Genomic DNA, 56921 nt, shown 5'->3' with positions numbered 1-56921 from the left:
CGGCTCTTTCACTGAGCGGCTACCTTCCCTTCGCATATATCATCATGCCGCCTCTTCTTTGGGCGGCGGTCCGTTTCGAGTTCAAGGGCGCCGCCGTATCGCTCGCTCTGCTTGCTTTGATCACGGCGGTATTCACGATAACAGGCGCCAGCCAATTTGCCGGCGATCCCGAATCCCAGAAACACAATCAGATCATGCTGCAGCTGTTTCTGGCCATCTCGGCATTTTCGGCGCTGATTGTCGCCGCCATATCCCGTCAGCATCAGCTGGCGGTGCTCACTTTGCGCCAAAGCGTGGGGACATTACGCGAACGGGAGCGGGAGCTCTCACACCTCGTGGATATGGTTCCGAGCCACGTCTGGCGCCTGACGCCTGAAGGCGAGCCGACCTTCTTCAACAAACGAATGATCGATTTCCTCGGTCTCGATGTGGCGGATTTCGACAAGCCCGGCATGAGCCGGCTGGAGGCGGTTCTAGAGGCCACCATCCACCCCGAGGATGCGGCGGGGTTCGGAGACGCCCTTCGTCATTGTCTCGTCAGCGGCGGCAGCTTTGCCATGCGCTATCGCCTGCGCCGTGCCGACGGCCTCTATCGCTGGATGTCGAGCCGTGCCGAACCAATGCGGGATCAGTCGGGGCGCATCGTCCAGTGGTACGGCCTTTGTCACGACATCGACGATCAGGTCCATGCCGAGGATGCTGTGCGGCGAAGCCAACAACAGCTCCAGCAGATCATAGACGCCGTGCCGGTCCGCATCTGGAGTGTGGAGCCCACCGGCGGCTCGTTCTATTTCAATAAGCGATATCAGGATCATTTCCGCTCCGTAATCGCCAATTTTGACGCTCTCGGTGAACTGCGTATCGACGATCTTCTGCAGCAGCTAGTTCATCCCGAAGACGCTCCCGATATCCAGCGCACGCTCAGGAACTGCTTCGAAACCGGCGACGGCTCTGCGATGCGATTTCGCTGGCGCGAAAAGGATGACGTCTACCGCTGGGCGGAATGCCGTGTGGAGCCCCGGCGCGACGATGACGGAACGGTCGCGGAATGGTATGGCGTTTCTCTCGACATCGACGAAGAGGTACGCGCGCTGGAGGCGTTGCGCAATCGGGAGCGCGAACTCTCACAGCTCGTCGACATGGTCCCGGTTCAGATCAGGCGTCTGACGCCGGAGGGCGAGCCGGTCTTTTTCAACAAGCGACTGATCGACTTCTTCGGTCTCGACGTAGGGGATATGGACAGGCCGGGCATGAGCCGGCTGGCGGCGGTCATTGGTACCCTCATCCATCCCGACGACGCCCCAATGGTGCTGGAGACGATCCACCATTCCCTCGCCAGCGGCGAACCTTTCTCGATAAAATATCGCATGCGTCGCGTCGACGGTGCCTATCGCTGGGTCGACGGTCGCGCGGAACCGCTGCGTGATCAAATTGGCGCAATCATGCAATGGTATGTGATCTCAGTCGACATTGACGATGAGATGCGCGCGCAGGAAGCGCTACGCGACCGGGAGCGGGAGCTTTCGCAACTCGTCGATATGGTTCCCAGCCTGCTCTGGCGGCTCAATCCGGAAGGCGCTCCAACCTTCTTCAACAAGCGCCTGATCGATTTTCTCGGTCTTGAGATGGCGGATATGGACAGGCCGGGCATGAGCCGGCTGGCGGCTCTCATCGAGGCCGCCGTCCATCCCGACGATGCGGCGACCCTTGAAGAAGCGCTTAACCATTCCTTCGCCACCGGCGAGCGCTTCTCCAGCCAATATCGCCTGCGGCGTGCCGATGGCGTCTATCGCTGGGTGAAAGGCAGTGCCGAGCCGCTGCGGGACGAGAGCGACCGGATCGTCCAATGGTATGGTCTATCGCATGACATCGACGATCAACTGCGCGTCGAAGAGGCACTGCGGGAGAGAGAACGATCGCTCTGGCAGCTCGTTGAAACGCTGCCGGCAATGATCGATTGCGCAGCACCTGATGGAGAACCGATCTATCGCAGCCAGCAACTGCGTGACTTCCTCGGTTATAATCTCGATGAGTTGGATGGAACAGGCAAAACCCGGCTGGACGGCACACTCGATGCCGGTGTTCATCCCGACGATGTGGCAGGTGTCAAAGAAAACTATGCCCATTCGTTGTCCTCTGGCGAGCCCTATGCGCGTAGGCACCGTCTGCGGCGCCACGATGGTGAATATCGCTGGGTCGAGACGCGCGCGGCACCGATGCGCAATGCCGAAGGCGTCATCGTCCAGTGGAATGTAATCTGCCTGGATATCGACGGTGAGGTTCACGCGGAGGAAGATCTGCGTCGAGTGCGAGAGGGTCTTGCACGGGCGAGCCAGGTGGCGAGCCTGGCCGAGCTTTCAGCCTCCATCGCCCACGAGGTGAACCAGCCGCTTGCGGCCGTCGTGGCGAACTCACATGCCTGCCAGCGCTGGCTCATGGCCGAGCCGCCGAATATGGAGCGGGCACAGAGGACGGTCGAGCGCATCATCCGGGATGCCAACTCGGCGGCGGATGTCGTCAGCCGCATTCGCGCTCTGTTCAAGCAATCCGTAGACAGGAGGATCTCATCGACGCTCTCCGGTATCGTCAACGAAGCCCGCAACCTCATGGCCGACGAGGCCTGGCGTCGTCACGTTCGGATGGAGGTGGAGGTCGACCCCACCCTTCCGCCGATCGCAATCGACCGCGTCCAGATCCAGCAGGTTCTGATCAATCTCATCCGCAACGGCATCGAGGCAATGGACGCCACGACAGGCGACAGGGTCGTCGAAATCCGCGTGCGCCAGATCGGGAATATCCTCCAGACCGAGATCAGCGATCGCGGACAGGGCATCGACTTTCCCGAAAAGATGTTCGAGCCGTTCTTTACGACGAAGGAAAACGGCATGGGCATGGGGCTGGCCATCTGCCGCTCGATCGTCGAGCTGCATGGCGGACGATTGTGGGCCGAGAAGAACAATCCGCACGGAGCGACGTTGCTCTTCACCTTGCCCATAGAAACGAAGGTGGCGTCATGACGGGTGATGACCATATCGTCTTCGTCGTCGATGACGATGAACGTGTTCGGGAAGCGCTCAGCGAGCTGCTGGACTCGCACGGCATGCGCGCCATCACCTTCGAATCGGCCGGCGACTACGTGAAAGCGGAGAAACCGGATTTGCCCGCCTGCCTCATCCTCGATATCGAGCTGCCTGACATCAACGGCCTCGACCTGCAGAGACAGATCGCCGACAGGGATCATCCGCCGATCGTCTTCATCACGGGTCACGGCGACATTCCCTCCTCGGTGCGTGCGATCAAGCACGGCGCGGTGGATTTCCTGACCAAACCCTTTAGCGATGCGGACCTGATGGCAGCAATCCACGCGGCGCTCGCTGAGGATCGGGAAAAGAGATCGCAACGCGCCGAAGTCGATATGCTGAGGCGACACTATCTCGACCTGACGCCACGAGAGCGCGAGGTGCTGCCGCTGGTCGTCAGCGGACTTCTCAACAAGCAGGCAGCAGCCGAATTGGGGATCAGCGAAGTGACGCTGCAAATCCACAGAAGAAATGTGATGCAGAAAATGGCGGCGGCATCACTCGCCGATCTCGTCCGGATCGCGGAGAGATTGGAAATACCGATAACCCACTCGCGCCGAGTGGGAGGGAATTGAACATGAACAAGACAAGACACGTCGTGGCAATTGTCGATGACGATCCAAGGCTGCTTGAATCGATGGGCGACCTTCTTGAATCCGCAGGTTATGTGGCCCGCAGCTTCTCGTCGGCGGGCTCACTGCTCGTCAACGGGCTGTCGGACCTCGACCTGCTCATCACCGATATCGGAATGCCTGGCATCGACGGCTTCGAACTTCGTGACCTCGTGAGGAAGTCACGTCCGGAGCTGCCGGTATTCATGATCACGGGCCGCCACGAGATAGCGGATCAGGGACGCGCCCAAGGCGCGAGTGGATTTTTCCGCAAGCCCTTCGATGCCCAGGCCCTGCTGGCGGCCATTGCCAACGCTTTGCATAAATCGACAGATGGAGGGTGACATGAGAGTTGACCAGCCGTTGCTGCGGAGATCGGCGCCGTTATCATTGCAGTGCAGTTATGATGAGGGCCAGCCGCTTGTCATTATCGTCGATGACGACGCATCGGTTCGCGAGGCACTGTCGGAGCTGATCCTGTCGGCGGGTTTCCAGTCGACCAGTTTTGCTTCGACCCGTGAATTGCTTGATGCCGATATCTTGGATAGCCCCGGCTGCCTGATCCTCGATGTGCGCATGCCGGGCGCAAGCGGCCTCCATCTGCAGAGCCATCTGGCCGAAAACGGCATTTCCAAGCCGATCATCTTCCTGACCGGACATGGCGATATCCCGATGACCGTCCAGGCGATGAAGGCCGGCGCCGTGGATTTTCTCACCAAGCCGGTGCGGGACCAGACGCTGCTCGACGCGGTGACTGCAGGCATTGCGATGGATGCCGAACGACGGGCGGAAGCCGCGATCGCCGAGCGCAACATCAAGCGCCTGGAGACGCTGACGCAGCGCGAGCGCGAAGTTTTGCATGAGGTGGCGCGCGGCCGCCTCAACAAGCAGATCGCCTTTGATCTCGGCATCAGTGAAGTGACGGTGAAACTGCATCGCAGCAATGTCATGCACAAGATGGAGGCCGCGTCCATCGGCGAACTGATCCGGGCCTGGGAAACACTGCCCCCACAAATGCGCCAGGTCGGCCCGCGCTAGCTTATAGGCGAAGGATGCCGATCTTGAACATGATCTGCCGCCGCTGTCCATTTGAGGCGCGCCGTATCCGATTCGCGCCGGAAAAGACGATGCGGCGCCGATAATGGGTTTCGGCCCCGCACCCATGCGTTATCTCTAAATTAAAGCTCGGGGATATGACCTGTTGCCCCGGCTTTGGTTCCCCAAAGGAGATCTCGCCTTGAACAATCAATCGTCAGCCGCGCCTTCCCCTGAAACCAACGCCTTCGACAACGAAGCAAACTTCCTGTCGGCCATGGGGAATGCCAAGCGGCTTCACATTCTGCATCTGTTGGCCGAAGGAGAAATGTCCGTGAGCGTCCTGGCCGACGAAGTGGGATTGAGCCAATCTTCGACGTCCCAGCATTTGGCAATTCTTCGAGAACAGGAACTCGTGCAGACGCGAAGGGCTGCCCAGACGATCTACTATTCACTTCAATCCGCAGCAGCCACCGCGATGCTCGATACGCTCGCCGACATCTTCGGATGGCATCCTCGCCCCCCAGTAGAACGTGCCCAAGCCGTAGGCACCTGACGAAATGACGAAGCGTTGCTCTTGCGGCTCACGATCGGCGTCCAATTCTGCTGAGGATGATCTTGTAGGCAACTCAGAATCGGTACCGCGGCAACGAAGAGCAGCGTAATGGCGAAGAGAGCGGTTTTGAAAGAGATGACTACGGCTTGAGCGTAAGCCAAGCTGAGGCCGTTCAGGGGCGTAATTCCAGGCCGGGATTCCGTGGCGCGGGAGTCCCGCGATGCCTCGCCCACATGCCCCTCGAATGCATCGATCCCTGATGTACGTTTGATGTACGCCTCCTAGACCACGGTGTGATTACGCCTCCATTGCGAATGGAGATAATGAATCACATCAGGAACGGAACAGTCAGGAGGAAGCGGCCATGACTATGGACGTAACGAACGGCCGGCGCCATGGAGGCGATCATGGACGTATATGAGGCAGTCAAAAGTCGACGGTCGGTGCGAGGGTTCAAAGACGAGCCTGTGGAGAGGGAGGTGCTTGAGCGTGTGCTGTCCGCCGCAGCTTGGTCGCCGTCAGGATCGAACATCCAGCCGTGGAATACCTACGTGATGACCGGCGCATTGCTGGCAGAGCTCAAGACGTCCGCCGTCGAGCGCGTCGCCCATGGTGACCCCTGGGACAAGCGGCAGTACGAGATGTACCCGCACGAGCTGAAGCCCCCTTATGGGGAGCGCCGGTCCGCCTTCGGCAAGGAGCGCTACAGCGCGCTCGGCATTGCGCGCGAGGACTGGGAGGCGCGCCAGCGGGCAGCAATCGCCAACTGGAACTGTTTCGGCGCGCCCGCCGCCCTGTTCTGCTACATCGACCGTGACCTCGGCCTACCCCAATGGGCCGACGTCGGCATGTATCTGCAGACCATCATGCTGCTGCTCCGCGCCGAAGGTCTGCACAGTTGCCCGCAGATGGCGTGGTCGCAGGTTCGCGAGACGGTCGCCGAGGTCCTCTCACCCCCGGACGGGCTCATCCTCTTCTGCGGCATGTCGATCGGCTACGAGGACCCCACGGTCAGTTACGCCCGGACAGGCCGCGCCCCGCTCGGCGAGACGGTTACGTTCCTCGGCGATTAGTGACTTGCGATCAAAGGACAGGAACCCCCTTCTGTGATCCTAATACGTCCCTTATCATGCGAGATATTGGAGAACGCCATGACCACGCATAAAGTAGGCTATCTCATCGGCAGCCTTGCCAAGGGCTCGATCAACCGCAAGCTCGCCAAGGCGTTGGTGCGGCTTGCCCCGCCGGAACTTGAAATGTTGGAGATATCCTTCAAGGACCTGCCGCTCTATAGCTACGAGTATGACGCCGACTACCCTCCGGCTGGCAAGGCATTCAAGGCGGCAATCGCGGCCGTCGACGCCGTGCTATTCGTCACGCCCGAATACAATCGATCCATACCCGGCGGGCTGAAAAATGCAATCGACTGGGCGAGCCGTCCTTACGGCACCAACTCGTTCACACGTAAGCCGTCCGCGGTGATCGGCACGTCGCCGGGGGCGATAGGCACAGCAGTCGCCCAGCAGAATTTGCGCAGTGTGCTCAGTTTCTGCAACTCTCCCCAGATGAATGCCCCGGAAGCCTACATCCAGTTCACGCCGGGGCTGATCACCGATGACGGCGAGGTCACGAAATACACCACCGCCGATTTCCTTCGCACGTTCATGCAGGACTTCCATGTCTTCATCGCAAGGGTTCGCTCAGTGCTGCCGAAAGATGCCTAGAACAGGATGATTTTAGGCCGGTCGGCCTAAAATTTGAATCCTGTTCTAAATTAAATAGTTAGAGCATGATGTCACCCGAAAACCGCTCACACTTTTCGGCATCATGCTCTAGAAGCGTCGCCCTGCGGGAGCTGGCCGCGTCCATCCGGGCGGCCAGCTTCTGTTTTTAAAGCGCGCAATGCCCTCAGGCGAATGCGTAGGAGCCGTCGGGCCGCTTCGGCACGCGTCGCTGCCAATGGATGTAACCTTCTTCCTCCATCGCCTTCTCGTCCATTTCGACGCCCCAGCCCGGCCGGTCGGGACGCAGCTCCAGATAGCCGTCCTTCGGCAGATAGGGATCGACGACGTAACGGGTTTCCCCCTCCCGCTTCTCGATATCGAGGCCGCCATAGACGTAGGCCTGTCCCTTCGGCAGCCGGTATTCGAGGATGCGGAAATTCTGTGCCGCCGCCGAAAAATGAACGTTGACCGCCGTCGCAAGCGGACCCATCGGGTTGTGCGGCGCCACACCGACGAAGAAGGCTTCGGCAAGTGTCGCGATGCGGCGCATTTCGCTGATGCCGCCGACCACGCAGATGTCAGGCTGGATGAGGTCGGCGCCCTTGACCTGCAGCAGGCGGAGGAACTCGTTTCTGTTGTAGAGCGACTCGCCGGTCGCAAGTGTGCAGTTGAGCCCCTGTTTCAGATCGCCCCAGGCCTCGATATTTTCAGGACGTAGCGGCTCCTCGAAAAACAGCGGATCATAAGGCGCCAGCGCATTGCCGAGCTGGCGAGCGGCGATCGGCTCGAAAATCTTCGCATGGGCATCGAAGGCGATTTCGTATTCGTCATTGACCGTTTCGCGAAGCGAGCGGAAATAATCCGCCGAGGCTTTCACGACATTACCCCAGCGATTGGAGTGCATGTCGATCCGCCAGGGGCTGAGCTTGAAGGCGGTGAAACCCCACCCCTCCTTCAGACGATCGAACTCGTCGCGGGCCGCCGGCGCATCCGGTGCGGTGTAGACCCCGGCATAGACCTTGATGCGGTCGCGCACCTCGCCGCCCAGCAGCTTGTAGACCGGCACGTTCGCCGCCTTGGCGGCAAGGTCCCAAAGGCAATGATCGAGCGCGGAGATCGCGGCAAGGCCGAGCGCGCCCGGCGGGAACCGGCTTTGCTGGATCAACAGATTGACGAGATAGTCGACGCGTGTCGGATCCTGGCCGGACAGAAATTCGTAGAGATAATCCAAGAGCGGCGGAAGCGCCTTGTCGGGGCCGTGATTGTAGCATTCGCCCCAGCCCGTCAGCCCGTCATCGGTGTCGAGCGCGACGATCACGCGGGGACGGTCCTTGTCGCGGGTCATAAAAACCCGCATGCGGTCGATCTTCATCTTTCTGTCCTTCTAGCGATTGAAATAGCTGCGGCGCGACTGGCGCGTCTGCACGTAGAGATGCTCGTTGTCGGTTCCGGGATTGTAGGCGCCAGCACTTTGCGGCACCGAGACATTGCCCTCGCTGGGGAAGCGCGCCACAAAGGCCTCGTCGATATCGCAGCCAAGTCCCGGGCCATCAGGAACGGCGATCAAGCCATCGACCTGCTCAGGATGCGGCACGATCGTCTGGCGGCGGCCGTCCCAGTCGTCGTCGAGGCGCTCGAGGATGAGCGCGTTCGGGATCGCCGCAAGCAGATGCAAAGCCGCATATTCCGCCACCGGCCCGAGCGAGCCCGAATGCGGCGCCATCTGAATATGATGCGCCTCGGCCATGGCAGCGATCTTCTTCATCTGGGTGATGCCGCCGGCCCGGCCGGTGTCCGGCTGGATCACGTCGACCAGTTCCCTCTCGATGAGTTCACGCTCGCCGAAGACGGTCGCAAAGCGCTCGCCGGCGGCAAGCGGCACATGCGCTGCGTCGCGGATGCGACGGTAGCCGTCGATATTCTCCGGCGCGATCGGATCTTCCACCCACATCAATTCATAGGGTTCGAGCGCCCGTACCAGCCGGCAGGCATCCGCCGGTGTCAGCCATGGCGGTCCATGCAGATCGATAGCAATATCCATGTCGTCTGCGACGGCCTCACGCAGCGCGGCGACCTTGCGGACCGGATCGGCGACACCGCCGCACTTGATCGCCTTTATGCCGCGTTCCTTGATGGCAAGCGCGCGCTCGGGCGTATTCGCATGCGAGTAGATCGGGATCCGGTCGCGCATCTTGCCGCCGAGCAGCATCCAGACCGGCACACCGAGCGCCTTGCCTTTGATGTCCCATAGCGCCATGTCGATGCCGGTCATCGCACCGCCTCCGACCGTCCCGAGCATGCCATGGCCCATCATCGCGATATGCATCTTCTGCCATAGCCGTTCGGTATGGGCCGGATCTTCGCCGATAAGGAGTGGGGCGAGATCATGGATCGCCGTCTCGACGACGCGCGGCCACCCTGAGCATTCGCCGATGCCGGTGATGCCCTCGTCGGTATCGACCTTCAGAAAGAGCCAGTTTCTGGTGCCGCCGAACTGTTTCGAGGCGCCACTGCTGGACCGTTGGTCGGAAGCCCAGTTCGCGGGATCAGGCTGACCGACATGCATGAGAAAAGTGCGGATTCCGGTGATTTTCATCTCTGAAGACTTCCATTCTTCAAAATGTCCGGCGCGACGTAGCGGAAACGCCTGGAATGGTCGCGGTCACGCGGATCGGGGCGCGGGATCGCTGATATGAGCGCCTGCGTATAGGCGTGCTCGGGCGTGCGGCAGACCTTCTCCGCATCGCCGATTTCGACGAGCTGGCCTTTGTACATGACGCCGACACGGTCGCACATGTAGCGGATAACGCCGATGTCATGACTGATGAAGATATAGGCGAGCCCGAGTTCGTCCTGCAGGCGCATCAACAGATCGAGCACTTGCGAGCGCACCGAGACGTCGAGCGCCGAGGTAGCCTCATCGGCAACGATGACGCGCGGATTGAGCGTGATGGCGCGGGCAATGCCGATGCGCTGGCGCTGGCCGCCGGAGAAGGCGTGCGGGTAGCGTTCGCGCGCCCTCGGATCGAGGCCAACCTGCTCCATCAGATGGCAAACGCGCTCCTCCAGCGCCCGCCCCTTTGCGACTCCATTGACGAGTAGCGGCTCGCCGATGATCTGGGAGACGGTCATGCGTGGGTTGAGGGAGCCAAAAGGATCCTGAAATACCATTCGCAATTCCCGCCTTGCGGCGGCGAGCGTCTGACCTTTTGCCGTTGCCAGATCGATGATGTCGCCGTCGGCGCGGCGATAGAGGATTTCGCCTGAAGTCGGATCGATCAGCCGCATGATCGAGCGACCCATCGTCGTCTTGCCGGATCCGCTCTCGCCGACGATGCCGAGCGTCTCTCCCGGCAGAAGCGAAATGGACACATCGTCCAGCGCTTTCACCTCGCCGAAATCCATCGATACATTGCGGAGTTCGAGGATCGGTGGCGCCGTCGTGTCGAGCGGCGGGCGGGCCAGCCGGATTTCGGCCTTTGCTTCCAGCTTCAGCACCGAGCCGATCAGCATCCGGGTATAGTCGTCTTTCGGCGCATGAAAGATCTGCTCGACCGGCGCATATTCCTTGGCGACGCCGTTATGCATGACGAGCACATCGTCGGCTATCTGCGCTACGACGCCCATGTCATGCGTAATGAACAGAACGGCCATGCCCTTGGCCTTCTGCAGCCGGGCGATCAGGTCGAGAATTTCGGCCTGGGTCGTCACGTCAAGGGCCGTGGTCGGCTCATCGGCGATCAGCAGCTGCGGTTTACAGGCGAGCGCCATGGCAATCATCGCGCGCTGGCGCATCCCGCCGGAATATTGAAAGGCATATCGGTCCAGCGCTTTATCCGGCGAGGGAATTTCGACCTGCTTGAGCAGCGATATGGCTTCAGCGCGCGCCTCTGCCTTGCTCATCCTGGTGTGAAGGCGAAGCGCCTCGACGATCTGGTTGCCGACCGTGTGGATCGGCGACAGCGACGACATCGGCTCCTGGAAGATCATGGCGATGTCGCGGCCGCGGATCGCTCGGATCTGACGCCCGCGCGGATTGAGGCTGGTCAGATCGATCGAGCCGCCGTTCTGATCGTTCAGTATGATCGATCCGCCGGATATGCGGCCGGGCGCATCGACGATCTGCAGGATCGAACGCGCCGTCACCGACTTGCCGGATCCGCTTTCCCCGACGACGCAGAGCGTCTTGCCCGGCTCAATCGAGAAAGACAGATCGCTGACCGCGCGAAAGACGCCGGTGCGCAGAGGGAACTCGACCGTCAGATTTTTCACCTGGAGCAGCGGCTTGCCGGCAGTGGGAACGAAATCGGTCATGCCGGCCTCATTTGTTGTAGGGGTCGGCCGCATCGCGCAGGCCGTCGCCGAGAAGGTTGAGCGCCATCACGGCGACCACGACGGCACAGCCCGGCATGAAGAGCCATGGCGCGGTGGCGATCGAGCGAATGTTCTGGGCCTCGCGCAGAAGCACGCCCCAGGAGATGGTCGGCGGCTGCAGACCGAGCCCCAGGAAGGAGAGAGAGGTTTCGGCAAGGATCATTGCCGGCACCGCAAGCGTGATCGACGCGATGATATGGCTGGCAAAGCTCGGCAACATGTGGCGAAAGATGATGCGCCTTTCGCGAACACCGTCGAGCCTGGCGGCGGCGACGAATTCCTCGGTGCGCAAAGAGAGGAAGCGGCCGCGAACGACGCGGGCGAGCTGTGCCCAGCCGGTCAGCGACAGGATGATCGTAATCATCATATATTGCAGCGTCGCAGGCCAATCCTGCGGCAGGGCCGCGGCCATTGCCAGCCAGATCGGGATCGTCGGCAGTGACAGCACGAAATCGATCACCCGCTGCAGGAAAAAATCGATGCGGCCGCCGTAATATCCCGAGATGCCGCCGAGCACGATGCCGAGCATCAACGAGAAGAAGACACCGACGAGGCCGATCGACAACGAGATCTGCGAACCCTGCACCGTTCGGCTGAAAACATCGCGCCCAAGCCTGTCGGCGCCGAAGAGAAGCAGCGGCGTCGTCTTGTCGGGCGAGGCGATCAGATGGATGTTGGTCCTGAACAGGCCGAACACCGAATATTCATAGCCGCGCCCGAAGAACTGGACGTCGACACGTTTTGTCGTGTCCTCCTTGTAGATGGCGGCCAGCGTCTCCGGATCGCGGGCCAGCTTCATCGGATAATAATGCAGGCCGAAGGAGAACCCGTTCTCAGTATCGATCAGATGCAATTTCTGCGGCGGGTGAAAGGTCGCCCGCGCATTTTGCAGGTACGGATCGTTGATGGCGAAGAAGCCGGGAAGCAGGGCAACGATATACATCAGCACGGTGACGACGAGCGCCACCATGGCCAGCCGGTGCCGGCGGAAAGCCCACCAGATGAGCTGCCACTGCGATGCAACGGCGGCACGATCCGGGGGAATGTTTGTAACGGTGATGTCGGCCACGTGGGGCTCCTATTCCAACCGGATGCGGGGATCGACCAGCGCAAGCAGAATATCGCTGATCAGAGAGCCTATCAGCGTCAGCGCGCAGATCAGCAGGACGAAGGCGCCGGCGAGATACATGTCCTGGGCCATCAGTGCCTGCAGCAGCAAAGGTGCGGCCGTCGGCAGATTGAGGACGATGGCGACAACGACCGAGCCGGAAATGAGGTTGGGCAACAGCCAGGCAATCGTCGAGATGAACGGATTGAGGGCGATCATCAGCGGATATTTCATCAGCAGCCGGAACTCTGAGAGACCTTTTGCCCGTGCCGTGGTCACGTATGGCTTCGGCAATTCATCGAGCATGTTGGCGCGCATGACGCGGATGAGGCTCGCCGTCGAGGAGACGGCAAGGATGATGACGGGAAGCCAGAGATGCGAGAAGAGGTCGACCATTTTGGCGAAGCTCCAGGACGCGTTCTCGTATTCCGGCGAAAAGAGCCCGCCGACATCCTGTCCGAATTCGACCGCCGCGACATACATCAGCACCAGCGCCAGCAGGAAGGACGGAACGGCCAGGCCGAAAAAGGTGAAGGCGGTGAAGAAATAGTCGCCGATCGAATATTTGCGTACGGCGGAATAGACGCCGATCGGCAGCGCGATTGCCCAGGTGGCGATCAATGTCGACAGAGCCAGAACGAGCGTCAGCGCCATGCGCTCCCAGATCAGGTCAGAGACCGGCTGCTGCCATTCGAAGGAGATGCCGAAATCGCCGCGCGTGAGAATGCCCCATATCCATTTGAAATATTGGACGAGCATCGGGTCGCCGAGGCCGAAGCGCTCGCGCAATTGCGCCGCCGTGTTCTGATCGACGATCTCGTTGGAGGCTGCCAGCGTCGCAATATAGGTCGTGACATAATCGCCCGGCGGCAGCTGGATCAGCACGAAAGCCAGGAAGCTGACGGCAAACAGCGATGGGATCATCCATAGGAAGCGTTTGGCGATGAAGACCAGCATAGGGCGCCTCTTGCATTGAACGCCGCCCTCCGGGCCTTGTCGGCCGTCAGGACCGGCAAGACATCTCGGAGAGCGAACTGAAAGAAAGCGCCGCACCTGATGGCACGGCGCTTATGACGAAAATCAGCTCGTGAAGGTGAATTGCTGCGGCATTGCCGGGCCGGGATTGGGCCAGGACCAGCTATCCGGCTCCTTCTCGGGAACATTGCGCAGATTGTTGCGGATGATGCCGAAGCCGCCGACGGCAAGGCAAAGGCCGACGGTCTCGAATTCCTCGGCCGCGATGTCGAAGATCTGCTTCATGATCGCGCCGCGCTTGTCGAGATCGGCCGTCGAACGCGCTTCATCGAAGAGCTTCATGCGCTTCTTCTGGCTTTCCGGTGGCTCTTCGCCGCGTGCGCCGTTGGAGGTGTACCAAAGCGTCCACGGAATGGCGTAACGCGAACCCTGCGGATGGAAGGCGAAGAAATCGCGCGGATCGAGCATTGGATCGAGACCGCCAGGACCTGGCCACACCGCCGCGTCATGGGCGTTGTCGTCGCCGCGGGTGTAATAGAGCGCCCGCTCGATCGTGTTGACCTTCATGTCGACACCGATCTGAGCCCAATGCGCCTTGACCAGTTCCAGGGCATCTACGAGGTCGGGATAGAGCGTCGGAATGACGTCGATCGAGAAGAACACCTTCTGGCCGTCGGGCCGGAGACGAAAACCGTCGCCGCCTTTCTTATAGCCGGCCTCGTCGAGCATCGCGCCTGCCTTGTCGGCGTCGAATTCGGTGAATTGGCGCGCGTATTTCTCGTTATACCAGGGATGGGTCGGACGCGGCCCTGCCTGGTAGGGCTCGCTCTGTCCGAAATAGACGATGTCGATGAGCTCCTGACGATTGATGCCGATAGAGAGCGCTTGCCGGAACGCCTTGTCGGCAAACATCTTGCGCATGGCAGGATCTTTGTGGGTGATGTTGAAGTAGATCTGGCACTGTTGCGAGGCTGAAGGCACGAGCGTCAGCAACCGATAGTCGCCCTTTTCCATGTTCTTGGACAGCGTCGGCTTGTTGGCGAGAACGCTGATGTGACGCTCCTGGATGTCGATCTTTCCGGAGATGACGTTCAGCATCAGCGATTCGACGTCCTGCGAGATGCCGAAGTTGATTTCATCGATGTAGGGGAGCTGGTTGCCCTCGGTATCGACCTGCCAGAAATAAGGATTGCGGGTCATGACGACGCGTGTCGCGCCGCCGGCATAAGGCTCCTTGACCACCCATGGATCGAGCGTCGGCTTGTCGACATTGCCCCATCGCGATGGGATCTCGATGTCGCCGCAACGGCTGCGGAACAGCTCCGTCCAGCTGGTGACGCCGGCCTTCTTCGCATCGGCCTCGATATTGGGATTATATTTCGGCAGGAACTGGCTGCAGTAATGCTTCGGGAACAGCGTCGGATGCTGGCCAAGCGGTGTGGCGAGGTTTTCCAGATAAAGCGCATTGGCCGCGGCAAAGGTGAACTTCACCGTGTAATCGTCGATCTTCTCGACGGTCACCGGCTTGCCGGCGACCGCAAGCTGCGCCGGTGTCGAGCTGTAGAGCTCGGTGTTCTTGACGCAGTCTTCGATCGCGAAAACGACGTCATCGGCCGTAAAGGGATGACCGTCCGACCAGCGCACGCCTTCGATCAGATGGAACGTGAATTGTGTTGCGTCGTCGCTGACTTCCCAGCGTTCGGCAAGGTTCGGCTGCACGGCGGTAAAGTCGAGGTTCCAGCGCACAAGGCTCTGGTTGCCGACCATACGCAGGATGCCGTTATGGTCGGATGAACCGCGAAGGCCGCGGCGCAGCGAACCGCCATAGGTGCCGACTTTCTCGAACGGCGTCACGACCATCGGCTTTTTCGGCAGGCGCTCGGCGAGCGGCGGCAGCTTTCCGTCCTTGGCGAGTTGCGCAAGTGCCGGCGCTTCGCCACCTGCGGCAGACACGCGACCGGCGATAGACAGCGCCGCGACACCAGCCATGCCACCAAGCACGGCGCGGCGGGTGACGCCACGCGACAGTATTTCTTTGGCCATCGAATTCCTCCCTTTTGCGCCGGCGCAGCCTTGCGCCGGCTGATGCGTCGGGCTCCCGACCCGACGCTGACGCCCTCCTCGGCGCTACGAGCGAAACCATAGACACGTTCTCAAATGATTACAAGAGTTGACAGATAATTACAAATTTTGTAGCCATACTGCATTGAAATGCGACCTTGTGCCGCTGAAATGCGGTCTACAGGACGAAAAACGTTGAATCTGTCAGATGCTGTGCGCCGCCCTGAACATGGCCGGCAACAGCTAAGGTGCGGCCGCTGACCCGGCGCACGCGGCGTTGAGAGAAAAGGACCATGGTGACATTCGCGGTCGATGCCGTTTCGAACAGGGGCGCAACGCGCTTCAGCGACATCATCTACGAAAAGATCGTGGGGATGATCGCCGACGGCAACTTTCCGGTGAACGAACGACTGCCGCCGGAGACGAAGCTCGCCGCTGATTTCGGCGCATCGAGACCCGTCGTGCGCGAAGCGCTCGAACGCTTGAGAGCCGATGGGCTGGTCGTTTCGCGCAAGGGTTCCGGTTCCTATGTCAGGCAAAGGCCGGATTCGTCGATGCTGAAAATGGTACCGGTCGGCTCCTTGGCCGATGTCCAGCGGTTCTTCGAATTTCGCGCCGGTCTCGAAGCCGAGGCGGCGGAGCTTGCGGCGCGAAACTGGCAGCCGGACGACAGGGAGCGAATAATGGCAGCGCTTCTTTCGATCGAGCAATGTTTGCGCGACGGGGAGCTTGGCGCCGAAGAGGATCAGGCTCTGCATGATGCAATTGCCATGGCGACCGGTAACCAGTTCCACATCACCTTGCGCGAGTGGTTCAAGCCGCATTTCGCCATCGGGCATTCCGTTACGCGAAGCTTGAGCTTGAAGCGGACGCCAGAGCAGATCCGCAGCGTCCAGGATGAGCATGCGGTGATCGTCGAGGCGATCTTCGCGCACCGGGAAACCGAGGCGCACGATGCGATGAAGACACACATACTGAATGCTCGCGCCCGGATGTTCCAGGGCGTTTGAGCGATAATGGGAGGAGAGACGATGAAACGGGTCGCTGTGACGGGTGCTGCCGGACGTGTAGGGACGCTGCTGCGCCCGCTTCTTCGGTCGCATTTCGAGCACCTCATCCTGATCGATCTGCAGGAGCCTGAAGGGCTTGCCGAAAACGAGACTTTCGTCAGGGCCGACTTTACAAAGCTCGACGAGGCGACGGCTGCGCTGAAGGATATCGACGGCGTCGTCCATCTGGCGGGTATCGCAAGCGGCATCGACATGAACGCCATTCTGCACGCGAATGTGCTTGGAACTTACAATCTTTACGAAGCAGCGCGGACCAACAAGGTCCAGCGGGTCGTCTATGCATCGAGCAACCATGCCACAGGCTTTTATCCGCGCGGCCAGCTCGTGTCGCCGCTCGATCCGATGCGCCCCGACAGCCCTTATGGACTTTCCAAATGCTGGGGCGAACTTGTGGCGGGGCTGTATTACGACACATCAGGCATTCGCTCTCTTTCCATCCGCATCGGCAATGCGGGCACCTATCCCAACAGCGAGCGATCCGTTGCGATCTGGATCAGCGCGCGAGACCTGGCGCAATTGGTCAGGATCGGCCTGTCGCACCCGTTGATCGCAGCAACGGTGGTCTACGGCGTTTCTGATGCCGAGGAGATCTGGTGGGACAACGGTCTGGCGGCACGATTGGGTTACCAGCCACAGGACCGGCCGCGCGATCACGCGCGCATCGAAGAGGGATCCGAAGGGCCGGTCGCGCTGGCGTTCCAGGGAGGCGGGTTCTGTGAGATCAATCACGACGGCACCATCCGCATGCGCGACGCCGAGGGTCTGGCCAAGAGCCTGGAGACGGTTGAATGACGGCGCCTCGGATCATCCGCCCGGACGTCCGCTCCGTGATTGAGCAGCCGCTGACGGTTGGTGAATCGCCGGTATGGGACGACGAGACCGGCACTTTGTGGTTCGTCGATATTCTGGCGCCGGCGCTCGTCCGGCTCTCGGCTTCAGGAAAGATCGACCGCTTCGACATGCCGGCGGCCATCGGCGCGCTCGGGCTTTGCCGCGATCAAAGGATCGTCGTGGCGCTCCAGACAGGCGTCCATCTCTTCGATCCCGTCTCCGGAGATTTCGAGTTTGTTTCAGATCCGGTCGGACCCGACATCAATTGCCGCCTCAACGATGGAAAGGTCGGTCCCGACGGGCACTTCTGGATCGGCTCGATCAGTGAATCCAAGCCGCAGATCGATGAGGCCGCACTTTACCGCGTGGGCGCCGACGGCAGCACCCGGACCGTGGCCACGAAACTGACGAGCTCCAATGGCCTTGCCTGGTCGCCGGACGGCCGGCGGATGTATCATTCCGACAGCCGGCAATGCTTCCTGCAGGCATTCGATTTCGATCCTGATGCGGGCGACCTCGGCGATGGGCGCCGGCTCCGCAGCTTCACGGAAGACGAGGGTCGGCCGGATGGAGCGACAACCGATCGTGACGGGTTCTACTGGAGCGCCGGGGTTTCCGCCGGTCGCCTCAACCGAATTTCGCCTGAAGGCGACATCGTCGAAATCTACATTCTGCCGGTCGCTGCACCGACGATGCCGTGTTTCGGGGGGCCGAATCTGCGCACCCTCTACGTCACGAGCCTGTCGACAGACCGCACCGGACGTTTCGAGGCGGGGAAGGTCATCGCCTTCGACGTGGATGCAGAGGGCCTGCCGCCGTTTCGCTTCGGGGCCAATCATCCCTCCGGGATGGCAGCGGCCGATCACCCTTCGGGTGACGGCGGATTGATGAAAGATAACGGGGAAGAAAGATGAGCATCGCAACCATGCGCAAGGCGCTTACAGGCGTATCGGGTGTTCCCGTCACCGCCTATGACGGCAAAGGTGAAGTCGAACCACGGATCACGGCGAAAGTCTATGAGCGGGTGGCGGCAGCCGGCATTCACAACATCGTCGCTGCCGGCAATACCGGGGAATTCTATGCTCTGACGCCGCAGGAAATCAGGATCGTCCATGAGGCGGCGGTTTCAGGCGTCAACGGCAAGGCGCCGGTGACGGCGGCAATCGGCCGGTCGCTGCGCGAGGCGATCGGCATGGCGAAAGATGCGGCGACGATCGGCGCATCCGCCGTCATGTCTCATCAGCCCGTCGATCCTTTCGCAGCACCTGCGGCCCAGATCGACTATTTCTGCAATCTTGCGGATGCTTCCACCCTGCCGCTCGTCGCCTATGTCAGGGCAGAGGGTTTCGGCGTCGACGATATCATTCGTCTCGCAAACCACGGCAATATTGCCGGCATCAAATTTGCCACGACCGATCTGATGCTGTTGTCCAGAGCGATCGCTGCGGCCGATCCGGCCGGCGCACTGTTCGTCTGCGGCCTGGCGGAGAGCTGGGCGCCGACATTTACGGCTGCGGGTGCGCGCGGCTTCACATCCGGCCTCGTCAATGTTGCGCCGCATCTGTCGCTTGCCGTTCACAATGCGCTCGAAAGAGGAGACTTCGGCGCGGCCAGGGCTATCGTCAACCAGCTTGAACCATTCGAGAGGATGCGGACAAAATTCCGCAATGGCGCGAACGTGACTGTCGTCAAGGAGGCCGTCACCTATTCCGGCCTCGATGTCGGCCCCGTGCGCGTGCCGGGATTGCCGCTGCTCGATCGGCATGATCGCGAGGAACTCCATCGGCTGCTTCGGGGCTGGGATGCCGCCGGCAACAACCAGATCCGTCCACACCAGCAGGATTCCGCAAAGGCGGCCGGCTGAGTTCAACACGAGAGCGGCTCAACTTTTCATGGAAGCGCAGAGCCGCTCTAACCCTTTGTTTTTACGTAATTCCGGACGGAAAACGGCTTCACACATTTTCTGGAATTGCTCTATTTCCGCCAACAACAGGATTGGGAGGTCTTGAGATGCTGAGACAAGTACTAACAACGATCGCAATTACCGGCGCCATGATGACGGCGCAGCCCAGCTTCGCGGCGTCGCCGCCCAATATGCTGGTGATCGGCACCAATCTCACCGGCATAAGGACGCTCGATCCGGCGCAGAACAATGCCCGCACGGTTTCCGAACTGATCTCGAATATTTACGACAACCTCGTGCAGCTGTCGCCGGACGACCTTAAAACGCTGAAGCCGATGCTCGCGAAGCAATGGAGTGTCACGGCGGATGGCAAGATCATCACACTGACATTACGCGACGACGCGGTCTTCCAGAGCGGCAACAAGGTCACCGCCGAGGATGCGGCCTGGTCGATCCAGCGCGTCATCAAGATGGGTCAGGTCGGCTCCACCGACATCGCGCTCTGGGGCTTCACGCCTGAAAACGTCGAAAAGCTTGTTCGCGCAAAAGACGAACACACGCTCGAGATCGAGCTGCCGCAGGCGGTCAATACCGATCTGGTGCTCTATTCGCTGGCGGGCTCGTCGATCGGCATCGTCGACAAGAAGACGGTTCTGGCGCACGAGGCAAACGACGATTTCGGCGGCGCCTGGCTTTCCGCCAATTCCGCCGGTAGCGGCCCATTCACCTTGGCGCAGTGGCGGCCGAACGATGTCGCGATCTTCAATGCGCAGCCGAAATACTGGGACGGCAAGCCGGCCATGGCGCGCGTTGTCGCTCGTCATATCCCGGAATCCGGCAATCTCCGGCTTCAGCTCGAAGCTGGCGACGTCGATGTCGGCCAGTATGTATCAAGCGGCGACCTCGATGCGCTCGCTACCAAGAAGGACATGGTCATCGAGAATGTCCCGGGTCTCGGCTTCTACTATATCGCCCTCAATCAGAAAGACCCGGATCTGCAGAAGCCGAAGGTTCGCGAGGCCTTCCAGCACGCCTTCGACTGGAAAGCGATCTCCGGCAACATCATGCGCTATACGGGCTTTCCCTGGCAGTCGATGATCCCGCGCGGCATGATCGGCGCTCCCGGTGAGGCGGCGGTCCGCTACGATTACGATCCCGCCAAGGCCAAGCAGCTGCTGGCGGAGGCCGGATATCCCAACGGCCTGAAGAAGGTGCTCAATCCGTCGGGAGCCGCGACCCTGCCCTTCGCCGAAGCGCTGCAGGCGAGTGCGCGCGCCGCCGGCCTCGATCTCGATCTCGTGCCCGGCGAGTTCACGCCGGCCTTCCGCGAGCGCAAATTCGAAGTGCTGCTCGGCAATTCCGGCGCCCGCCTGCCCGATCCCTTCGCCGTGGCCACGCAATATGCCTTCAACCCCGACAATAGCGACGAGGCACGCCTCGGCAGCTATTACCTCTGGCGCACGGGCATGAAAGTGGATGAGCTCAACACGCTCATCGACCAATCGATGAAGGAACGCGACACGGAAAAGCGCACAGACATCTTCAAGAAGATGGATGGCATCTATGCCGGCATGGCTTCACCGCTGGTCATCTTCTTCCAGCGAACCGACCCCTATGTCATGCGCGCCAACGTCAAGGGCTATCACGGGCATACGACATGGTCGACGCGCTGGCATGACGTGACCAAGGAGTAGAACGCCGTGGCGAGCGCCGATCTGACATCGAAGCGGGAGAGCAGCCGTGGCTCTACGGAGGGCGGGTTCGCCGAGGCGGCCCCGCACCCGGCACTCAGCCTGCTGCGGCGCCTGGCGGGACGAGTCGTGGCCGTCGTGACGACGCTGCTCGGCTTGCTCTTCCTGACCTTCTCGATGGGCCGCCTGCTGCCTGCCGACCCGGTGCTTGCCATCACCGGGGCGGAGGTCAGCAAGGAGGTTTATGATCGCGTCTATAATGAGCTGGGTCTTGGGCAGCCGATCTGGATGCAGTTCCTCTCCTACGTCGGCAAGATCGCCACAGGCGATCTCGGCATGTCGGCGACGACGGGCCAGCCGATCCTCACCGATCTCCTGACGATCTTTCCCGCGACGATCGAACTTGCGATCATCGCCATGATCATCGGGGCGATCGTCGGCATTCCCTTGGGGATCACCGCTGCGGTCAGGCGCGGAACCGTTATCGACCACATCGCGCGGATCGTTGCCCTTGCCGGCCACTCCATCCCGATCTTCTGGACCGGGCTGATGGCGCTCTTCGTCTTTTATGCAAAGCTGAAGCTCGTCGGCGCCTCGGGCCGGATCGATGTCTTCTATGAAGGCCTCGTCACGCCGATGACGGGCTTTCTACTGATCGACGCGGCGATTCAGAGCCAATGGGACGTGTTTTACAACGCCCTTGGCCACATCATCCTGCCGGCCGCCATTCTCGGCTACTATTCCGTTGCCTATATCAGCCGCATGTCGCGGAGCTTCATGCTGGAGCAGCTCAGCCAGGAATACATTATCACCGCCCGGGCCAAGGGGCTCGGCACCCGCAAGGTGGTCTGGCGCCATGCATTCAAGAACATCCGCGTACAGCTCCTGACGATCATGGCGCTGACCTTCGGCGGGCTGCTCGAAGGCGCGGTGCTGATCGAGACCGTCTTCGGGTGGCCGGGGCTCGGCCAGTACCTGACCCGCGGGCTGCAGATGAACGACATGAACGTGGTCATGGGTTCGGTCCTGACGATCGGCGCCGTCTTCCTGACGATCAACATCCTGTCGGACTTCCTTTATCGCATTCTTGATCCGAGGACACGGTGACGCCATGACGATCTCCTCTGAGCACACAGACAGCGTCAACACCGGCGGCCTTCGCAACTGGCTGCTCGCACCGGAGCCTCGAGGCTGGTTCCAGTCATCGGCGCAGCAAATTCATCAGGGCTGGCGGAAATTCAGCCTGCACCCGCTTGGACTTGCCGGACTAGCCATCATCGTCGTGCTGATCGTCGTGGCGCTGGCCGCCCCACTGCTGACGAGCTACGATCCGATCGTTCAGGATATGGCCGGGCGGCTTGCCCCGCCATCCGCGAGCCATTGGCTCGGCACCGACAATTTTGGCCGCGACGTCTTTTCCCGGGTGATCTATGGCGCCCGCACCACGCTCTACATCATCATGCTCGTCACGGTCATCGTCGCACCGCTCGGCCTGCTGATCGGCACTGTTTCAGGCTATTTCGGCGGCATCGTCGATGAAATCCTGATGCGCGTTACCGACATTTTCCTTTCCTTTCCCGGGCTCGTCCTCGCGCTTGGTTTTGCCGCAGCGCTCGGTCCAGGCATTACCAATGCGATCATCGCAATTTCGCTGACGGCCTGGCCGCCGATCGCGCGCCTGGCGCGCGCCGAGACACTCAGCCTGCGCAAGGCGGACTACATCGCCGCCGTGCGCCTGCAGGGCGCGACATCACTCGCGATCATCACCCGTCACATCCTGCCGATGTGCATTCCCTCGGTGATCGTCCGCGTCACCCTCAATATGGCCGGCATCATCATTACCGCCGCTGGCCTCGGCTTCCTCGGCCTTGGCGCGCAGCCGCCGTGGCCGGAATGGGGTTCGATGGCCGCCAGCGGACGTGAATTCATGCTCGACAGCCCCTGGGTCATCGCAGCACCCGGCATTGCCATCGCGCTCGTCAGCCTCGCCTTCAACCTCGTCGGCGATGCGCTTCGCGATGTTCTCGATCCCCGAGGTTCAGAATGACAGAGCCCTTGATCGATATTCAAAATCTCGAAATCGCCTTTGGCGGCGGACAGGTGCGGGCCGTGCGCGGCGTCAGCTTTTCGCTTGGGCAGGAAAAGCTCGGGATCGTCGGTGAATCCGGATCGGGAAAGTCGACCGTCGGCCGCGCGATCATGAAGCTGCTGCCGCCGACCGCGATCGTCAATGCCGAGCGGATGCGCTTTCGCGACGTCGATCTGCTCAAGGCGACCGAAAAAACGATGATGACGATCAGGGGACGGAGGATCGGTCTGATCCTGCAGGACCCGAAATATTCGCTCAATCCCGTCATGCGGATCGGCGAACAGATTGCCGAGACCTACCGCTTCCATCATCCGAGGACGAGCAGAGCAAAGACCTGGCAGCAGGCGCTCGAAATGCTCGAGGCCGTTCAGATCCGGGATCCTGAGCGTGTGGCCCGCCTTTATCCGCACGAAATCTCGGGCGGGATGGGCCAGCGGGCGATGATCGCCATGATGCTGATTGCCGAACCCGAAGTGCTGATCGCCGACGAACCGACGTCAGCGCTCGATGTGACGGTGAGGCTCGAAATTCTGGCCCTGCTTGACGAGCTCGTCCTGCGCCGCAATCTCGGGCTGATCTTCATCAGTCACGACCTCAATCTCATCAGGAATTTCTGCGATCGCGTCCTCATCATGTATGCGGGGCGGGTGGTGGAAGTGCTCGAGGCGCGCGATCTCGACAAGGCCAGACATCCTTATACGCAGGGGTTGCTGGCATCCTTGCCGACGATCGAAGATCCCCCTGCCCGGCTGCCGATCCTGAAACGAGATCCGGCCTGGCTTGAAGAATTCGCATTGGAGCCGCCGCGGTGATTAAAATCGACAATCTTACGGTCCGTTTCGGACCTGGGCAGCGGCCTGTCGTTCGAGACGTAAGCTTCGCCATCGAAAAGGGAACTGCTTTCGGCCTGGTCGGCGAGTCCGGCTGCGGGAAGTCCACTGTCCTGAGGGCGCTTTCCGGCCTCAACGCCAACTATGACGGCCGGATCGAGCTCCACGGCGAGCCGTTGAATCAACGGCGCAGTCGGCCATTCTTCCGCCGGGTGCAGATGGTGTTCCAGGACCCCTACGGATCCCTCCATCCCCGCAAGACCATCCGCTCGCAGCTGAAAGAACCGCTGCGCAACCAGGGCCTGGATACGAATTCCGTCGACGTCAACGCCGTCCTGAGATCGGTCGGCCTCGACCCGGCGCTGAGCTACAGATTTCCGCACCAGCTGTCTGGGGGCCAGCGGCAGCGCGTGGCGATCGCCCGTGCGCTGATGCTGGATCCGGATGTACTACTTCTCGACGAACCGACGTCGGCGCTCGACGTGTCCGTTCAGGCAGAAATCCTCAATCTCCTCCAGGATCTGCGCACCAATCGCGGTCTGACCTATCTGCTCGTCAGCCATGATCTCGCCGTCGTCTCGCACATGTGCAGCCGCGTCGCCATCATGGAAGCGGGCGAGATCGTCGAACAGGTCGATGTCGGTGCCCTCCGAAAAGGTGCGGTCGAACATCCTTATTCGCAACGCCTGCTGCGGGCGAGCCGGATGTATGGAAAGGCGTAGCTGTTGGCTCGGCACGGGGCACTGCCTGCTTTTTGACGCCGTCAAGCTACGGACCGCAATGTGCGTGGATAGCAGAAATGATCTCTTGCCAATCTTCGAGATGCATTTCGTGGCCACCACCCTCGAGCCGAACGAGCTTCGCGCCCTTGACGGTTCGTGCCAGCAATTCGCCGTGCTCAACGGGGTAAATCGGATCGGCCGTTCCGTGTATGACAAGGAGGGGCGCGATCAGCTCACCCAGTTTGCCGCTCAAGGTCTGGCCGGCCTTGAGCATGAAATGATTGGTGGCGCTGACGAAGTTTTTGGCCCGCTTGACGTCACGTTCAACAAAGGCGCGCGCCCGCCCTTCGTCATAAGGGTGCGCCGAACCGGCGATCATCTGGGTATCCTTGACGAGGAATTCGATCACTTGCGCATTGTCTGTCCAATCGACGTTCTCACCCGTCGCTGCGTGCTCCATGTAGGCGTCGGTCGTATGGGGCAGAGCACTGGTATCAATGCCCACCGGCGTGGTGGAGATCAGCGTTAGTGTCTTGACGCGCTTCGGATTTAAGAGAGCGGCGATCTGGGCCATCGTGCCACCCAACGACATTCCGATCAGATTGGCGCCGTCGATGCCGTAGCCATCGAGTACCCTGATGGCGTCATCAGCCATGTCGTCCATTGCATAGGGCGGTTCCCCCGGCGGGTAGATCGTCGAGCGGCCGGTGTCTCGATTGTCGTAGCGGATGACATAAAACTCGTGATCAGCAAGTTTTCGGCAGAAGTCGTCCGGCCACCACAACATGGAAGCCATGGCGCCCATGATGAGCAGGATCGGCTTATGCGCCGGATTGCCGAAAGCCTGAGTGGCAATCTCGACGTCGTCAAACTTGATCATACGTTCAGTCACTTGGCGGCGTCCTTTATTGGCTTGGGCACCTACAACCGTGCAGGATTCCGCCGCTTTGGCCGGCCGCTGCCACGCGCGCAGCCGATTGCCCCGTCAACGATCATGAGGGCCCAGTCAAATAGCGGGCGCCTTCTTTCTATTTCCAGCTCGTATAATCGTCGGCGACGCAACCAAACGGCGCGCGATCCTGACCAAAACGCTTCTTCAACTGCTCGCATCCCCACTCGTTCAACGGCGCTGGCATGAGATTGTTGATATCCATGCCAGGCGATTGGAATGCTGTCGTGGAGGTGGTGACGTACCAAAGCCAGAAGCCGACCACACCGACGACGATGAGAAGCAACACACCGAAGAAAAGCTGCAGCCGCTTCCAGATCGATACCGCCCTTTTGGTGTCTTCAATCAAAACCGGAACGCTCCGATCGCCTTCTTGCTGATACGCAAACGGTGCAAGAGCTGCGGTGCGTTCATTATCCGTAAGCTCCACACGCTGCAGACGATCGTCGAGAAGCACCGGCAGAGCCGTATTGCCGTGCCTGACCGCCAGTCCGATCGCCTTGCCATTGGCTTCACCGACGATCAGAGGCTCCTCTCCATTCTTCATGCGCGTGTAAGCCGATCGCCCTGTTTTGTCGTCGGCGATCTTGTCATTATAGGTGATGGAAAGGACGCCGCGTTTGCGGTCGAATGCGGTGATCTCGACCGGGACGGGGGTCAGCATGGCAGGCCGAAGCAGTTGGCCCTTAACCCGCCAAATGCGGATAGCGAGAAAAATCATTCCCAAGCCCATGCCGCCAAACAGTAGCGCAAACACGGTGAGCGTGATGATCCGGTTCCAGAGCATATCCAGACCCAGGCTCATCGTCGCGAGTTCCGGATGATCGGCTGATATCACGAGACCAGTTTCGTAGTCGCCAGTATGGAAATCGACGAACATCACCTCGACCTCAGTGTCGTAGTCTCGTCCACCGTAGCTATAGACAAGGCGTGCCTCGCAATCGGTAAAGACTGCCTTGCGTGTCGTGCATCGCCCGTTTTGCACGTCGCCATTTTCGAGCGTCAAAGGGTTCTGGCTGATCTGGAAATCGCGGATCACGCCCGGTGCTTCCGAGACGAATAGAAAGACAGCCAGTGCCAGGATAATGGGCGTTGCCCAGAAGTAAGCATTCGGCGTGGAGATGACGTTGCGCGCCAACGAGAGCGGGCGACCAGGAAGAACAAGTGAAGGCAATGGCGTCGGACCCCTCATATGTGACAGCGCAGTGGGCTGGCAAAGTTTCAGTCGGCGGCCCCCTATGCAGCAGTTCAAAACGCAACAACCTCCTTTGCGCATCTCAAGACGCGCGGCGCTGTAGCGGAACTGACGCCATTCCGGCCGGCTCGCACAATCTCATTGTGCAAGACCGATCTAAAGCTTCCGGCGGGAGATCGGCAATCCCTTTCAGCGTGCGTGGGCATCATTGGCCAGTTGATCTTGTTGAAAACGTGCGCGCTGTGTTGGGAACGCGATCGAATGCCGCCCATACGGAACCAACTCATCGCCGAGCGGTTATATGACACCCTCCTCCTCGAAGAGCCGAGCGTCATGATGCGGATGTTACGCGGCCCGAAAGTTACTCAGATGATGAAGATCCTTGCCTGCGCCATGGTCGCTGCGACGGCGTCGATGCTCACGGCCGGCGCCGCCCACGCCGACGAATCGGCGTTCCTCAAAACACTGGCGGGAAGTTGGAGCGGCAATGGTACGGTGAAAGTGCGGACAAACGCACCCACCATTAAAGTCACTTGCCGCTTCAAATCGGATGCGAATGCAAGCTCCCTTGCACTCAATGGACGCTGCACCAGTCTCGTCGTTTTTTCCCGTGTCATCAGCGCTAACCTCAAGGCCAGTGGTGACAGCTACACCGGCTCCTACGTGGGCGCGGGCACCGGCACCGCGGGTCTAGGCGGAAAGCGCGCGGGCAATGCCATAAGCCTGGCGATCAAATGGGCGAAAGAGGTCAATGGCGATCGCCGTGCGCAGATGACGATCGAAAAAACCGGGGCATCGGGCATGCGCCTCACAACCATCGATACCGACCCCGCTACAGGTCGATCGGTTGTTACGAGCCGCATTGACCTTCGTCGGAGCTGATATCTTTTTACATTCAAAGAGCCGTCGGTGTGCTAAAGGGTTGATAGAGAAGCCCCGAAGCTATAGTTTCGCCTTCGCAAATCGCTGAACGATACAAGGAAATAGTTATCTCATGCCGACAGGTACCGTTAAATTCTTCAATGACGACAAGGGCTTCGGCTTCATCACCCCTGAGGGTGGCGGGCAGGACGTTTTTGTTCACGTGTCTGCGCTGCAGAGCGGCGGGTCGCTCCGCGAAGGCGACAAGGTCAGCTTCGAAGTTGGACAGGATCGCAAGACCGGAAAATCGAAGGCTGAGAACGTCTCGACCCTCTGATTGAAATCGAAGGTGGCCCAGCCTGCGTTGAGCGGGTTGGGCTCATCCTCACGAGCCGTTGGCGCGAATGCCTTCGTACTCTACAGCGCGGCGCGATTTTTCATATTCGCTCTTCGCGCTTTAGGTCTTTGTGCCACGCATGTCGTTGGGACGCGTGACGACGCTCACGCCAGCGCAGTCGCGGCAAACTGAGCGTTTTGTCTCTGACAAAAGGTTGTTCCACGCATTAGCCTTAGACAATGCGAGCAGTTCATCACGGCGAAGAGCTCATCACGCCCCTGATAGAATGCTTTTCGCGGCCTTCTCGGCAATCATGATCACCGGCGAGTTGGTGTTGCCCGACACGATCGTCGGCATGATCGAGGCATCGACCACCCGCAGTTTCGCCAGCCCATGCACCCGCAATTGCGGATCGACAACCGCCATCGTGTCTCTGCCCATCTTGCAGGTGCCGACCGGATGGAAGATCGTCGTGGCGATATCGCCGACGCGGCGGATCAGCTCCTCGTCACTCTGGTATTCCGTGCCCGGGAGCATCTCCTGAGGCCGGTACTTGGCGATCGCACCGGCCTCCATGAGCCGGCGGGCGTGCCGGATCGATTTCGTCGCAACCATCCGGTCGCCGACGGTCGAAAGATAATTCGGGCGGATTTCCGGCGCCACGGAAAAGTCCCGGCCGCCAACATGCACGGTCCCCCGGCTTTCCGGCCGCAGATTGCAGACGGAGACGGTGACGGCGGGATATTTGTGCAGCGGTTCGCCGAGCCGGTCGGTGCTCAAGGGCTGCACATGATATTCGAGATCGGCGGTTGCAACGGCCGGATCGCTCTTGGCAAAGATACCGAGCTGGCTCGGCGCCATCGACAATGGCCCGGACCGGCGCAGCATATATTCAAGCCCCATGCCCGCCCGGGTGAAAAGGTTGTGATAGAGCTGGTTCAGCGTCTTTGCGCCCTCGATGCGGAAGACCGTACGGATTTGCAGATGGTCCTGCAGGTTTTCGCCGACACCCGGAAGTTCATGGACGACATCCAGTCCGGCAGCGGACAGCACATCCGGTCGACCGACCCCGGAAAGCTCCAGGATTTTCGGTGAATTGATCGCACCGGCAGACAGGATGACCTCGCGACCGGCGCGAGCGAGATGACTCCGCCCGTTCAGCCGGAACCGCACGCCAGTCACCATTCTGCCGTCGAATTCCAGCCGCTCGGTTTCGGCGCCGGTCAGCACACGCAGATTGGGCCGCTTCATCGCCGGGCGCAGAAAGGCCTTGGTCGTGTTCCAACGCAGGCCACCGCGCTGGTTGACCTCGAAATAGCCCGAGCCTTCATTGTCGCCATCGTTGAAATCGTCGGTCTTGCGGATGCCGAGTTCTTCCGCCGCATCGCGAAAGGCATCGAGGATCGGCCAGGACAGCCGCTGCTTCTCCACCCGCCATTCGCCGCCCGCTCCATGCATCCGCGACTTGCCGCGATGGTTGTCCTCGGATTTCAGGAAATAGGGCAGCACGTCGTCCCAACCCCAGCCGGAATTGCCCGCCTGCCGCCAGCCGTTGTAATCGGCCGCCTGACCGCGCATGTAGATCATGCCGTTGATCGACGAGCAGCCGCCCAGCACTTTTCCACGCGGATAGGGCAGTGACCGGCCGTTCAGTCCGGCTTCCGCGGCCGTCCTCATCATCCAGTCGGTGCGTGGATTGCCCATGCAGTAGAGATAGCCGATCGGCACATGCACCCAATGATAGCGGTCGCTGCCGCCGGCTTCGAGCAGCAGGACGCGGGTTTTCGGATCGGCCGACAGCCGGTTGGCCAGAACGCATCCCGCCGAGCCCGCGCCGACGATGATATAGTCGTAGCTTCCCGCATCAATGGCCGCATCGTTCACACGCATGTTCACTCCGCCCCCGCTGCTGCCGGCGGGACCGCCGTCAGACGCCGCCAGAGCGGTGCCATCGCTTCGGCGATATCCTGATAGAGAGCGTAACGTCGCGCATAATGCGCCTCAAGCGAGACATCCGGACGATAATGCCGCTCGGTGCGGACCATGGCCGCAGCACCAGCGCCGAAGTTCGCGAAAATGCCGACGCCGGTTCCAGCCGCAATCGCCGCCCCCAGTGCACCGGTTTCGCGCGAACGGGCAACGCTGACCGGAACGCCGAGCACATCGGCAAAGATCTGCGGCCAGATCAGGCTGCGTGAGCCGCCGCCGGAGAGCACCGCCTCGTTGAAGACCGCGCCCGCCTTTCGGATCGTCTCGATGTGCTGGCGATGACCGAAGGCGACACCTTCAAGAAGCGCACGAACGAGATGCCCCTTGCTGTGCCAGCCGGCAATGCCGTAGAAGCCGGCGCGGGCGTGGCCGTCCTGCTGGGCGCCGTAAAGATACGGATGGTAGAGCGGATCGTCTGCCGCGGGCTCGATCGCCCCGGCCAGCGCGCAGCAGGCATCGAAGGGCGAAACGCCTTCCGCATGCTCGCCTTCGAAGAACTCCCGCACCAGCCATTCGAGATTGGCAGCCGAGGTGGCGCTGTTTTCCATCGCCATGTAACGGGTGCGATCGAAAGTCGAGGACATGAAGACCGGCCCGTCGAGGTCGGGACCGTCTATAACGACCTGGTTGATGCTCCAGGTGCCGGCAATGATCGAGGCGCTGCCGGTGCGCGAAACGCCCGAGCCGAGCGCCGAGGCGACAACGTCGAACAGCCCACCGACCACAGGCGTCCCGGCGGCAAGCCCGGTTTGCGTCGCCACCTCTTCCGTCACGGTCCCGGCAATGTCGGCGCTTTCGATGAGCGGCGGCAACAGGTCCATGCAATTGCCCAGCCCATAGGCCTCCATCAGCGCCTTGTCGTAGCGGCGCGCGGCAAGATCCAGCAGACCGGCCCCCGACATATCGGATACTTCGCTGACGCGGCGGCCAGTCAGACGGTTGACGACGAAATCCTTGGAGAAGAACACTGTACCGATGCGATTGAACAGTTCCGGCCGGTGACGCTTCAGCCAGGCAAGCAATGTCGGCGTCTGGGATGGCCACGGGCGTTGGCGGGCAATCGGATAGGTCCGGTCACCAACACCGGCTTCTCGCCATTCATCGACCAGCCCGGCAGCCCGTGTGTCGAGCGACTGGATGCCGATCAGCGGAAGGCCGTCGCGATCAAGCGCATAGAGACCGTTGCCATGCCCGGCGCAACCGATCGCGGCAATTTCCTCCGGCTGGATCTCTGCCTTTTCGATGCAAGCGCGGATGACCTGCCGAGCATTCGTCCAGAGTTCGTCCAACCCTCGCTCGACATGCCCCGGGCTCGGCATGCGGCTGTGTCCTTCTTCGGACGCAGCTGCGATCTCGTTGCCCGCCCGGTCGAAAATCACCGCCTTGATAACGGTGTTTCCGGCGTCGAGCCCTAAAAGATAGTTTCCCATGCAGAACCCTCCCAAGGTTCGAGATCGCTGCTCAACCCTGCTGATAGAGTGCAATGGCCTGTTCGCCGCTCGCATCCTGGTGCACGATCGCCATCAGCCCGCGCACCACGGCACTCGGATTGGCGTGCTGATAGATGTTGCGCCCATAAACCATGCCCATCGCGCCCTGTCGCATCAAGGCGGCGGATTTGTCGAAGACGGCACGAAGATCTTCCTTCCCGCCGCCGCGCACCAGAACCGGGCAACGGGCTGCTTCCACCACTCTATGGAAATCCTCGGCATTGGTGGTCGGATCCGCCTTGACGATATCCGCCCCCATCTCACGGGCGAGCCGCGTCAACGTAACGATCTTGTCCGCGTCGCCGTCGACCATGTAGCCGCCCTTTTCGGTGACCGGCTGCATCACCAGCGGCTCGATCATCAGCGGCATGCCATACTTGTCGCAATCGGCCCGCACCCGGGAAATGTTCTGCACGCATTGGCGGAACAGGTCCGGCTCGTCCGGCAGCATGAACAGGTTGACGACGACGCAGGCCGCATCCATTTCGATCGCGCCGATCAACGGCTCGGCCTCGTTCTGCAGCACCGCCCACATGTCGCGGTGGCGGATCCGGTTATAGGGATTACCCATGTCGATGCGCATGACCAGCGCCGGCTTGTCCTTGCCGGACACGTCCTGCAGCAGGTCTGCTTGGCCGTAATTCATCTGGATCGCATCCGGTCCGGCAGAAACCAGCGCCTTGACGACGGCATGAATATCCTCCAGCCCGTTGAGGAAGGACGGTTCGTTGCAGACGCCGTGATCGATCGCCACGTCGAGGCAGCGGCCGCCGCCGAACAGCCGGTTCATCCGGACTTTGCTGTTGTGTCGCATTCTATGCTCCTTGGTTCGTTCCTTGCGGAAAGCATGTCTTCGTCGACGCCGTGGCGTTCGATGAGAAGGGTGAGAAAACGGTCGCGCTCACGGGTGCGATGCGCGAGCGTCCAGCGCTTTTCTTGCGCCAGCAGGTCGAGTACGGCATCCATCATGCCGAGCGAAAGCTCGCCCGAAACGGCCAGCGTCGTGCGCCGCAAAAGCAGGTCGTCGAGATGTTCCACCGCTTCACCGCGGATCAGGAACTGCAATTCGCGCACCGAGTAGCCGGCGTGCGGCAGCACTGCATCGGGGCCGGCCGCGATGAAATCGCCAACCGCCTCGGCATCCGTGCCATATCGGGCAAACAGCTCAGCCATGCGCCTGATGGAAAGGCCTTTGCTGGCCGCCATCTGCGTTAGCCAGACGGCCACGCTGGCGGGAAATGCCCGCCCTCCGCCGATCGGCAGATCGGTTGTCGCAACGCGGCGCCGCCTGCCCAGCCTTTCCAGAGCCATGTCGGCCGCCAGTTCCCCGAAGGATCGGAATGTCGTCCACTTGCCGCCGATCATGCACAGAACCGGCGGGCCGCCATCTTTGGGCTCGACGACCGTGCAGAAATGATCGCGCGGAATGCGGCCAGTAAAACTGTCGGTGCTGGCCGGCAGCGGCCGCACGCCGGAAAACTGGAAAACGATCTGTTCCGGCCGGACGGTGATATCAGGCAGCACGAAGGCGAGCGATTGCAGGATATAATCCCGCTCGCCGGCCTCGCAGCGCACCGTTTCAGGATCGTCGACGCGGATATCGGTGGAACCGACGAGAACCTTGCCGAGATAGGGAAACAGGATGCAGATCCGCCCGTCCTCGTTCTCATAGTAGATCATGTGATCGGCGAGCGCGTCGCGCAGCTCCGCATTGTCGACGATCAGATGCGAGCCCTTGGTGCCGCCCATCAGCGGTGCCGGCCGTGCTTCTGGCGAAAACAGGCTCTGATTGGCGATGTCTATCCAGCCGCCGGTGGCGTTGATGATCAGCGCCGGTTCGACGGCAACCGATGCGCCGCCGATCTGGTCTTCGACACGGTACTGACCATCCTCTGTCCGCCGCAGTTCCGCATAGTTCAGCGCCATCGCTCCGAACTTTGCTGAAAGACCGTCCTGCAGAAGCTCGAAGCCGAGCCGCTCCGGATGGCTGACCCAGGCGTCGAAATAGGTGGCCGAACTCTTGATGTCGGGATTGAGCGCCGGCCACTTGGCAAGCGTTCTGCGCCGGCCGCGAAACTGGTGGCGCGGCATCAATGCCCGCTTGCGCGTCAGGAAATCATAGATACTCAGGCCCGCCTTGATGGCGATAGCGCCACGCCGGCTTGGGCGGCGGCTGAGGCCGAGGAAGCGGATGATGCCATTACCGAGGCCGGAAAATATATCGAACACCGGTACCGTCGTCGGCAGCGGCGCGACGTAATGCGGCGCGTTGCGCAGCAGCCGATCCCGCTCGACCAGCGATTCCTGTACCAGCTTGAATTCGCCGTTTTCAAGATAGCGAAGCCCGCCATGGACCATGCGCGACAGCGCCGAACTGGCCCCGGAGCAATAGTCGTGTTTCTCGACGAGCAGCACATTCAGCCCCTGTAGCGACAGCTCCCGAAAGACGCTGATGCCGTTGATGCCGCCGCCGATGACACACACGTCCACCTTCGGCCTCTGGCGGAGCCCGTCCAATATCTCTTGCCGTTTCATGATGGCGATCCGCTACCTGTCCATGTCAGTCAGTTTCGCCGCTATGGCCTTATCGATGGCCGCAAGATCGGCCGCATCCAGCCGGATGGTCCCGGCCCGCGCATTGTCGAGCGCTTGTGCCGGATTGCGCGCGCCGCAAAGTGCAAAGGTGATGCCCGGCTGCGCCAGCGTCCAGGCAATCACGATCTGGGCGATGCTGGCGCCGTGTTTTTCGGCGACCGGCCGGATGGCGTCGGCCAGCGCCGTTGCCTTCTGGCGGTTGTCGACCGAAAAGCGCGGATTGCCTTTGCGCTGGTCGTCGCCTGAGAACACCCGGTCCGGACCGATGGTGCCGGACAGCAACCCCAGCGCCAGCGACGAGTAGCTCAGCGTCGCAATGCTGTTGGCCTTGGTCAGCGGCAGAAGTTCCGCCTCGATTTCCCGGTCGATCATGCTGAACCGCTCCTGGATCGCATCGAGACCACCGGCAGCGATATAGGCATTGAGGTCGTCGGGGCTGACATTGCTTGCGCCGATCGCCCGGATCTTGCCCGATGCGCGCAGGTCTTCCAGCGCCCGCATCGTCTCCTCGACCGGGGTCGTCGGATCCTGCCAATGGGTGATATAGAGGTCGATATAGTCGGTTCCAAGCCGCCTCAGGCTTTCCTCGACCTCATGCAGGATCGCATCGCGGCCGAGATAACGGTGGACCGGCTTGCCGTCCTGGTCGAAGAAATGACGACCCTTCTGCGTATGCCAGACAAGGCCGCATTTGGTGGCGATGACAGCCTTGTCGCGGCGCCCGGCCAGTGCCTTGCCGACGATCTCCTCGGAACGTCCAAGCCCATAGGCCGGCGCCGTGTCGATCAGCGTCACGCCGGCATCGAGCGATGCCTGGATCGCGGCGATGGATTCTGCCTCATCGGTCCCGCCCCACATCCACCCACCGATCGCCCAGGTGCCCAGTCCGACCGCCGAGGCGGAAACGCCGGACTTGCCGATCTCACGTGTCAATTGCTGTCCGCTCATGCCCATTTTCCTTCGCCATTCGCCAGTGCCAGCACCCGCGCACCCGTCGCCTCATCGGTCACCAGCGTATCGAGATGATTGCCGCGCAGAACGCTGAGGATCGGGCCCGCCTTGTTCGGCCCGCTCGCCACACCGATCTTGGTGGGGATCGAGGCGAATTCCGGCAGCGTCAACGACACCAGCGAACGGTTAAGGCTGTAGTCGCAGACCTGGCCATGATCATCGAGCAGATGCGCCAGCAATTCGCAGGACGCGCCGGACCGCTCGATCGCGGCGCGGTCGGTGCTCGAGGACGGATGCAGGTCGTAATAGCTCGAATCGTCCGACAGGATCGAGCCGATGCCGACCACCGCCACCTTCGCCTCGCGCGCCCGTTTGAAAACGTCTGCGACGGAACGCATGTTGATCAGCATCGCCCGCTGCTCGGCATCGTCGGCAAAGAGCGGCGCATGGATCTGGTAGGAACGCCCCCCAAGCCGGTCGGCCATCAAGGTCGAGACATGATTGACGTCGGTATAGTGTTTACCTTGCACGCAGCCGGTTGCCGGAATGACCTCGACATTGAACCGACGCGGCGGCTGCAGACCGGCGACGACGGCGCTCACGCCTTTGCCGCCGGTGATGCAGATCGTATCGCCGTCGGTGATCTCTTCCAGCAGCAACCTTGCTGCCGCCTCGCCGACGGCTTGAAGCGCCGTCTGCGGATTGTCGGACACTGTCGGCACCACCACGGCGCGGCCGATGCCGCCAAGCGCTCGGAGCTGTTCTTCCATGTCGACCAGCGGCTCGACCGGCGACTTGATCTTGATCTCGACCAGACCGAGCTGGCGGCCGCGCTTGATCAGCCGGTTGACGGTGGCGTGCGAGATGCCGAGCTGATCGGCAATCTGCGCCTGTGTCAGTCCCTCGAGGAAATGCAGGACCAGGGCCTGGTGCATCTGCCGGGCGATCACAATTTCCTCGCGCGGCGCGTTCGCGGGTTTGAGTTTGGCTATCGGCATATCAGGCAGCCTTCCGCTTGTGCAGGAAATGGTCGATCGAGACGGCAGCAAGCAGAATGCAGCCTTTGATCATGTCTTGCCAATAGACAGACACGTCGAGCAAGATCAACGAGCTTGTTACGACCGACAGAAGGGCAATGCCGAGGATTGCGCCCAGGATCGTGCCGGAACCGCCATTCAGCGACGCACCGCCGATCACCGCGGCGGCGATGATATTGAGCTCCATGCCGACGCCAAAGGTCGGGGTCGCGGCACCGAAGCGGGACATGTAGATCACCCCGGCAACGCCGGACAGCGTGGCGCAGAGCACCGTCACCCAGAACTTCACCTGGTTGGTCTTGATCCCGGAATAGAGCGCCGCCTTCTCGTTGCTGCCGGTGTAGAACACCTTGCGGAAGGCGGTCGCCCGGCGCAGCAGGAAATCGAACAGCACGACGACCGCAACAAAAATCAGGATCACATAGGGGACGCCGTAGAATGTGCCCTGCCCGACCGCCTTGAACGAGGGCGGCAAGGTGAACAGCGACAGCGGCGTTCCCTTGGTGATGATCAGGCAGATACCACGCACGATGACCATGGCAGCAAGCGAGGTGATGAAGTGGTTGAGCCCGACGACCGTGACGAAGAAGCCCATGACACAGCCGATCAGGCCGCTGGCAAGAATGCCGATCAGAGATGCGCTCCACGGATCGAGCCCCATCAGGAACAGCGAGCCCGACAGCACCATCGAGAAGCAGACGACCGAGCCGACCGACAGGTCGATGCCGCCGACGATCAACAGGATGGTCATGCCGACGACGACGATCCCTTCCACCGAGAACGACATCAGCATCGCCCGGAAGTTGCCGAGCGTCAGAAAATGCGGCGAGGCAAAACTCATGACGATGCAGAGCACCAAGATGATCGCGATTAGTCCCGCCTCGCGTATCGTCCCCAGCCGTTTCCAGCCGGGCGCGCGTGCCTGATGTGCCGTTACCAATGTAGCGTCCGCCATGACGTTGTCTCCTGCCCCTACGTTTTCTTCATGCGGCATGCTCTGATGCCTTTGAATTGTTGTGACCGCCGATACCCGAGGCGAGCCGCATGATCGCTTCTTCCGTCATCGTCTCGCCCTCGACCTCGCCTGCGACCGTGCCTTCGTGGATGACCAGCACCCGGTCGCACAGGCCGAGAAGCTCAGGCAGTTCCGATGAGATGACGACGATGCCGATGCCGGAGCGCGCGAGATCGCGCAGCAGCCGGTGGATTTCCGATTTGGCGCCGACATCGATGCCGCGGGTCGGCTCGTCCATCAGGATGACCTCGGGATCGACCGCCAACTGCTTTGCGATCGCCACCTTCTGCTGGTTTCCGCCCGACAGCGACGAAACCGGCATGTCGATGCCACCCATCCGCACGCCGAGCCGCCGGACCAGGTTGTGGGCGCGATCCGCCTCGGCCTTGGAATTCAACAGTCCCAGCGGTCCGGTCAGCGATTTCAAATCGAGAACGGCAATGTTCTGGGCGATGGAAAGGTCGAGGAAAATGCCGGAGCCTTTTCGGTCTTCCGACAGGTAGACGACGCCCGCTTGCGCGGCCTGCGCATAAGAGCGCGTCCGAAGCCGCTGTCCATGCAGCTGCACCTCGCCGGCGGTTACCGGCCGCAATCCGCAAATACCTTCGGCTATCTCGGTGCGGCCCGAGCCGATCAGCCCGCCGACGCCGAGAATTTCACCCTTGCGCAGTTCGAAGCTCACATTCGTGAAGCGGCTGCCGTCGCCGAGATCGCGGACGCTCAGGATGATTTCATCGGTCCGCTCCGCCAGCGCCTGCTTTTCCGGATAGAGCTGAGTGATCTCGCGCCCGACCATGCGGCGCACCACATCATCCGGCGTCAAATCCGCCACCTTCTCCGTCGAGACATAACGGCCATCGCGAAACACGGTGACCCGGTCACACAGGCTGAAGATTTCGGCCATGCGGTGGCTGATATAGATGATTGAAATACCCTGCGCCTTGAGGTCGCGGATGATTCCGAACAGGACCTGCGTCTCCGATTCCGTCAAAGCCGCTGTCGGTTCGTCGAAGATCAACACCCGACAATCGAGCGTCAGCGCCTTGGCGATCTCGACGAGCTGCTGGCTGGAAATCGACAAGTCGCCGACTTTGCGGCGCACATCGATCGGCGCCAGACGGTTCATCGCGACCTGCGCGTCCCGCTCCAGCCTGCCATAGTTCATGAAAGGCGAGCGGCGACGGTTGGTAGCGGCCATGAACATATTCTCGGCCACCGTCGCATCGGGGCAGAGCGCGATTTCCTGATGCACCAGGCCAAGCCCGAGCGATTGCGCCACGGCCGGCGACGTCACCTTTACCGGCGCGCCATCGACGAGAATGTCCCCCTCGGTCGGCTGCAGCACGCCGGCAATGATGTTCATCAACGTCGACTTGCCCGCGCCGTTTTCGCCGCAAAGCGCATGAACCTCGCCTTTCTCCAGGCTGAAGCTCACCTCCGTCAACGCCTTCACTGCACCAAAGTGCTTGCTGACATTGCGGATTTCCAGAACCGGCACCGACGCCATCATCGTCTCCTCCTCACGCTCGCGGTGGCTGTCCGGAGTTTCCTGCCCCCGGACAGCCGGCACAAAGGCTTACTCCTCGATGCCTTTGGTGCCCCGCCGCTTCAGATACTTGTCCCAGTAGAAGTCGTCGGCATTATCAGCCGTGACGATCGAAAGGCCGTTGTCGACGAACGGAATGCTCATCGGATTGAAGCCGACGCGCTTGGCGTCGTTCATCGGGTCGATGAGTTCGGGATGCTTGGCAAGCCACAGGAGCATGAAGCCCATGTAACCCTGCATGCCCTGGTTCGGGTTGATCGAGCCGAACACTTCGCCCGCCTTGATCATGTCGAGAATGTTGGCGTTGACGTCGGCGCACATCACGAGGATCTTGCCGCCGCTTTCCTTGTTGGCCTGCGAAGCGCCGATCGCCGAATTCGCTTCCGGCATGAAGACGGCGCCAATGTTCGGATGTGCCTGCACCAAGCTCATCAAGCCCTGATAGGCTTTGTTCGGGTCCTGATTGGATGCAGCGCGGCCGACGAGCTTCATATCCGGATATTTTTCCTCCATACGGGCGATGAAGGCGGCGATACGCTTGTCGTGGTTGTCCTGGCCCGGATTTTCGAGAACGGCATATTCACCCTTGCCACCCATCTTTTCGGCAATCGCGTCGGCCGCATAGGTGCCTTCGCGGGTATTGTCCGAGGTGACGAACGAGATGCGCTTGGAAAGCGGCGCATCGGCTGCGAAGGTCACGACCGCCGTGCCCTGGTCGATCGCCCGGTTGATCGGCTCGATGAACGGATCGGAGTTCATCGGGTGAACGAGAATACCGGCCGGATTCTGGGCCAACGCCTGGTCGAAAGTGGCGATCTGCTTGTTGACGTCATATTCCGGCGTGCCGGTATAGGCAGTCTCGCAACCGAGCTGCTGACCGGCCTGCTTGAACATTTCATAGACCGGGAACCAATATTCGACGCCCGATACCATGACGTTCATGACGTATTTTTCACCGGGCTTGCAGCGGAACGGATTTTCCGTGTCCGCGCTGGCCGCGCCGGCGAAAAGCGTCGATGCAAGGACCGCCAATGCGGTCGTGCTTAGAAATTTGCGCAAGTTTCCTCCTCGAGGCCGAAGCCCCTCCCAAATATCCGGCGGCGCCTCAGCGGCTGCCGATGATCCATTGAAGACCGGAGTTCCTCCTCGAAGTCCGGTATGGGCAGATAATCGCAACGGCAGAGCGCTGTCAATATAATTCATATGATGAAATATATTTCATCACGTTCTCTCACGTGGCGGTCGATGTCCGCCGGCCAGCGCTCGAGAGTTCATGCCGATCGTCGTGGCGACTGATGATGTCGCCGGGTTCCACAAACGACCCCAACCGGAGCGCGTCCGCTTTTCCGCGCACCATGGAAACGCTTTATCTTTTGGTATTGTGCAATTGCGGGCGCAAGTCCGTTGGGCACTTTGGTGGAATTGCTCTACAGCCGATTGGCGCGCAATAGGGCGTCACGGAAACATGACGATCTATGCTTCCGCCTGACGTGGATATGCGGGCTGGCCACCGATCGCTTGGAAGGCAACGGAATCTTTGCAAGTATTTTGGGCATGCAACCTCGATCAGACGATATTCAGCAGCCCGATCAGGCAAAGCCCGAGAGCCCCCAGCGCCAACAGCGACAGCGCCGCCGCTCCGAGGACACGACCGCCGGTATGGGCGACGGATCTGACATCAACGGAGAGGCCCAAAGCGGCCATGGCGGTGACGGTGAAGGCGGCGGAGACAGCCCCCATCCCGGGCAGCAGCGGCGCCGGGATCGCGTCGAGGGAACGAAGCGTCGCCATGGCTGCAAAACCGAGGATGAACCATGGGAGAACATGGCGGAGCTTGACTGGCGAACCGCCAGGACGGCGGCCATGAACGGCACCGAGCACGAGGATGACGGGTCCGAGCATCATCACGCGGATCAGTTTGACGAGCGTGCCCACCTGGGTGCTGACGGCTCCGGCAGAGGCCGTGGCCGCCAGGACCTGCGGGACGGCATAGGCTGTCAGCCCTGCGAAAACGCCATATTGTACGACGCTCAAACCCAAGAGCAGATGAAGAAGCGGCAGCGTCAGCACTGCACCGATGCCGAGCAGCGCGGTAAAGGCTATCGAGGCCGCGATATCGTCGGGTTTGGCGCCGATCACCGGCGCTGCGGCGGCAATTGCAGAATTGCCGCAGATCGAATTGCCGCAAGCAACCAAGGTCGCCAGGCTGGCCGACAGTCCAAAGAGCCGCCCGATAACAAAGCTGCCGGCCAAAGACAGAGCAACCAGAACGGCAATTCCGCCAACAAGCGGCAGTCCGGCCTGCCTGATGGCAGCCGTGCTGAGCGAGGCGCCGAGCAACACGACCGCAATCTCCAGCAGCGTCTTGGCGGCGAATTGGATACCGGGAATGAACGTCTGCGGCAAGCAGATCGAGGAGCGCACGGCAATGCCGATCAGAATGGCGAGCACGAGGCTCTCAATCCAATGCGAGCCGAAAACCATCATCTGCAGCTGCTCAATGAGATAGGCAGAAAGCGTGACTGCCGCACACAGGACAAGCCCCGGCAGAACGGCGGGAAGCGACAGGGAACGTGAGGCGGAAACAATCATCGGCAAGACCTTGCGGAGGACTGTAATCTCCCACACTCAATTGTCGACTTCCATTGAATAGTTTTGTATGATTCATTCGGTTAAATCGAACGATTGAATCATGACGTTTGAACAGCTTTCCATTTTCGTCGCGGTCGCCGAACGCGAGCATCTGACCAAGGCTGCCTTCGCGATCGGGCTCACGCCATCGGCCGTCAGCTCGGCTATCCGCAATCTCGAGACCTCCTATGGCGTCGAGCTTTTCCATCGCGTCGGCCGCCGCATAGAGCTGACATACGAAGGACGGGTGTTTCTGGGGGAGGCTAGAGCGACTCTGGCGCGCGCAAAGGCCGCAGCGCTCGTCCTGTCCGATCTCGGCGGCCTGCAAAAGGGTGAACTGGTCGTTTTTGCAAGCCAGACGATCGCCAGCTACTGGCTGCCGGCGATGCTGATGCGTTTCAAGATCCGCTACCCGGGCATCGACTTGAAGCTGATGATTGGCAACACGACCACGGCGGCGAAAGCGGTTCTCGATGGATTGGCCGAAGTCGGTTTCGTCGAAGGCAGCGTTGATGAGCCGGCGCTGCATGTTCAGCCGCTTGCCGAGGACGAACTCCTTGTCGTCGTCGGTCCGCGCCATCCCTGGGCGCGTGGCAAACCAATAACACCGGCAGACCTGGTTTCGGGCACAAAATGGGTCATGCGGGAAAAGGGGTCCGGAACCCGGTCGGCTTTCGAGGCGGCAATTTCCAATCTCGGCATAGCCCCCGCAGATCTGGCTGTCGCACTTGAACTGCCGTCGAACGAGGCGGTCATATCGGCAGCAAGAGAGGGCCTCTGCGCGACGGTCGTCTCAGGTGCCGTGGCCGCACCGCTCTTGACGCAAGGTCTGCTGGTAAAGGCGCGCTTCCCTCTGCCATCCCGCCAATTTGCAATCCTGCGGCATAAACAAAGGCACTCCAGTCGTGCTTCGCTGGCGCTGGAAACCATTTGCCGCGAGGACAAAGCGGCCGAAGTCCAGAATTGGGATGATTGGGCGCTTTAGGTCTGATCCACCGCGCCGGTGGTCTGCTTCATCACATCATCGATGCGCTTGACATCGGTAGAGTTAAGGCAGAAGCCGCACTCGGCCACGCATGCGCGGCTGCTTTGCGAGGATGCGAGATATGACAACCAAGACTGGCGTAATCAATGCCGGAAACCTGATCATGACCGGCGTTGTACTGATGCTGCTTGGCGATCTGCTGTTTGCGCTGAACGATGCAATGGGCAAATGGCTGGTCGCGAGCTTTGCCGTCGGCCAGGTGCTGGTGATCCGCTCGATCGGCGCTTTCATCGTGCTCGGACCAATGATCCTGCGGCAAGGGCCGATGGCCCTGTTTCGCGTCGAGCAGAAGGGCCTGCAGTTCATCCGAGTTTTCATGGCGACCTGCGATGTCGCGCTCTTTTATGCTGCCGTCGCCTATCTGCCGCTCGCAGATGTGATGACCTTCTATATGGCCGGGCCGATCTACATTGCGGCGCTCTCGCATTTCTTTCTCGGAGAGAAGATCGGCTGGCGCCGTTGGCTGGCCGTTCTGATCGGCTTTGCCGGCGTCGTCATCGCGCTGCGTCCATCCACGGCGATGCTGTCGCTACCATCGCTGTTCGGCCTTGCCGGCAGCCTTGCCTTTGCGCTGTCGCTGGTGATGAGCCGCTATCTGCGCTCGACCAGCGACACGACGCTGGTGACATGGCAGACGATCGCCGCGCTCGTCACCGGCATCGTCTTGAGCATCGGTCACTGGCAGCCGGCAACGCTCATCGATTGGTCCGGCATGCTGCTGCTCGGCATCGTCGCCACCTGCGCGCATCTGCTCATCACGCGCTCGCTGAAGCTCGCACCGGCATCGCTGCTCGCGCCGCTGCAATATACGCTGCTGCTCTGGGCGATCGTCCTCGGCTACCTCTTCTTCAACGATGTTCCCGATACGCAGATCATTGTCGGCGCCGCAATCATCGTCGTTGCGGGGCTCTTCATCTTCCACCGGAAGAATTTGAAAGAGACGGTTCCGGCTGAAGCCGTCCCGCCCGACGGCCATTGAGGGCTACAGCGCTGCTTATCTTTCAGCTTCGCATGGGACGCGGCTGTAACTCCCGGAATTCCTGCATACTTCCATCCTTAAACCGTGCGGGAATAGATCAAACGGATGGGGGCTCAGTCACGCGGGCCTTCCAGGGAACAATTTGGACGCTTGCACGCTACTCCCGAGCATTCAAACCCGGGAGATCGCAATGGCGTCCATGACCCTCGAAGACCTATCCTCGCAGCTGAAGAAGATCGATTTCTGCATGCTGTCGACGAACGCCGGGTCGGGCCGCATCTCGGCCCGACCGATGAGCAATAACGGCGACGTCGAATATGACGGGGATTCCTGGTTCTTTTCCTATGGAGACACCAGGAAAATCACGGAGATCGAAGGCATCGACACCGTCTCGCTGACGTTCACGGCGCCTCCCAGCCTGCTCGGCAAACCGGGGATTTTCATCGCTGTCGAGGGCTTCGCCTCGCTGGTGCGGGACAAGGCGGCTTTCGAAGAACATTGGGTTCCCGATCTCGAGCGGTGGTTTCCTGAAGGAGTGGACACTCCCGGGATCGTTCTCATCAAGGTTTCAGCATCCTCCATCCGGTACTGGGATGGAGAGGAGAACGGTGAGGTCACCCTGCCTGGCTCAGCGAGTTAGGATAGTGGCATAAAGGGGTGCCCTACTCTGCGGGCGGCTCCTCCCAGCCGAAGACGCTCCGGCCGCCGAAATCGGCGGATTGACGGAATTCGCCGGCGATGATTTCCTTGAGGTCGGGACCCGTGACATAGCGTTCCAGCTGCCTGGATTGGTCGTCCAGGCGCTTGAGCGCCTGCAGCTCCTCCTCGCGTCCGAGCCTGCCCTTCTGCACTGCCGATTTCATCACGGCGATCGTCTCATCATAGACCTTGAGCGGGACCGGAAAAGGATGGCGGTCCTTGCCGCCATGGGCGATCGAGAAGCGCGCGGGATCGGAAAAGCGGCAGGGGGCGCCGTGGACGACTTCCGCGACCATGGCCAACGCTTTCACCGTGCGGGCGCCGACGCCTGGAACGAGCAGCAGCTCTTCGAAATCCGCCGGCCCGCGATCTGCCGCGGCAGCCAGATTTCCGTGCAGGCGCCGCATGTTGACGTCGCTTTCGCGGACGTCGTGATGGGCAGGCATGATCAGGTGCGGCAGCATCGGCTGTTCGGCGGGTTCGGGCGCCGGCGCTTCGGCACGCCGCAGTGCGGCGGCTTCACGGATGATCCGGTCGGGCCCGAGGGTCGCCAGCAGATCGAGCTGACCGCGCCGCGAGCGTTCGGCGCGACGGTCGGCAAGATTGACGATCTCGCCCTGGCTCCTTCCCTCGATTGCCGCATGCGGTGAGTCGACGAAGCTCTCCAGCCCTTCCGACAGCCAGTGATAGCGCCGGGCCTGACGCTTGTCGCCGTTCATGCCTTGCTGCACAACCACCCAATGGCCGTCATCGGCGACGATGAACCCGTGCAGATAAAGATCGAACCCATCCTGAAGGGCGGCGCTGTCGACCTTGGCGATGAGACGGCTCGTGGTCGCGAGCTCCTCCCCGTCGAGGCCGACACGCTCGCCGATCGAGACGAGCTCTTGCGGCGTCTTGCGAGAATGCGCGCCGCGGCCGCCGCAGACATGCAGGCCGAGCTCGCCGGCACGCGGCTTCAGCCCGCGCTTCAACGCGCCGAGAACGCTGGTGGTGATACCGGAGGAATGCCAGTCCATGCCCATCACCGCGCCGAAGGACTGGAACCAGAAGGGATGGGCGAGCCTGCGCAGGAATTCGTCGCGGCCATAGTGATGGACGATCGCCTCGGTGACCAGCGTTCCCAACCGCGTCATCCGGTCGCCGAGCCAATGCGGTACGCGTCCCCCGTGAAGGGGAAGATCGGCGCTGCCTGCTCGTTGTGACATCTCGTTTCCTTGCACTTCGTATCGCCGGCCCTGCCAACCCGACCGACTCATCTGGCGCCGCAGGGAACCCAAAAATAATCCAAGCGTTTGCTCTCCCAGTTAGAGGCCGAGGCAATCATGACGACATTCGAAACCATCTTCAATAACCCGAGCTTGCCCCAGACAAAATCACAACGACCGGGCGACCGCCAAAAACAGGATGAGAGCGACTTGCGTCTCCAAGGCAGCGCTGCGAAGGCGACCTTCCTGATCAACGGCGACAGCTACTTTGCGGAGTTGGCGCGCGCACTGCGGCAGGCACGGCGCACCGTCTGGATCGTCGGTTGGGATTTCAACCCCGACATCCCGATGGAACCTGATAAATCCGACGAGACCCTGTCCGACCTGCTGCATGAGCTGGCGGCCGCAAATCCGCAGCTCGAAATACGCATCCTCGTCTGGACGCTCGGCCCCATCTATTCCGACAAGTCGCTCCGGCTGCTTCGCAAGAAGAGTTTCCCAAGGAATGAGCGGATCGATCTGCGCTTCGATCTTCAGCGCGCGGTGCGCGGCTGCCACCATCAGAAGCTCGTCTGCATCGACGATGCCGTCTCCTTCATCGGCGGCATGGACCTGACATCGCGGCGATGGGACACCTGGCTCCACCGCGCCAAGGATAAATTGCGACGTGACCCCAAGGGCGTTTCATACGATCCGCTGCACGACGTTCAGGCAATGGTGACCGGCGACGCTGCGAGGTTGATCGGCGATATCGCCAGGCGGCGCTGGGAAAACGCCACCGGTGAAAACCACCTGCCGTTGGCCGAAGATGTCCCCTTTTCCTGGCCGGACGATCTCGCCGTTTCGACGAGGGAGATCGCGGTCAGCTTCGCGCTGACGGAGCCGTCGACCGCTTTTCGCCCCGGCATCAGCGACGGCATCGCCATGACATTGGACGTCATCGCCCGGGCGCGGCGGCAGCTTTACATCGAGGCGCAATATCTCGCCTCCTTCCGCGTCGCCGACGCCATTGCCGCGCGGCTGCAGGAGGAGGACGGCCCCGAAGTCGTCATCATCTGCACGCGCAGTTCTCATGGGCTGATCGAAAAGCTTGTCATGGGCGGCAATCGCGACCGCGTCATCCGCCGCCTCAAACGCGCCGACCGCGCCGATCGCCTGCGCGTCTACTATGCCGTCGTGCCCGGGCCAATCGTGCCCGGGCGGGTAACGGCGAAAGCGAGCGAGGTGGAGGTGCTCGTCCATTCCAAACTGATCATCGCCGATGACGAGCTGGTCCGCATCGGCTCCTCCAATCTCAACAATCGCTCGGAAGGGCTGGATGGCGAATGCGACATGTTGTTCGAGGCAGGTAATGACGAGCACCGCCGCGCGATCGTGGATCTGCGCAATCGCCTGCTTTCGGAATATCTCGGAACCACCCCGGAAACCTTCGCCGCAGCCCTTATGCAGAGCGGCTCGTTGATCGAGGCGGTCGACGCGCTCAATGACGGGCCTCGGGGTTTACGGGAATTCACCGTCGAGCTGTCGGGCAGCATTTCACCGATTTCAGGCACGGCGATCTTCGACCCGGTTCGACCGTTCACAGTTTTAAACCGACTGGGCCTCGGCGCGCTCGTCCGCCTCCTCATTCGCCCCGCGTGACGTCCGTCGGAAAACGACCTCGCTGATGACGAGCAGCGTCGTGCCGAGCGCCAGTGGAATGAAGAAATAGGCGCAGCGAAACGCAATCAAAGCGCCGATCGACGCCTCCTTCGGCACGACATAGGAGACCGTCGCCTCGAGCACGCCGAGACCGCCCGGAACATGCGTTGCAAGGATCGCCGAATTGGCGAGCACGTAAGCCGTCACCGACCTGAAGAAGGCAACGTCGCCGAAGGCAGAGAGCATCTGGTGCAAACAGGCCGACACGAGCATGAAATTGATCGTCCCGACCGCAACCTGTGCGACCGCGATCGAAAATCGCGGCAACTGAAACGACCAGCGCCACAGCCGCAACGTGCCGCGGATGAAAAACGCCAGGCCCGCATAGACCGCCGGCACGACCAGCGCCAGCAAACCGAAGATGCGTACACTTGCCGGGTCGATGCGCAGCAAGCGCCCTGCATCGCCGGGATTGACGATCATGGCGATGCCGCCAAGTGTGATCAGCCCGAGCCCTACCGTGACACCGCAAAACAGGATGATCTTCGCCACGTCCTCCGCTGTCAGCCCCCAGCGCGAGTAGAAACGATAGCGAAAGGCGCCGCTGCTCAGCCCGGCAAAGCCGATATTGTGGCCGAGCGAAAGGCTGATGAACGAGGCGAGCAGGATGTTCCGGTAGGGCAAGGATTTGCCGAGCGAGCGGATAGCCAGGAGGTCGAAGCAGCTGAGGCACAGATAGGACGCCGCCGCAAAGAGAAGTGCAGTGCAAAAGGTCGAAAGAGGTATGCTGCGAACCGATTGGACGATCTGATCGAGGCTATATTGTTGAAAGATTCGATAGAGGAGAAAGACCGCAAGACAAAGGGCAACAACGAGCAGTCCATTCCATATCATGCTTTTCAAGCTCATCGATTGTCCTCAGGAGTGCGAGCGCGATGGTTCGATAATCGGGAACGATCAAACGAGTTTTGTGTTCCCCCGGGGAACAAGTTCAGCAGGGCCTATGCCGGATCAATCAATCAAAATCCTGACCTATAACGTGCACAGTTGTATCGGGGGCGACCGGAAGCTCGATCCCGGCCGCATCGCTTCTGTCATCGCCGAGGCCGAGGCTGATATCGTCGCTCTTCAGGAGGTCGACGTCCTCAGGCGCAGGACCGGCGGCGTCGACCAGGCCCATGCGATCGCCTCGCTTTTGAAGATGCAGGCTCATTTCCATCCGGCGCTATCGATCGCCGAGGAGCAGTATGGCGATGCGATCATCACTTCGCTGCCGACAGGCGCGGTCAAGGCCGGACCATTGCCATCCATCGGCGAACAGCGCGGCGCCATTTCCGTCGAAATAGTGGTCGGCGACAGAAAACTGCTCGTCGTCAACACCCATCTCGGCCTTCGTGGCCGCGAGCGCATCCGGCAGATGACGACATTGCTGAACCCCGGCTGGCTACGCGGCACGGCGGATGAACCTCTTCCCACCATCCTCTGCGGCGATTTCAACGCCATTCCGTCATCGGCGACTTACCGACTTGCCGCGCGCTCATTGAAAGACGCCCAGCTCGCAGGCAGCGCCGCGCCGAGAGCGACCTTTCCCTCGCGCTACCCACTGATGCGCCTCGACCACATCTTCGTCACTGACGATCTCATCGTCAAACAGGCGGCGGTCCTGGAAAACCGCCTGACAAGGATTGCCTCGGACCACCTGCCTCTGCTCGCGGAAATCGGCTTCGCCTGATCAGTCATCGACACTGACGACTTTCACCGGGCGAGCTTCCGGTTCATCACCGCCGCCACCAACGGAAACGCCGTCGTCGCCACGGCGCCCAGAGGCAGTCGCCTGATGCCCCTCGTGACGACGAAGGTCGCCGCCATTGCGGCTGCCAGCTTGAGCCAGGGCTGATTGCCGAGCTGCGCATGAGCGCTTGCATCGGCCCATCGGACGTTCTCCGTAACGACGGTCGCGGCCTGATGTTGGATCACGTGAAGGCGAGCGCGAAGGTTTTCGATCTCTTCTCTCAGTTCTTGCAGACGGCCTTCCAGGACATGACCTTCGTAGATCGGGAGGGGCTCATCGACGGTGTCTCCAACGGAAGCGTAATCGCCGAGCGTCGCAATGTATGCCCGATATTCGGCGTCGCTCGCGAAACCCTCACGTCTGATAAGATCAGGGTTGATGCTCGCCTCTTCGAAGGAGGCCGGCGCGGTTTCCACACCATCGCGCATATCCTTGTTTGTGCCGGTGTCCCCGAGTTCTTCCTTGAACATAATTCGTCTCCAGTTGTTCCTGGCGATAGAACGCTCGAGGGCTCAGAAGGATGCATCGGCCTCCGCTCCTGCCTTCATCTTCGCGACGCGCTGAAACGCTCCGGCCGAAATTCCGCCAGCAGCGGATGCCGGCGTCCAGTGACGATCTCGTCCGCCAGCAGTTCGCCGGCAATCAGGCCGAGGGTGGCGCCGCTATGGCTGAAGGCGACGAAGTAACCCGGGATCGACGGCAGCTCGCCGAAGACCGGCTCGCCATCGCCCGGGATGGGCTTCGGGCCGACCCCATAATCTTCGATCTCTAGTTGCGGATTACCTTCGAGAACCCTTGAGGCCTCGCGCAGCAACCCCTCCAGCGTCGATTGCCTGACATCATAGCTGCCGTCGGGCTTCACGCTCACCTCTTCCTCGGACCAGGCGGAATCGAGCGCGAAGCCGCCGCTGGGCGTTGGTCGGATGGCAATGCGAGGGGTGTTGAGCACAGCCTTCAGCGGATGGCGGATCGGCTTGGTTCGGACGAGAAGCGCGACAGGCGTTGCGTCCTCGATATGCTGGCCGGCCTCGGCCACGATTGCGGGGACGTCGCCGCCGGCAGCAAGCAGCACGGCATCCGCATCGCGGCGCATGCCATTCGCGGTGATCACACCACGGGCACGTCCGCCTTCAACATCGACCGTCGCGCGACCCGCGTCCGTGATAATCTCACCGCCCAGCGTGCGGAATTCTTCCGCAAGCGTAGCGATCAAGGACGGAAGATCGACCCAGCCCTCCCCGGGATTGAAGATCGCGCCTTGCGGCGTCACCACACTTGCATCGACACCCGGCGTCGCCGCGGCAATTCTTTGCGGGGCAAGCCATTGCGCGTGATAGCCGAGATCGCGCTCATAGTCGAAGATCTCGGCGATCTCGTTGGCGGTATCGTCCGCATCCCAGGTCAAGCCGCCGTCGAAGCGCAGCCACGGAGCATCGGGATACCTCACCGCCAGCGTGCGATAGCGATCTAAGCCGGCCAAACGCAGACGGTGATAGGCATCGGAGCGTTTGCGCGCCGAGTTGAGCCAGGCGAGCGAACGGCCGGAGGCGCCGTTGGCGAGCGGGCCGTCATTGATGAGCACGGTGCGGACCCCGAGCCGTGCCAGATGGACAGCGGTCGAGACGCCAAAGATCCCGCCGCCGATGACGACGACCTTCGAAGGTTTGGTGGAAGCGTTCATGTCGATAACCTTGTTTCTGCTCTTGCTACATCGAACGAAATCCGGCGCATCCGCCGTCAGGACGACCGGGGGCACCATGCGTTGCCTCCGGCGCTTCAGAGAACTTCAGCAAGGAAGCGCTTCAGCCGCTCGCTTCGGGGATTGTCGAAGATCTGCTGCGGGCAGCCGGCCTCGACGATGCGGCCCTCATCCATGAAGACGACCTGATCGGCCACCCTGCGCGCAAATCCCATCTCGTGCGTCACCACGGCCATCGTCATGCCCTGGCGGCCGAGGGCGGCCATCAGGTCGAGCACGCCCTTCACCAGTTCTGGATCGAGCGCACTCGTCACTTCGTCGAACAGCATGACCTCCGGATCCATGGCCAGAGCCCGTGCGATGGCGACGCGCTGCTGCTGCCCACCTGACAGACCTGCGGGCCGATGATCCCTACGCTCTGCGAGACCGACCTCGGCCAGACGCGCCTCGGCGATGCGCCGCGCCTCCTGCCTTGGCATCTTCTTGATCTTGGTCAGCGAAAGCATGACGTTCTCGAGTGCGGTGTGGTCGGGAAAAAGGTTGAAGTGCTGGAACACCATGCCCACACGCCGGCGCAATCTCTCCGGCTTCATCGCCAGGATGCTCTCGCCATCCAGCAGGATGTCGCCGCCCTTCGGCTCGACAAGCCTGTTCATGCAGCGCAGCAGCGTCGATTTTCCCGAACCGGAAGGGCCGATAATGCAGGTGACCGTACCGGCGGCGATGTCGAGATCGACACCCTTCAGCACGTCGAGATCGCCATAGGCCATGGTGAGGTCCCGGATGTTCAGGGCGCCGCCTTTGAAGCGAGGCGTACTCTCCTCGGCCGTGCCCGTGGGATGCGGGCCGGCAGCGGCCCGCAGTTCGCTTACCTCGACCAATCCGCTCGCAGCACTGGAGCCGCGCCCTTGTTTTCCGAGCCGCAGTCTCGCATCGATATAATTGACGAAGTGGGTCAGCGGCACGGTGATGACGAGATAGAAGATGCCCGCCAGCAGCAGCGGTGACAGATTGCCGGTGACGACAGCCTGATCCTGGCCGACACGGAAGAGCTCCCGCTCGGAGGCGAGCAACCCCAGGAAATAGACAAGGCTGGAATCCTTGACGTTTCCGATGAATTGATTGACCAGCGCCGGCAGAACCCGCCTGATGCCTTGCGGGATGACGATCAGGCGCATGCCCTGCCCGTGGCTCATGCTGAGCGCCCGGCAGGCTTCCATCTGGCCGCGTTCGACACTTTGAATGCCCGACCGGAAGATTTCACCGATATAGGCTCCGGCGATCAGGCTGAGCGCCAGGATGCCGAGCGGAAATGGCGACGGACCGAAGATCTCACGCCCGATCCGGGCAAAACCCTGGCCGATGATCAGAATCGTGACGATCGCCGGCAGCCCACGGAAAACATCGGTATAGATGCGCGCCGGCAGCCGCAGCCAGCGGGACTGCGAAATGCCCATCACGGCGAGAGCCATGCCAATAGCGACGCCGAGCACGGTCGAGGCGGCGGCTAGGATCAACGTATTCTTCAGGCCGACGCTGATCATGCTCGGCAGAACTTCCGCCATGGCATCCCAGTCCAGGAAGCTGCGGCGCAGATTTTCAAGCCAGTTCATTCAGATCCCCATGAATTCTTGCCCGGCGCAGACGCCGCCGTCCGACGGAGCCTTGGTAAGCCGCCCGCCATGAGCGGGCGGCTTGCGGCGTCACTTCTTGGGAAGATACTGCTCCGGCATCGGCGAGCCGGGGAACCACTTTTCATAAAGGGTCTTCCAGGTGCCGTCCTGCATCGCGTCGTGAAGCGCGCCGTTGAGCGCCGTGCGGAAGGCGTCATTTCCTTTTCGGACTACGAAGCCAGCAGGCGCATCGAAAGACGGGATATTCACGGCAACCTTCAGCGCGGGATAGCGCTCGCCATATTGCTTGGCGGCCTCGTAATCGAGAAAGTGCGCATCGACCGTTCCGTTGTTGAGGGCGGCCACGGCAGAATTGTTGTCGGGGAATTTCACCAGATCAGTCCCGCCGAAATTCTTGGCCGCATAGACTTCCTGCAAGGTTCCCTGCACGACGCCGAGACGCTTGCCCTTGAGGCCATCGGCATCCTTGATACCGGCATCCGGGGTCAGGACGGAGAGATAACCGGCGAGATAGCCGTCGGAAAAGTCGACGGTCTTCTTGCGTGCTTCGGTGGTTCCGATCGCTGCAACGGCAACGTCGAACCGTTCGTTTGCGACCGACGGCAGGAGTGCTGAAAATTCCTGGCCCGTGAACGTCACCTCGTCCTTTTGAAAGCCGAGGCGGGAGACGACGTTGAGAAACAGCTCGATATCGAAACCGGTGAACTGGCCGTCCGCCGTGGCAAACGTATAGGGCTTGGAATCGCCCATCGTGCCGACGCTTATCACCCCGGGCTCGATAAGCTTATAGGGATTGTCGGCGGCGGCCGCAGAGCCTGCCCCCATCGCAAGAAGGCATGTCAAAAGGCCAGCCCGCAATGGGGCCAGGGTGGCCGCGAATGATTCAAAAGGCTTCATGTTCGTTCTCCGCTCTGAAAGGAATGCTCTTGTCGGCATCGTCGGGTCGCCCTGCCCCACCGCGCATTGCGGCAGAGACTTCTGGACAAGATACCGGTCTCCTGTATAAAGAGACCGGTCTCACAACATATTTGATATCCGTCAATTGACCGGTCGTCAACAACTCTTGTAGTCCTCGGCTCATGGAAGATTCCGCTCATTCGAAACGTGCAGTCACGGTCGCCGACGTCGCCAAGGCCGCAAAGGTCTCGAAGGCCACTGCCGCCCGTGTGCTCGGCGGCTACGGCGTGGTCAGCGCCAAGATCACGGATCAGGTCATGGCAGCCGCCGCTGCCCTCGAATACCGCCCGAACGAGCTCGCCCGGAGCATGAGCACAGGAAGGTCCGGCATCATCGGGGTCGTGGTCGGCGACATCGAGAACGCCTTCTTCAGCCTGGCGGTGCGCGGCATCAGCGATGCGGCCCGTCTTGCGGGATTCAACGTCATCATCGCGAATTCGGGCGAAGAGCTCGATGCGGAAAAATCGGCCGTCGACCTCCTGATCGGCAAGCGCGTCGATGGCCTGATCGTGACGCCAGCCCGCTGCGACAGCGTCGAGCATCTGCAGCACGTCCGCCGTGCCGGCGTGCCGCTGGTCTTGTTCGATAGGGCTATCCCGGAACTCGACGTCGACGCCGTGACCGGCGACGACCGGGATGCGGCCATCGCGGCGACCCGCTATCTGATTGGGCAAGGACATCGCCGCCTCGCCTACGTCTCTGCCATGGATGCCGAGGATGGTGGGCTCACCGATATCGGGCGGATCTCGAATTCCGCCGTCCGCGAACGCGTGGAAGGTTTTGTCAGCGTCTTGACCGGGGCGGGTTTGCCGAACCCTCTTCATTATGTCAGGCTCGGCGCCACGGACCAGCATCAGACGGACGGCGTGATCAAGCGCCTGCTCGCGGACAGTGCCGCGCCGACGGCGCTGCTAGCATCGGACAGCCTCGTCGGCTTGCGCATCTTCAAGTCGCTGCAATCGCTCGGCCTTTCCATCCCCAAGGACGTGTCTATGATTTCGTTTCTCGATGCCGACTGGACCAGCGTCACCGTTCCGCCGATCACCATCGTCGACCAGCGCGTCTATGAGATGGGCAAGCTTGCCGGCGAACGGCTCGTCGCCCGCATCGAACGCGCGCCCCTTGCCGTCGAACGCCTACGCGTCAGCACGAGCCTCGTCCTGCGCGGTTCCGTCGCAAAGATCGGCCGGTGAGACCTACTGAGTTGGCTATACCCGCATCGCTTTGCGAAGCAGCGAGTAGTACCGCATTGCGATCGGTCACGAATGCCCATGGTCGCCGATTTGATATTACATGGGGTTGCTGTTGTCTTTGCCTGACCAACGTTATTTAATACCGAAAATACTCGATGTGGGATTTTCAGGAAGATCATGCTCCAGTCAAAAGACGCTTCATCTGAGCTGATAAATTTGATCTATGGAAGTCTATTCGGTGAGTGCAACTGGCAGGATTTTCTGGATCGCGTTGCGCAAACTTCGCCGAATGGAAAGGCTGCCCTCCATTACCACGATCTGGCCTCGCCTGTGGCCCATGTTCCTTACGTATCGGGGTTCTCGAGGACCGAAGTCGACCAGTTCAGCAGCCACTTTGCCGCAGTGAACCCCTGGATTCCGAGATTGAGCTTTGTGCCCGTCGGTCAGGGTGTCTGCGGAGACGAGATCTTTCCACGCGAGGACTTGCTCAAATCGGAATTCTACAATGATTGGCTGAAGGGGCAGGCCCAATGCGAGACGAGCATCGGTGTCTCCATTATTCGGGAGGAAACCCGCACCTTCGTCCTATCGACCTGCACGTCGTCAGCGGATCCCGATTTCAACAAAGAAGCAGCCGGGCGTTACACGATACTCGCGCCCCATTTGAAAAGGGCTTTCGACTTCATCCGGAAGCGCGACCTACTCGCCCCGGAGAGACAGACAACGCAAACCCTGTTTGATAGCATCGGCGTCGGACTGATCTACGTTTCGGAGCAAGGGCGAGCACGTCAATGGAATAAGAGCGCGGAAGCCTTGATGGCGGCTGGCTTTCCTGTGTATGTCGCCCCAAGCGGCAAGCTCGAACTTCAATGCGAGAGGTCTGCTGCCGTTCTCGATTTCCTGACTTCCAGAAAGGGTGTGCAATCAAGGCCGCATACGGCGATTGCAAAGGGGAAGGACAAGGCTAGTTATCGCATCACACTCCTCCGGCTCCAGTCGGATGCATTCACTGAGTTCTTGGAGGGGCCGACCGTGGCCGTCATTGTCGAGCCGATGGTGGCTACGCCACTCAATGAGCGGCGAGACTTCCTTATGGAAGCCTACAAACTGACTGCGACGGAGATTCGGATCGCATCGAGCATCGCCTCCGGCCATTCCCCAAAAGAGGTGGCCATAGCCGATCACATCAGCTACGAAACGGTCAGAACCCACCTCAGAAACATCTATTCCAAGCTCGGGGTAAACTCCCGGGTTGGCTTGGTCGCGCTGCTCATGCGCTGACGATAATCTTGCAATTCTTCCTCTACCTCCCGCATGGCTAGCGAGGCTTTGCATATTGCGACCGGGTTACGAGCGCAGGACGCGCAACATTCGAAGAAGAAATCCGGCAATCCTTGTCTCGTTGCGTGGGAAAACCAAGACTAATCCCACTAATCATAGAGCTCGCCATGACCAATCTGCTCCCTGGCGGGTGCATCGCTGATTGAGGGGTCGTCGGCCGGATCGGGATCTCTCTTGTTGGCATCGCTCAGAAACTGCGCGGCCTTCAGGAGCGCCGCGGTTATCTCCTCCGAGCCCCATCCGGCTTCATTGGCGGCTGCAATCAGCCTTTCCAAAGCATCGCGCGCGGCAACGGTCGCCTCTTCGAAGCGCTGCGCGGGAGATTCGTTCTTCGGTGGTGGAAAGGTCATCGGCGTTCCCTCCATGTGGCTGTTGGGGGATGAACGCAGGCCGCGGCAAATGGATGCACGATCTGCTGATTTAACAAGCGGCGACCCTGTTCACACTGGACCGGCAGGGTCGGCGACGTCTTTCAGCCTCAGATGACCGTCTGCAACAGAAACGGAGAGCTCTCCAACGGACGCTGGGCGAGGATCCTCAGCATTGCGGGGCCTTGTATACCGGAAGTCGTGCAGGAGCGGCCGTCATGATAGACCACCGTCATGACGCGGCTGAGACTATCGTACCTGATCTCTGCGATCGTACGGGTGTGAACCGGAAAGATGAATTCATGGGGTTGAGATTTCTCCCCCGAGGTTTTCAAGGTCATTGCGATGCCCCAACGAAAAAAGCAATTTTAGCTCCACCGCGCCTGGCCTGAGCCTAACGGCGCCTATCAACCACATATTGCTGCGACGGTCGCGTGACATCGGCGTGACATGCAGAATCGACGCTGCCAACTCAGGGCCGGATTCGTGACGCGTCAGTTGCCAAAGCTGCGATCAACCTTCAATGCAATGTCCGACAGATCCCGTGTGCGAGAGCGGTCTGCGGCCAGCATTCGACCGTGCGCGCCAGCGATCGAACGGCTTCGTCCACGTTGAAAACCACATCCCCAAGCCGCTCGATCTCATAATCGAGCTCGTAGACCTGGACTTCGTCGAGGTCGTCACTCTGAAGCACTCGCCTCATAGCATCGATAAGGCGCTCAGTTCGCCCAACGATATCAAGAGCGCTGCGTATGATGATGTCGAACATGATTATCCCCTCGCTTCGATAATGAAGCGTCGGCCATAATCGTGATGCTGACAATCCTGAAATCTTGTCAGACGCGGCCTCGGATCGCGTCATAGAGATCCCTCAACTCACGCAGTGCGGGTCGAGGCCGATGACGCGGCAGAGCGGCTCGACGAACGGCGAATGCAAGCGCGCCGGCGACAGCCGCGACGAGCAGAAGCGTCGAGGCCGGGTAGAGCTTCACCGTTGCCTCCGTCTGACGCATGGCTTTCCCGGCATTTCCCTTAGCCGGTCGGGCAGCATCGAGGACCTGCTGCTGCAGCGCGCTGATCTGCTTTCGCAGCGCGCCGAGCTCTTCGCC

General features: G+C 61.0%; 53 protein-coding genes (2 of these 53 running past the window's edge). 25 read left to right on the top strand and 28 right to left on the bottom strand.

Annotation, left to right across the window (positions count from 1 at the left end; translation table 11 throughout):
* The 7 genes from RLCC275e_RS28115 to RLCC275e_RS28085 form a co-directional block, all read left to right on the top strand.
* Window positions 1–3017 carry the 3' portion of a PAS domain-containing protein gene (locus RLCC275e_RS28115; protein WP_033183250.1) on the top strand. 619 nt of this gene lie to the left of the window's left edge, so 3017 of the gene's 3636 nt are visible here — the last part of the coding sequence; the start codon falls outside the window, past its left edge; it ends in the stop codon at window positions 3015–3017.
* On the top strand, window positions 3014–3655 hold the full coding sequence (locus RLCC275e_RS28110) for a response regulator transcription factor (RefSeq protein ID WP_033183251.1): 642 nt from the start codon (window positions 3014–3016) through the stop codon (window positions 3653–3655). The genes RLCC275e_RS28115 and RLCC275e_RS28110 overlap by 4 nt, the downstream gene beginning before the upstream one ends.
* 2 nt (window positions 3656–3657) lie before the next feature.
* Window positions 3658–4035 carry a response regulator gene (locus RLCC275e_RS28105; RefSeq protein WP_003550117.1) on the top strand — a complete coding sequence of 126 codons (378 nt, stop codon included), beginning with the start codon at window positions 3658–3660 and terminating at the stop codon, window positions 4033–4035.
* A 1-nt stretch (window position 4036) separates the two neighbouring features.
* On the top strand, window positions 4037–4729 hold the full coding sequence (locus RLCC275e_RS28100; RefSeq protein WP_033183252.1) for a response regulator transcription factor: 693 nt from the start codon (window positions 4037–4039) through the stop codon (window positions 4727–4729).
* Window positions 4730–4928: 199 nt separating this feature from the next.
* Window positions 4929–5282 carry an ArsR/SmtB family transcription factor gene (locus RLCC275e_RS28095; protein WP_033183253.1) on the top strand — a complete coding sequence of 118 codons (354 nt, stop codon included), beginning with the start codon at window positions 4929–4931 and terminating at the stop codon, window positions 5280–5282.
* Between the two features lie 407 nt (window positions 5283–5689).
* Window positions 5690–6355, top strand: a complete 666-nt coding sequence (locus RLCC275e_RS28090) for a nitroreductase (RefSeq protein ID WP_033183493.1) — start codon at window positions 5690–5692, stop codon at window positions 6353–6355.
* A gap of 78 nt (window positions 6356–6433) precedes the next feature.
* Window positions 6434–7006 carry an NADPH-dependent FMN reductase gene (locus tag RLCC275e_RS28085; RefSeq protein WP_033183254.1) on the top strand — a complete coding sequence of 191 codons (573 nt, stop codon included), beginning with the start codon at window positions 6434–6436 and terminating at the stop codon, window positions 7004–7006.
* Between the two features lie 184 nt (window positions 7007–7190).
* Here the strand turns inward: RLCC275e_RS28085 and RLCC275e_RS28080 are convergent, their stop codons facing one another.
* From RLCC275e_RS28080 to RLCC275e_RS28055, 6 genes are all read right to left on the bottom strand, one after another.
* Window positions 7191–8378: a galactarate dehydratase gene (locus RLCC275e_RS28080; protein WP_033183255.1), complete on the bottom strand. Its 1188-nt coding sequence runs from the start codon at window positions 8376–8378 to the stop codon at window positions 7191–7193.
* Window positions 8379–8390: 12 nt separating this feature from the next.
* A complete protein-coding gene (locus RLCC275e_RS28075) occupies window positions 8391–9602 on the bottom strand; it encodes a mandelate racemase/muconate lactonizing enzyme family protein (RefSeq protein WP_033183256.1) in 1212 nt (403 codons plus the stop codon).
* On the bottom strand, window positions 9599–11320 hold the full coding sequence (locus tag RLCC275e_RS28070; protein WP_033183257.1) for an ABC transporter ATP-binding protein: 1722 nt from the start codon (window positions 11318–11320) through the stop codon (window positions 9599–9601). The genes RLCC275e_RS28075 and RLCC275e_RS28070 overlap by 4 nt, the downstream gene beginning before the upstream one ends.
* Window positions 11321–11327: 7 nt before the next feature.
* The gene (locus tag RLCC275e_RS28065; RefSeq protein WP_003562630.1) at window positions 11328–12449 is read right to left on the bottom strand and encodes an ABC transporter permease; all 1122 of its coding nucleotides are present in this window, start codon (window positions 12447–12449) and stop codon (window positions 11328–11330) included.
* A gap of 9 nt (window positions 12450–12458) precedes the next feature.
* Window positions 12459–13445 (bottom strand): ABC transporter permease, encoded by a 987-nt coding sequence (locus RLCC275e_RS28060; protein ID WP_003562632.1) that lies wholly within the window; start codon window positions 13443–13445, stop codon window positions 12459–12461.
* Between the two features lie 123 nt (window positions 13446–13568).
* Window positions 13569–15506 (bottom strand): ABC transporter substrate-binding protein, encoded by a 1938-nt coding sequence (locus RLCC275e_RS28055; protein WP_012755519.1) that lies wholly within the window; start codon window positions 15504–15506, stop codon window positions 13569–13571.
* A gap of 314 nt (window positions 15507–15820) precedes the next feature.
* On the opposite strand from RLCC275e_RS28055, the gene RLCC275e_RS28050 reads away from it, so the two are divergent.
* From RLCC275e_RS28050 to RLCC275e_RS28010, 9 genes are all read left to right on the top strand, one after another.
* Window positions 15821–16534, top strand: coding sequence for a FadR/GntR family transcriptional regulator (locus RLCC275e_RS28050; RefSeq protein ID WP_026157590.1), 714 nt, complete (start codon window positions 15821–15823; stop codon window positions 16532–16534).
* A gap of 21 nt (window positions 16535–16555) precedes the next feature.
* On the top strand, window positions 16556–17386 hold the full coding sequence (locus tag RLCC275e_RS28045) for an NAD-dependent epimerase/dehydratase family protein (protein WP_033183258.1): 831 nt from the start codon (window positions 16556–16558) through the stop codon (window positions 17384–17386).
* Complete coding sequence (locus RLCC275e_RS28040; RefSeq protein ID WP_033183259.1) at window positions 17383–18339, top strand: SMP-30/gluconolactonase/LRE family protein; 957 nt, start codon at window positions 17383–17385, stop codon at window positions 18337–18339. The genes RLCC275e_RS28045 and RLCC275e_RS28040 overlap by 4 nt, the downstream gene beginning before the upstream one ends.
* Window positions 18336–19289 carry a dihydrodipicolinate synthase family protein gene (locus RLCC275e_RS28035; protein ID WP_017996301.1) on the top strand — a complete coding sequence of 318 codons (954 nt, stop codon included), beginning with the start codon at window positions 18336–18338 and terminating at the stop codon, window positions 19287–19289. Before RLCC275e_RS28040 ends, RLCC275e_RS28035 begins: the two co-directional genes overlap by 4 nt.
* Window positions 19290–19435: 146 nt before the next feature.
* Window positions 19436–21022, top strand: a complete 1587-nt coding sequence (locus tag RLCC275e_RS28030) for an ABC transporter substrate-binding protein (protein WP_033183260.1) — start codon at window positions 19436–19438, stop codon at window positions 21020–21022.
* A gap of 6 nt (window positions 21023–21028) precedes the next feature.
* Window positions 21029–22126, top strand: coding sequence for an ABC transporter permease (locus RLCC275e_RS28025; RefSeq protein WP_033183261.1), 1098 nt, complete (start codon window positions 21029–21031; stop codon window positions 22124–22126).
* Window positions 22127–22130: 4 nt separating this feature from the next.
* A complete protein-coding gene (locus tag RLCC275e_RS28020) occupies window positions 22131–23066 on the top strand; it encodes an ABC transporter permease (RefSeq protein ID WP_033183262.1) in 936 nt (311 codons plus the stop codon).
* Window positions 23063–23920 carry an ABC transporter ATP-binding protein gene (locus RLCC275e_RS28015; protein WP_033183263.1) on the top strand — a complete coding sequence of 286 codons (858 nt, stop codon included), beginning with the start codon at window positions 23063–23065 and terminating at the stop codon, window positions 23918–23920. Before RLCC275e_RS28020 ends, RLCC275e_RS28015 begins: the two co-directional genes overlap by 4 nt.
* Window positions 23917–24660: an ABC transporter ATP-binding protein gene (locus tag RLCC275e_RS28010; RefSeq protein ID WP_033183264.1), complete on the top strand. Its 744-nt coding sequence runs from the start codon at window positions 23917–23919 to the stop codon at window positions 24658–24660. Before RLCC275e_RS28015 ends, RLCC275e_RS28010 begins: the two co-directional genes overlap by 4 nt.
* A gap of 46 nt (window positions 24661–24706) precedes the next feature.
* Here the strand turns inward: RLCC275e_RS28010 and RLCC275e_RS28005 are convergent, their stop codons facing one another.
* Window positions 24707–25552, bottom strand: coding sequence for an alpha/beta fold hydrolase (locus tag RLCC275e_RS28005; protein ID WP_033183265.1), 846 nt, complete (start codon window positions 25550–25552; stop codon window positions 24707–24709).
* 136 nt (window positions 25553–25688) lie between these two features.
* Window positions 25689–26801: a hypothetical protein gene (locus tag RLCC275e_RS28000; RefSeq protein WP_171816973.1), complete on the bottom strand. Its 1113-nt coding sequence runs from the start codon at window positions 26799–26801 to the stop codon at window positions 25689–25691.
* A gap of 264 nt (window positions 26802–27065) precedes the next feature.
* Here RLCC275e_RS28000 and RLCC275e_RS27995 point away from each other — a divergent pair, with 264 nt between their 5' ends.
* Together RLCC275e_RS27995 and RLCC275e_RS27990 are read left to right on the top strand one after the other, a co-directional pair.
* A complete protein-coding gene (locus tag RLCC275e_RS27995) occupies window positions 27066–27686 on the top strand; it encodes a hypothetical protein (protein ID WP_033183266.1) in 621 nt (206 codons plus the stop codon).
* 112 nt (window positions 27687–27798) lie between these two features.
* A complete protein-coding gene (locus RLCC275e_RS27990) occupies window positions 27799–28002 on the top strand; it encodes a cold-shock protein (protein ID WP_003550088.1) in 204 nt (67 codons plus the stop codon).
* A gap of 270 nt (window positions 28003–28272) precedes the next feature.
* Here the strand turns inward: RLCC275e_RS27990 and RLCC275e_RS27985 are convergent, their stop codons facing one another.
* From RLCC275e_RS27985 to RLCC275e_RS27940, 10 genes are all read right to left on the bottom strand, one after another.
* Window positions 28273–29892, bottom strand: coding sequence for a GMC family oxidoreductase (locus RLCC275e_RS27985; protein ID WP_432444180.1), 1620 nt, complete (start codon window positions 29890–29892; stop codon window positions 28273–28275).
* Between the two features lie 2 nt (window positions 29893–29894).
* The gene (locus tag RLCC275e_RS27980; RefSeq protein WP_033183268.1) at window positions 29895–31421 is read right to left on the bottom strand and encodes an FGGY-family carbohydrate kinase; all 1527 of its coding nucleotides are present in this window, start codon (window positions 31419–31421) and stop codon (window positions 29895–29897) included.
* A 31-nt stretch (window positions 31422–31452) separates the two neighbouring features.
* Window positions 31453–32295: a class I fructose-bisphosphate aldolase gene (locus RLCC275e_RS27975; protein ID WP_033183269.1), complete on the bottom strand. Its 843-nt coding sequence runs from the start codon at window positions 32293–32295 to the stop codon at window positions 31453–31455.
* Window positions 32268–34016, bottom strand: coding sequence for a glycerol-3-phosphate dehydrogenase/oxidase (locus RLCC275e_RS27970; RefSeq protein WP_033183270.1), 1749 nt, complete (start codon window positions 34014–34016; stop codon window positions 32268–32270). Before RLCC275e_RS27970 ends, RLCC275e_RS27975 begins: the two co-directional genes overlap by 28 nt.
* 12 nt (window positions 34017–34028) lie before the next feature.
* The gene (locus tag RLCC275e_RS27965) at window positions 34029–35024 is read right to left on the bottom strand and encodes an aldo/keto reductase (RefSeq protein ID WP_033183271.1); all 996 of its coding nucleotides are present in this window, start codon (window positions 35022–35024) and stop codon (window positions 34029–34031) included.
* A complete protein-coding gene (locus tag RLCC275e_RS27960; RefSeq protein ID WP_033183272.1) occupies window positions 35021–36025 on the bottom strand; it encodes a sugar-binding transcriptional regulator in 1005 nt (334 codons plus the stop codon). The genes RLCC275e_RS27965 and RLCC275e_RS27960 overlap by 4 nt, the downstream gene beginning before the upstream one ends.
* Before the next feature lies 1 nt (window position 36026).
* Window positions 36027–37019, bottom strand: a complete 993-nt coding sequence (locus RLCC275e_RS27955; RefSeq protein ID WP_130707987.1) for an ABC transporter permease — start codon at window positions 37017–37019, stop codon at window positions 36027–36029.
* Between the two features lie 28 nt (window positions 37020–37047).
* On the bottom strand, window positions 37048–38586 hold the full coding sequence (locus RLCC275e_RS27950; RefSeq protein ID WP_033183495.1) for a sugar ABC transporter ATP-binding protein: 1539 nt from the start codon (window positions 38584–38586) through the stop codon (window positions 37048–37050).
* A gap of 69 nt (window positions 38587–38655) precedes the next feature.
* The gene (locus RLCC275e_RS27945) at window positions 38656–39684 is read right to left on the bottom strand and encodes a substrate-binding domain-containing protein (protein WP_033183274.1); all 1029 of its coding nucleotides are present in this window, start codon (window positions 39682–39684) and stop codon (window positions 38656–38658) included.
* Between the two features lie 507 nt (window positions 39685–40191).
* Window positions 40192–41253 carry a YeiH family protein gene (locus RLCC275e_RS27940; protein WP_033183275.1) on the bottom strand — a complete coding sequence of 354 codons (1062 nt, stop codon included), beginning with the start codon at window positions 41251–41253 and terminating at the stop codon, window positions 40192–40194.
* Between the two features lie 64 nt (window positions 41254–41317).
* Here RLCC275e_RS27940 and RLCC275e_RS27935 point away from each other — a divergent pair, with 64 nt between their 5' ends.
* The 3 genes from RLCC275e_RS27935 (at window position 41318) to RLCC275e_RS27925 (ending at window position 43920) form a co-directional block, all read left to right on the top strand.
* A complete protein-coding gene (locus tag RLCC275e_RS27935; RefSeq protein WP_033183276.1) occupies window positions 41318–42241 on the top strand; it encodes a LysR family transcriptional regulator in 924 nt (307 codons plus the stop codon).
* A gap of 121 nt (window positions 42242–42362) precedes the next feature.
* Entirely contained in the window at window positions 42363–43280 is a 918-nt protein-coding gene (locus RLCC275e_RS27930; protein WP_033183496.1) for a DMT family transporter, read from the top strand.
* A gap of 190 nt (window positions 43281–43470) precedes the next feature.
* Window positions 43471–43920, top strand: a complete 450-nt coding sequence (locus RLCC275e_RS27925) for a pyridoxamine 5'-phosphate oxidase family protein (protein WP_033183277.1) — start codon at window positions 43471–43473, stop codon at window positions 43918–43920.
* Window positions 43921–43942: 22 nt separating this feature from the next.
* Here RLCC275e_RS27925 and RLCC275e_RS27920 read toward each other — a convergent pair whose 3' ends face one another.
* A complete protein-coding gene (locus RLCC275e_RS27920) occupies window positions 43943–45187 on the bottom strand; it encodes a DUF763 domain-containing protein (RefSeq protein WP_033183278.1) in 1245 nt (414 codons plus the stop codon).
* A 117-nt stretch (window positions 45188–45304) separates the two neighbouring features.
* On the opposite strand from RLCC275e_RS27920, the gene RLCC275e_RS27915 reads away from it, so the two are divergent.
* Window positions 45305–46828, top strand: a complete 1524-nt coding sequence (locus RLCC275e_RS27915; RefSeq protein WP_033183279.1) for a phospholipase D-like domain-containing protein — start codon at window positions 45305–45307, stop codon at window positions 46826–46828.
* Here the strand turns inward: RLCC275e_RS27915 and RLCC275e_RS27910 are convergent.
* Window positions 46775–47737 carry a lysylphosphatidylglycerol synthase domain-containing protein gene (locus RLCC275e_RS27910; RefSeq protein WP_033183280.1) on the bottom strand — a complete coding sequence of 321 codons (963 nt, stop codon included), beginning with the start codon at window positions 47735–47737 and terminating at the stop codon, window positions 46775–46777. The genes RLCC275e_RS27915 and RLCC275e_RS27910 overlap by 54 nt on opposite strands.
* A 94-nt stretch (window positions 47738–47831) precedes the next feature.
* Between RLCC275e_RS27910 and RLCC275e_RS27905 the strand changes: the two genes are divergently transcribed.
* Entirely contained in the window at window positions 47832–48560 is a 729-nt protein-coding gene (locus RLCC275e_RS27905) for an endonuclease/exonuclease/phosphatase family protein (RefSeq protein ID WP_033183281.1), read from the top strand.
* A gap of 23 nt (window positions 48561–48583) precedes the next feature.
* On the opposite strand, the gene RLCC275e_RS27900 is transcribed toward RLCC275e_RS27905, so the two are convergent.
* From RLCC275e_RS27900 to RLCC275e_RS27885, 4 genes are all read right to left on the bottom strand, one after another.
* The gene (locus tag RLCC275e_RS27900; protein ID WP_033183282.1) at window positions 48584–49090 is read right to left on the bottom strand and encodes a hypothetical protein; all 507 of its coding nucleotides are present in this window, start codon (window positions 49088–49090) and stop codon (window positions 48584–48586) included.
* A 74-nt stretch (window positions 49091–49164) separates the two neighbouring features.
* A complete protein-coding gene (locus RLCC275e_RS27895; protein ID WP_033183497.1) occupies window positions 49165–50301 on the bottom strand; it encodes an NAD(P)/FAD-dependent oxidoreductase in 1137 nt (378 codons plus the stop codon).
* Window positions 50302–50396: 95 nt separating this feature from the next.
* Complete coding sequence (locus RLCC275e_RS34605; RefSeq protein ID WP_033183283.1) at window positions 50397–51932, bottom strand: amino acid ABC transporter permease/ATP-binding protein; 1536 nt, start codon at window positions 51930–51932, stop codon at window positions 50397–50399.
* Window positions 51933–52022: 90 nt separating this feature from the next.
* On the bottom strand, window positions 52023–52850 hold the full coding sequence (locus RLCC275e_RS27885; RefSeq protein WP_033183284.1) for an ABC transporter substrate-binding protein: 828 nt from the start codon (window positions 52848–52850) through the stop codon (window positions 52023–52025).
* Window positions 52851–53032: 182 nt separating this feature from the next.
* Here RLCC275e_RS27885 and RLCC275e_RS27880 point away from each other — a divergent pair, with 182 nt between their 5' ends.
* Both RLCC275e_RS27880 and RLCC275e_RS27875 read left to right on the top strand, forming a co-directional pair.
* On the top strand, window positions 53033–54103 hold the full coding sequence (locus RLCC275e_RS27880; RefSeq protein ID WP_033183285.1) for a LacI family DNA-binding transcriptional regulator: 1071 nt from the start codon (window positions 53033–53035) through the stop codon (window positions 54101–54103).
* A 177-nt stretch (window positions 54104–54280) separates the two neighbouring features.
* On the top strand, window positions 54281–55384 hold the full coding sequence (locus RLCC275e_RS27875) for a LuxR C-terminal-related transcriptional regulator (RefSeq protein ID WP_033183286.1): 1104 nt from the start codon (window positions 54281–54283) through the stop codon (window positions 55382–55384).
* A 149-nt stretch (window positions 55385–55533) separates the two neighbouring features.
* On the opposite strand, the gene RLCC275e_RS27870 is transcribed toward RLCC275e_RS27875, so the two are convergent.
* From RLCC275e_RS27870 to RLCC275e_RS27855, 4 genes are all read right to left on the bottom strand, one after another.
* Window positions 55534–55794, bottom strand: a complete 261-nt coding sequence (locus RLCC275e_RS27870) for a hypothetical protein (RefSeq protein ID WP_033183287.1) — start codon at window positions 55792–55794, stop codon at window positions 55534–55536.
* 128 nt (window positions 55795–55922) lie between these two features.
* Complete coding sequence (locus RLCC275e_RS27865; protein ID WP_033183288.1) at window positions 55923–56153, bottom strand: hypothetical protein; 231 nt, start codon at window positions 56151–56153, stop codon at window positions 55923–55925.
* A gap of 179 nt (window positions 56154–56332) precedes the next feature.
* Window positions 56333–56581 carry a hypothetical protein gene (locus RLCC275e_RS27860; protein WP_033183289.1) on the bottom strand — a complete coding sequence of 83 codons (249 nt, stop codon included), beginning with the start codon at window positions 56579–56581 and terminating at the stop codon, window positions 56333–56335.
* Between the two features lie 67 nt (window positions 56582–56648).
* Window positions 56649–56921: the 3' portion of a hypothetical protein gene (locus RLCC275e_RS27855; RefSeq protein ID WP_033183498.1), read on the bottom strand. It continues 135 nt past the right edge of the window; the window shows 273 of its 408 coding nt (coding positions 136–408); its start codon lies off the right edge, out of view; it ends in the stop codon at window positions 56649–56651.

Source organism: Rhizobium brockwellii, assembly GCF_000769405.2.
GTDB classification, from domain to species: Bacteria; Pseudomonadota; Alphaproteobacteria; order Rhizobiales; family Rhizobiaceae; genus Rhizobium; species Rhizobium brockwellii.
This window is presented reverse-complemented; position numbering and strand designations above follow the sequence as displayed.

What these genes read in the sequence shown, in the direction of transcription:
- RLCC275e_RS28110 (WP_033183251.1), top strand. Translation starts at nt 3,014, where the DNA reads ATGACGGGTGATGACCATATCGTCTTCGTCGTCGATGACGATGAACGT.
- RLCC275e_RS28105 (WP_003550117.1), top strand. Translation starts at nt 3,658, where the DNA reads ATGAACAAGACAAGACACGTCGTGGCAATTGTCGATGACGATCCAAGG.
- RLCC275e_RS28100 (WP_033183252.1), top strand. Translation starts at nt 4,037, where the DNA reads ATGAGAGTTGACCAGCCGTTGCTGCGGAGATCGGCGCCGTTATCATTG.
- RLCC275e_RS28090 (WP_033183493.1), top strand. Translation starts at nt 5,690, where the DNA reads ATGGACGTATATGAGGCAGTCAAAAGTCGACGGTCGGTGCGAGGGTTC.
- RLCC275e_RS28085 (WP_033183254.1), top strand. Translation starts at nt 6,434, where the DNA reads ATGACCACGCATAAAGTAGGCTATCTCATCGGCAGCCTTGCCAAGGGC.
- RLCC275e_RS28080 (WP_033183255.1), bottom strand. Translation starts at nt 8,378, where the DNA reads ATGAAGATCGACCGCATGCGGGTTTTTATGACCCGCGACAAGGACCGT.
- RLCC275e_RS28075 (WP_033183256.1), bottom strand. Translation starts at nt 9,602, where the DNA reads ATGAAAATCACCGGAATCCGCACTTTTCTCATGCATGTCGGTCAGCCT.
- RLCC275e_RS28070 (WP_033183257.1), bottom strand. Translation starts at nt 11,320, where the DNA reads ATGACCGATTTCGTTCCCACTGCCGGCAAGCCGCTGCTCCAGGTGAAA.
- RLCC275e_RS28060 (WP_003562632.1), bottom strand. Translation starts at nt 13,445, where the DNA reads ATGCTGGTCTTCATCGCCAAACGCTTCCTATGGATGATCCCATCGCTG.
- RLCC275e_RS28055 (WP_012755519.1), bottom strand. Translation starts at nt 15,506, where the DNA reads ATGGCCAAAGAAATACTGTCGCGTGGCGTCACCCGCCGCGCCGTGCTT.
- RLCC275e_RS28045 (WP_033183258.1), top strand. Translation starts at nt 16,556, where the DNA reads ATGAAACGGGTCGCTGTGACGGGTGCTGCCGGACGTGTAGGGACGCTG.
- RLCC275e_RS28040 (WP_033183259.1), top strand. Translation starts at nt 17,383, where the DNA reads ATGACGGCGCCTCGGATCATCCGCCCGGACGTCCGCTCCGTGATTGAG.
- RLCC275e_RS28035 (WP_017996301.1), top strand. Translation starts at nt 18,336, where the DNA reads ATGAGCATCGCAACCATGCGCAAGGCGCTTACAGGCGTATCGGGTGTT.
- RLCC275e_RS28030 (WP_033183260.1), top strand. Translation starts at nt 19,436, where the DNA reads ATGCTGAGACAAGTACTAACAACGATCGCAATTACCGGCGCCATGATG.
- RLCC275e_RS28020 (WP_033183262.1), top strand. Translation starts at nt 22,131, where the DNA reads ATGACGATCTCCTCTGAGCACACAGACAGCGTCAACACCGGCGGCCTT.
- RLCC275e_RS28015 (WP_033183263.1), top strand. Translation starts at nt 23,063, where the DNA reads ATGACAGAGCCCTTGATCGATATTCAAAATCTCGAAATCGCCTTTGGC.
- RLCC275e_RS28000 (WP_171816973.1), bottom strand. Translation starts at nt 26,801, where the DNA reads ATGAGGGGTCCGACGCCATTGCCTTCACTTGTTCTTCCTGGTCGCCCG.
- RLCC275e_RS27995 (WP_033183266.1), top strand. Translation starts at nt 27,066, where the DNA reads ATGCCGCCCATACGGAACCAACTCATCGCCGAGCGGTTATATGACACC.
- RLCC275e_RS27990 (WP_003550088.1), top strand. Translation starts at nt 27,799, where the DNA reads ATGCCGACAGGTACCGTTAAATTCTTCAATGACGACAAGGGCTTCGGC.
- RLCC275e_RS27985 (WP_432444180.1), bottom strand. Translation starts at nt 29,892, where the DNA reads ATGCGTGTGAACGATGCGGCCATTGATGCGGGAAGCTACGACTATATC.
- RLCC275e_RS27980 (WP_033183268.1), bottom strand. Translation starts at nt 31,421, where the DNA reads ATGGGAAACTATCTTTTAGGGCTCGACGCCGGAAACACCGTTATCAAG.
- RLCC275e_RS27975 (WP_033183269.1), bottom strand. Translation starts at nt 32,295, where the DNA reads ATGCGACACAACAGCAAAGTCCGGATGAACCGGCTGTTCGGCGGCGGC.
- RLCC275e_RS27970 (WP_033183270.1), bottom strand. Translation starts at nt 34,016, where the DNA reads ATGAAACGGCAAGAGATATTGGACGGGCTCCGCCAGAGGCCGAAGGTG.
- RLCC275e_RS27965 (WP_033183271.1), bottom strand. Translation starts at nt 35,024, where the DNA reads ATGAGCGGACAGCAATTGACACGTGAGATCGGCAAGTCCGGCGTTTCC.
- RLCC275e_RS27960 (WP_033183272.1), bottom strand. Translation starts at nt 36,025, where the DNA reads ATGCCGATAGCCAAACTCAAACCCGCGAACGCGCCGCGCGAGGAAATT.
- RLCC275e_RS27955 (WP_130707987.1), bottom strand. Translation starts at nt 37,019, where the DNA reads ATGGCGGACGCTACATTGGTAACGGCACATCAGGCACGCGCGCCCGGC.
- RLCC275e_RS27950 (WP_033183495.1), bottom strand. Translation starts at nt 38,586, where the DNA reads ATGGCGTCGGTGCCGGTTCTGGAAATCCGCAATGTCAGCAAGCACTTT.
- RLCC275e_RS27935 (WP_033183276.1), top strand. Translation starts at nt 41,318, where the DNA reads ATGACGTTTGAACAGCTTTCCATTTTCGTCGCGGTCGCCGAACGCGAG.
- RLCC275e_RS27930 (WP_033183496.1), top strand. Translation starts at nt 42,363, where the DNA reads ATGACAACCAAGACTGGCGTAATCAATGCCGGAAACCTGATCATGACC.
- RLCC275e_RS27925 (WP_033183277.1), top strand. Translation starts at nt 43,471, where the DNA reads ATGGCGTCCATGACCCTCGAAGACCTATCCTCGCAGCTGAAGAAGATC.
- RLCC275e_RS27920 (WP_033183278.1), bottom strand. Translation starts at nt 45,187, where the DNA reads ATGTCACAACGAGCAGGCAGCGCCGATCTTCCCCTTCACGGGGGACGC.
- RLCC275e_RS27915 (WP_033183279.1), top strand. Translation starts at nt 45,305, where the DNA reads ATGACGACATTCGAAACCATCTTCAATAACCCGAGCTTGCCCCAGACA.
- RLCC275e_RS27910 (WP_033183280.1), bottom strand. Translation starts at nt 47,737, where the DNA reads ATGAGCTTGAAAAGCATGATATGGAATGGACTGCTCGTTGTTGCCCTT.
- RLCC275e_RS27905 (WP_033183281.1), top strand. Translation starts at nt 47,832, where the DNA reads ATGCCGGATCAATCAATCAAAATCCTGACCTATAACGTGCACAGTTGT.
- RLCC275e_RS27900 (WP_033183282.1), bottom strand. Translation starts at nt 49,090, where the DNA reads ATGTTCAAGGAAGAACTCGGGGACACCGGCACAAACAAGGATATGCGC.
- RLCC275e_RS27895 (WP_033183497.1), bottom strand. Translation starts at nt 50,301, where the DNA reads ATGAACGCTTCCACCAAACCTTCGAAGGTCGTCGTCATCGGCGGCGGG.
- RLCC275e_RS34605 (WP_033183283.1), bottom strand. Translation starts at nt 51,932, where the DNA reads ATGAACTGGCTTGAAAATCTGCGCCGCAGCTTCCTGGACTGGGATGCC.
- RLCC275e_RS27885 (WP_033183284.1), bottom strand. Translation starts at nt 52,850, where the DNA reads ATGAAGCCTTTTGAATCATTCGCGGCCACCCTGGCCCCATTGCGGGCT.
- RLCC275e_RS27880 (WP_033183285.1), top strand. Translation starts at nt 53,033, where the DNA reads ATGGAAGATTCCGCTCATTCGAAACGTGCAGTCACGGTCGCCGACGTC.
- RLCC275e_RS27875 (WP_033183286.1), top strand. Translation starts at nt 54,281, where the DNA reads ATGCTCCAGTCAAAAGACGCTTCATCTGAGCTGATAAATTTGATCTAT.
- RLCC275e_RS27870 (WP_033183287.1), bottom strand. Translation starts at nt 55,794, where the DNA reads ATGACCTTTCCACCACCGAAGAACGAATCTCCCGCGCAGCGCTTCGAA.
- RLCC275e_RS27865 (WP_033183288.1), bottom strand. Translation starts at nt 56,153, where the DNA reads ATGACCTTGAAAACCTCGGGGGAGAAATCTCAACCCCATGAATTCATC.
- RLCC275e_RS27860 (WP_033183289.1), bottom strand. Translation starts at nt 56,581, where the DNA reads ATGTTCGACATCATCATACGCAGCGCTCTTGATATCGTTGGGCGAACT.